We start from the raw sequence: 43844 nt of genomic DNA, 5'->3' as shown, positions 1-43844 counted from the left end.
AGTGAGTTTGTAGCCGTCACGACCATCAAGGTAATGCCTGACGGCCATAAGTTTGATTTGAAAATTGTATTTCATATGAACTCCGAATGAAGGTTTAAAAAGTCCAACATTCGGGGTTCAGTTCATCGCAGGGGGAGGCGCTAAAAACCCATCTGCCGCCTCCCTTTTGCAGGGAGGAGATTGAAAAGCTTACAGATTATAGCTATTTGTCTTCACACCATTGACCCACACTTCACGCGCTTCGCCTTGCGGCAGCACGATATCCAGGGTTTTCCACGCCGGTTTGAAATCACCGCGCTGCGTCAGCGTGATGTCGATTCGCTGATTGTCACTGACGATATCCCAGTTCAGCCACAGCGCATGATTCTGCTCCCAGCGATGGCTTTCGCCGTCATCTTCAAACAGCACGCCTGACGAGGTCGCCTGACCCGGTGCCGGATACACATGTAATTCACGCAGCGTATCTCTGCTGGCATCCACATGTGCCAGACGGCGGGATTGTGGCAATGCAGCACCGGCGCGCACCAGCAGCGGCAAACGATCCAGCGGCGCATCCAGCGTGATTGTCTGCCCGCCCGCAAACCATTCGCCAGTATAAAAATCGCACCAGCCATTGCCGTTATCCGGCAGATAAACCTGGCGTTCACGCTGTCCTTCATCAACCACACTGGCGACCAGCAAATCGCGTCCCATCAGGAAATCATCGGTTTCTGCGAAGGTATTTTTATCATGCTCATGATCGAGGAATGTCGGGCGCAGCATCGGCTCGTCATCCGCGTGAGCCTGCCACAGCAATGTATAGAAATACGGCAGAAGGCGATAACGCAGACGGATGGCATCGCGGATAAGCGGCGTCACCTGCGGATACATCCACGGCTCATTTACGGTGTGATCATCATTCCAGGAATGAATGGTGAAACGCGGATGCATGACGCCGTTTTGCACCCAGCGAACAAACAGTTCCGCATCCGGCTTATCACCCGAAAATCCTCCCACATCGTGCCCGACGTTATACAAACCGGACAAACTCATGCCAATCCCCATACGGGTGTTGTAACGCAGCGTTTGCCAGCTGGTGCGGTTATCGCCACTCCACGTCTGCACATAGCGCTGCATGCCGGAACAGCCGGAACGGGAAATCAGGTAAGGGCGGGTTTCCGGCGCAAATTTCTGCTGTGCTTCAAAAGACGCACGCATCATGAGCAGCGGCATCACCGGACGAATGTGTTTAATAGCAATAGCCTTGCCGAAACCGTAGCAACGGGCATCACTGTCCCAGACTTCATATTCGTTATTATCGTTCCAGGTCGAACCGATGCCCTTTTCAAGTAACTGCTGCGTCACACCTTTCTGCCACCAGCACACGGCACCAGGATGAGTGAAGTCGAGATGCGACCCTTCGTCATCCCAGAAAACAGAACGCTCCGGCTGATCGTTTTCGCTGTCGCGGATAAACAACCCCTGCCCGGCAACCTGTTCGTATTGCGGGTGATCCTGCAACAGGCAAGGTTTAATATTGGCCGCCAGACGAATACCGGCGTCGAGAAACGCTTTCGACATCACTTCCGGCTGCGGTACTTTGTCGTAATTCCAGTTAAAGACGTAACGCTTATTGCCAATCGAGGTGTAACCCGATGAAAGCTGGAAGGAGTCACAGGGGATCTCGTGCTGCTGGCACAACGTGATGAACTTCATCAGCTGTTGCTGGGCATCCGGCGCATCGGTGTAATACATGGTCGAGCCGCTGTAACCGAGACTCCATTTCGGGCCAAAGGTGGTTTTACCGGTCAGGCGCACCAGTTTTTTGGTCACGTCGAGAGATGTCGGGCCGACAAACAGGTAGTAATCCAGATCGCCCGCTTCCGCACTGAAACGACGATAAGGCAGATGGTAATTATCCAGTTCATTGCCGAGATCAAGCCATACATTGCTGAGATTGTCGTAAAAAACGCCAAAGCTGACATTATTGCGCCGTGTCAGGGTAAACGGAATATGCTTATACAGCGGATCGGTGCTGGCGGCGTTGTAGCCCATGGCATCAAGATTGCGCATTTCAAAACGACGGCCGCTGCGGTTGAGGTCACCGGCTTTTTCGCCAAGCCCGTACACGCCATCCTGCGCCTCGCGCAGCTGATAGTGTGCCGACGCGTCGTTTTTCACCCCAAGCATATAGGCGCCGGTTTTACGATCTTTCACCAGCGGCAACCAGACACCGGCCTCATTTTTATACTCCCACTCCAGCCATAGCGGCTGATGCACCGTGACGCGCAGCGCCTCAGTGGTCAATATAAGGCGTTCTTCGTCCTGTACGAGCTGATAACCCGGCAACGAAAAACCATCGTTGCTCAGGCGGTTGCGCCCTTCCCACGGCACATCATTTTGTGGTGCGATGCTCCAGGTACGATCCAGCGCCAACGCGCCGTTACGCCGGATGAATATGCGAATCAGCCCCTGTTCAAGCACCCGCAGAGAAAACAGATGCTGGCCATCAACTCGCAGATCCACACCTGCATCGTCCTGCCCGGCCAGCTCCCAGTGTTTTAACGTCTTCATACTCCCTCCCTTTTTGCCGGATTGCGGCGTTCAGCGATCAGGGCAATCAGGAAAACTGCGCCGATCAAATCAAAGAAACCCATCGCGATAAACAGCGGATTGAAACCCATTTTGTCGGCAACCGCGCCGATCAGCAGTGAAAACAGAAAGCTGGCGATCCACGCCGAAGAACCGCGCATACCGTTGACGGTTGCCACCTGGCTTTTATCGAATGTTTCTACCACCACTGCGCTCAACATGCAGGAAATAACCTGATGGCCGAAGCCGCCGATGGAGATCAGCGCAATGGCGGCGTACGGGCTTTGTGTGACCGCCACCAGTGCCAGGGACAGCATCATAAATGCACCGGTGACGGAGCTGGCGACGATGGAATTAATGCGGGTGCAGCCAAAGACTTTGCGGTACAGCGTAGTGAGATATCCGCTGGCAATACTGCCGAGGTCGGCGGCGAGAAACGGCAGCCACGCGAACATCACGATATGTTTTAAATCCATCCCGCGTTCATTAGCCAGATACAGAGGTACCCAGAAACTGAACACCGCCCAAGCCGGTTCCGCCAGAAATGCCGGGATAGCAATACCGTAGAATTTCTTGTTTTTGCAGACTATTTTCAGTGATTTAATAAACGGCAGACGCGTCTGCTGTGGTTCGTTATCGGAGCGGATCAGCGCCAGTTCATCTTTACTGAGGTTCGGATGCGTTTCGGGTGAATGGTAGAACTTCCACCACAACAACACCCATAACATCGACAGGATGCCACAGAACAGGAATGCACCACGCCAGCCGAACGAGATATGTGCAACCAGAATAATCGGCGGTGCCAGCATGGCACCAATCGAGAAGCCGACGCCGGCCCAACCGGCGGCAACCGGACGCTCTTTACGCGGAAACCAGTCGGAAATGGCTTTGGCATTAGCAGGCGTCGCCGCAGCTTCCGCACTCCCCATAAAGAAGCGCAGAACCGCCAGTTGGATCCAACTGCCCGCACCGGCGTGCAGCATACACACCACCGCCCAGACTGAGGCGCAAATCAGGAAGCCCAGCTTCAGGCCAATCACATCAATCAGCCAGCCGCACAATGGCTGAAAAAGGGTGTACGCCGCCTGAAATGCCGCGACGATGTAAGAATATTGTTCGGTGGTCATGTTCAGGCTGGTTTTCAGTTCAGCCGCCAGTAACCCCAGAGAATTTCGGGTGACGTAGTTCACTGTCACGCCGAGCAGGAACAGCGCCAGCATCCACCAGCGTAAAGCTTTTATTTTTCGGCGTCCTGCAACCGCCGCTGTCCCGGTGTTTATTTGAATTGTCATATCGGTTCTCCCACCCGTCGGCCTGGCCGCAGATGATGTGTTATGTGAGGTACATCTGCAGAGTAGGCAGCCGGTTCTGTGAGGGAAACGTGATTTTTTGCAAAAGCTTTCACGCTATAACTGCATAAGGAATTCAGGGAGGATAAAAGCTCACGGGAATCACAGCTTCAGATATGAAAATTTTTGCATGGACCATTTTGAAGGAGATCACAGTTTGAAAGGAAAGTTAAATATCCAGCAAATTGCCGACCAGACCGGATTGTCGATCAGTACCGTTTCACGGGTTTTAGCCGGAAAAAATAATACCAGCAGCAAGGCGCGCGACAGCGTACTGGAATGTGCCAGGGCGCAGGGCGTTTTCGACGGCCTTTCGACCGGCAGGCTGATGCTGAACAATATTTTAATTTTCGCCCCGGCCCGGGCCTTTGATGTGCGCAGCGATATTTTTTACTACAAGGTGATCCAGGGCATTCTGGCTGCCACCGCCCGTCACGAAGTACGTGTCCGCTACTGCGCGATAGAAGAAGAAAACGCCGACGCCGCGCTGTTCATTGCCAAAATGACCGATCCGCAGACCGAAGCCGTCTTGCTGGTCGGCATCGACGATCCGCATATTCATCAGCTTGCGGCCGACATGGGCAAACCATGTGTACTGATCAACTGCCATGACCGGCATATGCGCCATGACAGCGTCAGTCCTGATCATCTGACGATGGGCGATTTTGCCTGCGACTACCTTTTTTCTCAGGGCCACACTCATATCGTGACCGTGCAATGCCTGCGTCGTCATACCATGGAACTGCGGCTCACCGGTATTAAACAGGCATTCACGCGCCATCATCAGGTTTTCAGTGACCGCCACCATTTGCTCAATACGTCAGGTTTTGGGGCGCAGGAAAGCGAACAGGCGCTGCTGGAATTTCTGGATGCCTTGCCGCCCGGCCAGCCGCTGCCGACAGCCATCCTGGCCGGCGGGGATTTTATGGCATCCGGTGTGGTTGCTGCGCTGGCAAAGCGCGGTTTTTCCGTGCCGGGTGATATCAGCGTTATCAGTACTGACGGGTTCAATCTGGCAGAAATTCATGACGTGCCGTTGACCGCGGTGCATGTGCCGCGCGATGAACTCGGTGCCGAAGCGATCTCCTTATTACAAAGGCGCATGATGCGCCCCGATGCGCCTTATACCACGCAGCTGTTGCAGGGAAAACTGGTGGTGCGTGAATCTGTCAGAAAAGCCAGCGGACGCGCCGTGACCTGTCATCCGCATACGTTGTATGACCCGCAGCCGGACAGATAAATCTCATCTTTAACGGACCTGGCGCTCAGCAGTCCTATACTGACGGTGACGGCTATTCATTAACCAGCTTTCAGTATCAGGCAGTCAGAACACCTTGTTTTCACCTTCGGGTGACTCTTGATAAGGAGATTCACGATGAATCACAGTTCAGCAAAGCGTTACCACAGCGTTATCCCGCCTTACATACTTAACCGTATTATCGAACACGGTTCAGAACCCCAGCGCAGATGTGCCAAACAAACCCTGGTACATGTGAATACGTTAATGGCACAGCCTTACGCCAAACCGCAGAAGATCGTGACAGCCAAAGCGGGTCAGGTAGAACGCGATATTTATGACGCCAAAAATACCACCCGGCTGCCGGGCGAATCTGTGCGCAAGGAAGGCCAGGCCAGTAACGGCGATGTGGCGGTGGATGAAGCCTATGATTATCTGGGCGTGACGTATGATTTCTTCTGGCAGGCGTATCAGCGTAATTCCCTCGACAATAAAGGTCTGGCACTGCTCGGCACCGTGCATTATGACAAAGGCTATCAAAACGCTTTCTGGAACGGACAGCAGATGGTATTTGGTGACGGTGATGGCGAAATCTTTAACCGCTTTACGATTGCTATCGACGTTGTCGGGCATGAGCTTTCCCATGGTGTTACCGAAACGGAAGCCGGTCTGGAATATAACGGCCAGTCCGGCGCGCTGAATGAATCACTCTCGGATGTGTTTGGCTCGCTGGTGAAACAATTCCACCTGAAACAAACCGCTGATAAAGCCGACTGGATTATTGGTGAAGGATTGCTGGCAAAAGGCATTCAGGGGACCGGCCTGCGCTCAATGTCTCATCCCGGCACTGCTTACGATGATCCGCTGCTGGGTAAAGATCCGCAACCGGCGGACATGAGCGGTTATGTGAATACCCGCGACGATAACGGCGGTGTGCATATTAACTCAGGCATACCTAACCGGGCATTTTATCTGGCGGCGACTAAACTGGGCGGGAATGCATGGGAACGTGCAGGTTACGTCTGGTATGACACGGTCTGTGATAAATCCCTGCCCAAAAATGCAGACTTTGCCACCTTCGCCCAACTGACTATTCAGCATGCGGAAAAACGATTTGACGCCTCCGTTGCACAAGCGGTTCGTGAAGCCTGGGAGCAGGTCGGAGTGATGTAAATGAAACCTTTAGATTCGCTGGAAAGTAATGCGGTGATTGAAATTTACCGCGAAGGCGGTATCGCGTTTATCCCCAAACTCAGCGGGCCGCGACGGGTTGAACTTTCAGGCATGAGCGATGATAAGCGGCGGGAAATCTGCCAGCTCATCAATCAGGCACTGCCTCATGCTCAGGAAAAAGAAAACGCCGGTCATGGAGACCAGCGTTATTTCCGGCTGGAGATTTATTATGCATCGGCAGAGCATTCAGCCAGTCTGGTTGTCATTATTCCTGAAACCGAAGCGCCCGAGGAACTGGTGAACCTATGGAAAGAGGCTCCCCCTGACGATCACTCTTCCGAATAAGGCGAATACGTAAACTGTATCCGTTTTTTAGAAATCATCCCGTGCCCGTTTTGGCAGAAGTAATCTACCGCTCCGCAGGCTTTAAGCGCCTGCAACGGCTGCTGGCAATCCGGGCATAATGCGATTTGCGTAAAGTCGCCATGGTCAGCGTCACAATGAAAGTGACCGCTTACCCAGCTCATCGGCTGGCCGCAAACCGGACAAAGTGCATCCATCGTCTTTCCCTTCTAAATAACACCCAGCGTCCGCAGTAAATACAGACCCAGTGCGGTAGTGAAAAATGATCCGAGCGTGGTGACAGCAATAATATTAGCTGCCAGTGTCGCATTGCCGCCCATCGCGCGGGTCATCACGTAGCTGCCCGCTGCGGTCGGTGTACAGGAAAAAAGAAATATAACGCCGAGCGCCGCGCCGCGAAAGCCAAACAACCCTGCCCCGAGGGTCATCAGCGCGGGCACAAATATGACACGTGACGCAGAAGACCAGGCTGCCACGTTAGAACTGCGGAACATCGCCTGCCAGTCAAGGCTGGCACCGGCGCATAACATGGCCAGCGGCAGCGCCATACCTGAAATAAAGTCACCGGTGCTGGCAATGGTCGCCGGCATAGGTAAATGGCTGTGCTTAAACGCAAGCCCGAGGACCAGACCAATAATCAGCGGATTGGTGATAATGCCGCGCAAGATAGGCTTCATCCCGATGCTTTTCCCCTGCCCGCCTTTCAGGCTGCGGGTTAATGTAATCACCGACAGGACGTTGAACAAAATAACCGTCACAGCCAGATACATCGAGCCCAGCGCAATCCCTTCACTGCCAAAGGCCAGTGATGCATAAGCCAGCCCCGCGATACCGGTATTTGCCCGGAAGCCTCCCTGCACAAAAATGCCGCGCTCACGCGGGTCTTTCACCAGTTTTATCGCCACCAGTTCCAGCAACAGATAAGAAACTACGGTACCGATTCCCCCGTAAAGGGCGAGCGGCAGGTTTGAGCCTGAGGAATCATGCCCTTGTGCTACGCTGAAAAACAGCAGGCAGGGTAAGGCGATATTAAACACCAGCCGGCTGGCTTTCTCGTTGAAACTGTCGTCCATCAGGCCGGTGCGGCGCAGCACCATGCCCAGCAACAAGATCAGTAGGTTTGGGACCGTAACACCAAATGCAAAACTCCAGGTCTGCCAGAACATCCAGCCAGCTCCTTGCAGGGAAACGAAGACGAAAAAAAAGGGGCACATTCTATGCGCCCCGCCTGCAGATTATTTACTTTTTTTCAGGTGTGACATCAGGCGCTTACGTTTGCGCAGCTGATTTGGTGTCAGCGTATTACGCTTGCCTTCAAACGGGTTCTCACCCTCTTTGAACTGAATACGGATTGGCGTACCCATCACTTTCAGTGAACGACGGAAATAGTTCATCAGATAGCGTTTATAGGAATCGGCCAGGTCTTTCACCTGATTACCGTGGATCACCACGATTGGCGGGTTATACCCCCCGGCATGAGCATATTTGAGCTTCACGCGGCGACCATTCACCAGCGGTGGCTGATGATCGTCAGCCGCCATTTGCATGATACGGGTCAGTAAGGAAGTGCTCACACGCGTGGTCGCGCAGGTGTACGCCTCATTCACAGACTCGAAAAGGTTACCGACGCCGCTGCCGTGCAGGGCAGAGATAAAGTGAATGCGGGCGAAATCAACGAAGCCAAGGCGCAGATCCAGCTGATCTTTAACCTGAGCACGCGCTTCTTCGCTCATGCCATCCCACTTGTTGACCACAATAACCAGTGAGCGCCCGCTATTGAGGATAAAGCCTAACAGCGAGAGATCCTGATCAGAAATGCCTTCGCGGGCATCAATAACCAACATCACCACATTGGCATCTTCAATCGCCTGCAGGGTTTTGATTACTGAAAATTTCTCTACAGTTTCAGTGACTTTCCCGCGCTTACGTACACCGGCAGTGTCGATCAGAACATATTCACGGTCGTCGCGGTTCATCGGGATGTAAATACTGTCGCGGGTGGTGCCTGGCATGTCATAAACCACCACGCGTTCTTCACCCAGAATACGGTTAGTCAGTGTGGATTTACCTACGTTGGGACGCCCGACAATCGCCAGTTTGATGGGCAGAGACTGCGGGTCGAAATCATCTTCTTCGTCCTCAGGGATTTCATCACCGGTGGCTTCCTGTTCGGCCCAGTACGCCGCGTTGGCCTCTTCTTCGGTCAGTTCCACTTCTTCCGGCTTCTCACCCACGAACGGGATCAGCACATGTTCAATCAGCTGGGTGACGCCACGGCCATGTGAAGCCGCGATAGCATACACCTCGCCTAAACCGAGTGAATAAAAATCACCGGTTGCGCTGTCCGGATCCAGGCCGTCGGTTTTGTTCGCGACCAGGAAGGTCGCTTTTTCACGGCTGCGAAGATGTTGGGCAATACCCTGATCGGCAGGCATCAGGCCTGCACGGGCATCGACCATAAACAGCACGATATCCGCTTCTTCGATAGCCAGCAGAGACTGCCCTGCCATGCGGGTTTCAACGCCGTCTTCCGTACCGTCAATACCGCCGGTATCTACGATGATGAATTCATTACCCTCAATTTCGGCACGACCATACTTGCGGTCACGCGTAAGCCCCGGGAAATCCGCAACCAGCGCATCACGCGTCTTGGTTAAACGGTTAAATAAAGTGGATTTACCCACATTCGGGCGCCCAACAAGCGCAACGACAGGTATCATTTTGAAGCCTCAATGTTTTTATGATGCATAGTATATATGGTGCTAAACGCAAATAGCTGGCCTGCGAAATCTCAATGCAAACCACTATAATTCAAACTGTTACGGCCTGATTCATCAGCCGTGATTACGCATATTTTATAATACGAAACGGCCCCTGAGCCATTCAGGAGCCGTTTTAAAGCCCGGGATCATCCGATCTCAGAGCCCGATGCCGGTCGCGGTATTAGCGGGTGAAGGAGTAAACTTCGCCACCTTTCGCTTGTACAACCAGCTTGTCGCTTGCCACAATCGGCGCGCTCAGGAAGCCGTCACTGTCGACTTTCTGCTGAGCAACAAAGCGGCCATCAGTGGTGTTGATCCAGTGCAGATAGCCCTCGGAATCGCCGACCACAATATAACCATTATACAGCACAGGTGCCGTCAGGTTACGGTGCAGCAATTCACTTTGACGCCATACGCTGACACCACCCTGAGTATCAAGCGCCATCACGCGGTCATCCTGATCAACCATATAAATATGGCCTGCGTCGACGATGATGTCATTCACAGAACCGACATCACGCTTCCACATAATCTGACCAGAACGCAGATCCATCGCCACCAGATTGCCATTGTATGCCAGCGTATAAATCACGCCATCAACAATAACCGGCGTGGTGTCCACATCGCTCAGACGGTCGATTTCAGTCGTACCGGTGGTCTGAGAAATACGTTGTTGCCAGATCAGCTGACCTTCTTTCATCAGCACGGCACTGACGCGACCATTATCACCACCGACGATTGCCGCACCAAAGGCCACCGCAGGCGCTGATTCGCCACGCAGAGAAAGTGTTGGCATATCGAGGTTAGCGGTCCATTGAATGGTACCGTCGGATTCGTTCAGCCCCTGCAACATACCGTTGCCGGTGTGAACCAGAACCAGACCATCACTGACAACAGGACGGGACAATGCTTCACCCGCCACTTTGGTCTGCCAGGCGATTTTACCATCAGTTGTGTTCAATGCATAAACGATCGCTTTTTCACTGCCCACGTAAACGTGATCACCTGAAACTGTCAGGCCGCCTGAAAGCTGTGCTGAAATATTGCGGGAGAGGAAGCCGGTCTTTTCAGACAGATTCACGCTCCATTTTTCTTTACCACTGTCAGCGTCAAGTGCTTTAACCAGACCAAAACGATCAGCGGCAAAAATAGTGCTGTCCTGCCAGGCCGGACGCAGATTGGAATAGAATTCGCCAATGCCATCGCCTACGGATTTGCTCCACACTTGCGTCGGAGTAAATTGGTTCTCAACTTTTGGCAGCGGAGACATTTTGACCACGTCTTCTTCGCTGTTAAACAATGAACAGCCACTTAGCAGGGCAACAGAAACCCATCCTACCAAGAGTGTTTTACGCAATTGCATCGGGGTTCCCCTTAGCTGGCTAAGTTGTTCAATTTCATACGCAGCATGGTTTGCAGCGTTTGAGAGGGTTTAGAATCAATTCCTTTGCTGTAGGCTTCGCGCGCACCTTTTGCATCACCTTTGGCAAGCAGAACATCACCACGGATGCCTTGCTGCATAGCCGTCCAGCCTTCACCCTTCACGCCGTCTAACGTTTTGAGTGCATCATCAAATTTGCCTTGCTGCATCTGGACACGCGCCAGACGTAAGTTCACCAGCGAACGTAAATTATCTTCTTTGGCCTGACCTTGCGCCTGCGCTAATTGCTTTTCAGCATTGGCGAAATCACGGGTTTCGACAAAATGATCAGCCAGTTGCAGGGCGGCAAATACGCCGTAATTATTGTCATTGCTCTGCGCAAATTTTTCGAGATCAGCTACGCCTTTCGCGTTATTGCTGGTCAGCAACTGATTCGCTTGCTGGAAAGACGCAGAGGCTTCCGTCAGGGCTGAGTCCTGATGGCTCTGCCAGAAACGCCAGCCGCCAAGGGCTGCAATACCCAGAACAACGCCAATGGCCAGCGCTTTACCGTTTTCCGCAAAGAAGCGACGTACAGCATCAACCTGTTCATTCTCAGTGGTATAGACTTCCACAGTGTCCTTCTCCTTAACCCAACATCGAAGCCAGGCGCGCGACGATTTCGCTTTGCGCCAGCGTTTCTTGCGTTCCACTCTGCAGATCTTTAACGACGATCTGCTGGTTAGCGACTTCAGTTTCGCCTAATACCAGGGCCACACGCGCACCCCATTTATCAGCACGGGCAAACTGTTTCTTAAAGTTGCCGCCACCGTAGTTAGTCATGACTTTCAGCTCAGGCAGTGCATCACGCAGTGTTTCAGCCAGTTGCATCGCTGCGCTTTGCGTGCCGGTACCGGATGAGATCACGTAGGCATCAACGATCGCCGGCGCTTTGAAGTCCGGGTTTACGGCCTGAACCAGTAAAACCAGACGTTCCAGCCCCATGGCGAAACCGACACCCGGTGTTGCACGACCACCGAGTTGTTCAACCAGACCGTCGTACCGGCCACCGGCACATACCGTACCTTGAGAGCCTAAGCTGTTGGTTACCCACTCGAACACAGTGCGGTTGTAATAATCCAGACCGCGCACAAGTCGCTGATTAATCGTATATGGGATACCAGACTGCTCTAAAAGTTCACACAGACCTGCAAAGTGTTCTCTTGATTCTTCATCAAGATAATCACCCAGTTCAGGCGCATCATTTAATAATGTCTGAATATCCGGATTTTTGGAGTCAAGTACACGCAGCGGATTGCTGTACATACGACGTTTACAGTCTTCATCCAGCGTGTCTTTGTGCTGCTCAAGGAAAGCGACCAGCGCGTCACGATAGTTCGCGCGTGCCTCCAGCGAGCCAATAGAGTTCAGTTCCAGCGTAACGTGCTCAGAAATCCCCAGTGCGCGCCACCAGCGGGCGGTCAGCAGAATTAATTCGGCATCAATGTCAGGTCCTTGCAGGCCAAAGACCTCCACACCCAACTGATTGAACTGGCGATAGCGGCCTTTTTGCGGGCGTTCGTAACGGAACATCGGGCCGATGTACCACAGACGTTGTTCCTGATTGTACAGCAGACCATGTTCAATACCGGCGCGCACGCAGCCTGCCGTACCTTCCGGACGCAGCGTCAGGCTTTCGCCGTTGCGGTCGTCAAAGGTATACATTTCTTTTTCCACGACATCAGTGACTTCACCGATAGCGCGTTTAAACAATGGGGTCTGCTCTACAATCGGCATACGAATTTCGCTATAGCCGTAACTGCCGAGCACTTGTTTCAGCGATCCTTCAATACGTTGCCACAGTGCTGTGTCTTCTGGCAGGTAGTCGTTCATGCCGCGAATGGCCTGGATATTCTTTGCCACGTCAGTTCTCTATCGTTTTATAAAAAATGAACCCGATTATAGGGGCTTTGTGGCCTGTGGTTCAACGCACAACGCCATTGCCCCAGTCGGGTTCAATATAATGCAGATGTACGCTGACACCCGCAACCGATGTTACTTTTCAAGATGATTGATAACGATACGTTTACTCTCATCCATCAACGCCGCTTTGGCGCGAATTTTAGCTTCTAACTGGTCGATCATATCGTTGTTATCAAAGCGTTCTCTCTGACGAACACCGTCTTCATAGAAACCGCTTTTGTTATGACCGCCGGTCACGCCCAGGGTGGAAACCAGCGCTTCGCCCGGACCGTTAACCACACAGCCAATGATCGAAACATCCATTGGCGTGATGATATCTTCCAGACGTTGTTCTAATGCATTCACAGTACCGATGACATCAAACTCCTGACGCGAACAGGTCGGGCAGGCAATAAAGTTGATACCACGGGAACGGATACGCAGGGATTTGAGAATATCGAATCCGACTTTGACCTCTTCAACCGGATCGGCCGCCAGCGAAATACGCAGCGTGTCACCGATACCTTCTGAGAGCAGCAAGCCCAGGCCAATGGCCGATTTAACAGAACCTGCACGCAGACCACCGGCTTCGGTAATTCCAAGATGCAGAGGCTGAACAATCTGTTTAGCCAGCAGGCGATAAGACTCAACAGCCAGAAAAACGTCAGAGGCTTTTACGCTGACTTTAAACTGGTCAAAATTAAGACGGTCAAGAATATCCACGTGGCGCATCGCCGATTCCAGCAACGCCTGCGGCGTCGGTTCACCGTACTTCTCCTGGATATCTTTTTCCAGGGAACCGCCGTTCACACCGATGCGGATAGGGATATTTTTGTCGCGGGCGCAATCGACCACGGAACGGATACGGGATTCGTTACCAATATTACCCGGGTTAATACGCAGGCAATCAACGCCGTATTCTGCAACCTGCAGGGCGATGCGGTAATCGAAATGAATATCAGCGACCAGCGGGACATTAACCTGCTGTTTGATAAGTTTGAATGCTTCTGCCGCATCCATAGTGGGCACAGAAACGCGAACAATATCGACACCGACGCGTTCCAGTGATTTGATTTGTGCGACCGTCGCCGCGACATCTGTGGTGCGGGTGTTGGTCATCGATTGCACTGCAATCGGTGCTCCGTCACCTACAGGCACCTTGCCGACATAAATCCGGGTTGATTTGCGACGGGTAATGGGTGCTTGATTATGCATTGCTTCACTCTCCATCGTTGCCATCGTCTGACAAACTGCCGATTACTCGGCAGCTAAGGTCAGGCGTGCAACACGGCTTGATTTTACAAAACGACTTAAATCAACCGGCTTGCCCTGGAATTGGATATCTACCGCCCCCGGCGCACCGATTTTCAGTTTGTATGGCGCAGTGCCCTTCACGCTGAAGGTTTCACCGCCTTTCTTCATGCCACTGAACAGGGTTTTCCCTGACGCGTCATCAATCTGGAACCAGCAGTCAGCTTTAAAAGTAAAGGTCACAGCTTGTGGATCTCCCCCCGCGGCGGCTGCAGTTTGTGCATCACCGGTTGGCAGACCATTTTCAGGCGTAGCGGGCTGGCTGGTAGAGACAGCAGCAGGTGCCTGAGCGGCTGACGTGCCTGATACAGCAGGTGTATTGCTGGCGGCTGCGCCCGGCGCGGTATTCAGCGGAATAGAATTCTGCGGTTGTGTTGCGTTTGCGGCAGGCGCCGGATCAGCAGGGGTATCTTCTGTTGTGGGTGCAGAATTCGCATTGTCGCCCAGAGGGATCGCTTGCCCCTGACCATTATCCTGACTGAGCTGTGCCGATGACTGATCGGCCATTGTGGCGATTTCCTGCTGTTGTGCCTGATGATTTTGCCACCACCACGCACCGGTCAGGCCAATCACCACAAACACCACCAGCCAGGTAAAGCCCATCAGCCAGCCATCACGTTTTTTGCGAGACTTGCCGAGAGAGAACCCCTGCATTGAAGCCACTTTAGGCACTTTAATTGGGGCTTGTTTACCGATCAGACCTGATAATTCTTCTTCAGGGACATGAACCAGTTTTGCATAAGAACGCAGATAACCACGCAGGAAAGTCGGCGCAAGATCGGCCGGCGTCGTTTCTTCTTCGATTTGGCGAATAGTAGAGACTTTCAGACACAGGCGTTCTGCAACGGCCTGATGGCTGAGACCTAACTGTTCACGAGCCTGACGCAGACGTTCGCCTGTGGTCAGTTTTGCATTATTTTCTTGAGGGGCTTCAGTATTCATTGGCTAAGAACTGCTGGTACTGTTTAGATTGTGGATAACTACGCGCAAGTTGCTTACCGTAGCGTTGAACGCTATCCGGATTGCCCGCTAACGCAGCGAATCGAATTTGTAACATGAGGCTGTCGGCAGTGGCTGGCAGAACATGTTGGTATACATCCAGTAATAATTTCGCCTGAGCGCGATTCCCTTCTCCAAATTCTTTGGTTGCCTCAGTCAGCAAGGGTGCGCCTTTATCGGGATCCACTTTCAATGCCCGGCTTAGTAACACTCGCGCTTCCTCATTCTGATTGGCCTTCAGAAAACAGTAGCCTGCATTTTCCAGACTGTCAGCAACCTGACCGTAATCAGGCGCATTAGCTGCGGCGCTAAACTGCTGTTGTGCGGGTACATACTGCCCTAAACTACACAAAAACGCACCGTAATTATTTAAGACCGTCCCATTTTGCGGCGCAAGCTGCAACGCTTGCTGGTAGCGGGTTTGTGCGGCTTTCTGATTGCCGTTTTTTTGCTCGTAAAGGGCCATACCAAGCTGTGTCCGATAATCCTGCGGCGCACCGTCAACGGCTTTTTGCAGATTCTGTCTGGCCGCCTCCATGTTCCCCTGTTTCAGATACGCCATGCCCAGCTCCAGACGCGTTTGTGCTGCGCCACTGGCCGGTGGTATTTCTTTAGGTGAACCGGAACAGCCAGCCAGTAACGCCAAAGCCACACCTGTGACCATCAACATTCTCACACTGCCCTTCATTGCCATGCTTAATTCCCTTTACCCTGCCAGCGACAATAAAACAGTGGGCTTAACCAAAACGGCACGGCAAAGCCCTGCATATTTCTTGGGATCAGACGGTTTTAACAGAAATCTGCTGCTCGCCTGCCATTTTTTTCTTCAACGTACGTTTGGTTCGGTCAATAACATCACCGGCCAGCTGCCCGCATGCGGCATCAATATCATCGCCACGGGTTTTACGCACGATCACAGTAAAACCATAATCCATCAATACTTTAGAGAAGCGATCGATACGGCTGTTCGAGCTGCGGCCATACGGTGCGCCCGGGAACGGGTTCCACGGGATCAGGTTGATTTTGCATGGCGTATTCTTCAGACGTTCAGCCAGTTCATGCGCATGCTCGGTGCCATCATTGATGTGATCCAGCATAACGTATTCGATGGTGACGCGGCCCTGATTGGCATTGGATTTGCCAATGTAACGCTCAACGGCGGCCAGGAAAGTATCGATATTGTACTTGCGGTTGATCGGCACAATTTCGTTACGAATGGTGTCGTTAGGTGCGTGCAGAGAAATCGCCAGCGCGACATCAATCATATCGCCCAGTTTATCCAGCGCAGGGACCACGCCCGAGGTGGAAAGGGTGACACGACGTTTCGACAGGCCGAAACCGAAATCGTCGAGCATGATTTCCATCGCCGGAACCACGTTATTAAGGTTCAGCAAAGGTTCGCCCATCCCCATCATCACCACGTTGGTGATGGGACGTGTACCGGCCACTTTCGCCGCACCGATAATTTTTGCCGCACGCCATACCTGGCCGATAATTTCGGACACGCGCAGGTTACGGTTAAAGCCTTGTTGCGCCGTGGAACAGAAAGTACATTCCAGTGCGCAGCCGACCTGAGAGGACACGCAAAGGGTCGCGCGGTCACCGTCCGGGATATAGACGGTTTCGACCAGCTGTCCGCCCACCTGAATTGCCCATTTGATGGTGCCATCCGTTGAACGTTGTTCTGACGCGACTTCCGGTGCACGAATTTCTGCAACGCGGGCCAGCTTTTCACGCAAGGCCTTATTGATATCGGTCATTTGCTCGAAATCATCGCTGCAGTAGTGATACATCCACTTCATGACCTGATCTGCACGGAACGGTTTTTCGCCCATGTTGATGAAGAACTCACGCATTTGCTTGCGGTTGAGGTCAAGAAGGTTAATTTTTGCAGCAGCAGGCACGACAGTATTCACGGCTTCTGCGGAAACAGCGTTATTTTCAGACAAAGTTGGCTCGGCGGTGTTGGATTCTAACATGATGAAAATGGCCTCGTTGTTACACGTTATGGCGTATTGGAAGTGCAGAGCCTGACCTGACAGGAAACGGCTGGCCTGCAAATAAAATTGCGCCCCGAAGAGGCTGGCTCATTCGGGGCGCAACATTGTACAAATTTTAGGGCACGGTTGCCATGTTTGGAAAGTCGCAGTGGCAAAATTCTTGTGAATTTGCGGCACATCTTCCGGCAACGGTGACTCAAAAATCTTAACGCGGGCAGATTTCGCTTTCGGTGAAGAAGTAAGCGATTTCGCGTTGTGCAGATTCTACAGCATCAGAACCGTGCACAGCGTTAGCGGTGAAGCTGTCAGCGAAGTCTGCACGCAGGGTACCGGCCAGCGCGTTTTCCGGGTTAGTTGCACCCATGATGTCACGGTTACGCTGAACGGCATTTTCGCCTTCCAGAACCTGAACCATGATCGGGCCGGAGGTCATGAATTCAACCAGACCGTCGAAGAACGGACGGCCTTTGTGTTCTGCGTAGAAACCTTCCGCTTGTTCTTTCGTCAGTTTCAGCATTTTAGACGCGATGATGGTGAAGCCAGCACGTTCGAAACGGGCATAGATAGCACCGATGTCGTTGTTCGCTACGGAGTTTGGCTTGATGATGGAGAAAGTGCGTTCGATAGTCATGAAAAAACCTCTGTCAGACTTTTATAGGTAGGGCCGGTTAATTTAATGTTATACCTGCCGTAAAATGGCGGTGATTATAGGGAGCGAAGTTACGATTGCCTACCCGAATCACAACATTTAATTAAAAAAATGTGTGATTGATTCACTATCGAACCTAAACCACCTATTTCCCTTAAACAAAACAGGGGCAAAACGGCGTTTCCCCTGGTGTATCGTCACTTTTATGCCTGACCGGAAGAAGGAATGATATTGCGCAACCAGCTTCCCCACTTGCGCTGATAGAACGGCTGCGTGTGGCTGATCAGGTAATGGCTGATACCGCGCTCTTTTTCAGAAACGATACAGAAATCCACCGGACGATCGTCGGGAGAGGTTTCACTCGCCACATTGCCCGCCTCGCGGATCAGCGCATCGATCTCCTGTTCATCACCGTCCGCTTCAACACCGATCAGCAGGTTGGGCTGATCATCCACGGCTTTATCGTGGATCAGCGCCATAAATGCACGGCGCACCGGTTTCTTCCGGGCGAAAAGCGTAGTGAGCGCATCGATCATGGTAGAAGGATATTCTTCCGGCTGGCCGATCAGCAACTGGCTTTCTTTATCCAGCACCAGCTCAGACGGCGCATTCAGCCCGCCACTGTTCAGCAACAGCGTGACTTCACCCGGATAAAATTCCTTGCCATATTCCGACTTGGGATTGAGAAACAATTCTTCCCCTTGCGTCATTTCAAACAGCACGCGGGCAGGCAGCGCGACAAATGCCTGCTCATCCGGGCTTTCACCGGCACTGGCTTTTTCCAGAACGTCCACCGAGGAAAAGAAAGGGATAATCGAGCTGCCGTCCTGTTTTTCCCAGTGCAAAATATTCAGTTCACTGCCAGCGGTGATCGCCACACTGCCCTGCTTTTCCGCGTTATCCTGCCCTGCATCACCGAGCACAAACACAGTGGATTCCAGCAAGGTTTGATAAAACGCCGGACGCCACGCAGGCGCGGTGACAGACAGGCGAAGCAGCCGCTCCAGCTCGTTTTCACCGTCAGTTGCCGCAGCACCAGCAGGCAGATGATCGTGTGGGACACTCATGGTTCTTGACTCCGGTAATGGTATAAAACGGGGCACTGTTAAGCGCCCCGTTATGCTTCATGCAAATTTTACTGCTTACTTCGCTTTAGCTAACAATAAATTAGCCACAGTTCGCACGCCGAGACCGGTTGCACCGGCAGACCACTGATCCGCTGCGCTTTTACGGTACGTTGCAGAACAGTCAATGTGCAGCCAGCCTTTCTTATATTCCGTGACGAAATGAGACAGGAAGGCCGCCGCCGTACTCGCACCCGCTGTGTGTGCCGGACCGGCAATATTATTCAGTTCAGCAAAGTTGGATGGCAGATGAGAACGGTGGAATTCTTCCAGCGGCAGGCGCCAGAACGGTTCGTGTTCAGATTTTGCGCTTTCCAGCAGTTCACCCGCCAGTGCATCGTCAAAGCTGAACAGGGCGTGATAATCGTTACCCAGCGCTGTTTTCGCCGCACCGGTCAGTGTGGCAGCATCAATGATCAGTTCAGGATTTTGCGCAGACGCATCGATCAGACCATCGGCCAGCACCAGGCGGCCTTCGGCGTCGGTATTCATCACTTCAACGGTTTTGCCGTTGCGGTAACGGATGATATCGCCGAGTTTCAGTGCATTACCGCTGACCATGTTATCCGCGCAGCACAGATACAGTTTTACGCGTTTGTTCAGGCCGTTAGCCGCTGCCAGCGCCAGTGCGCCGGTCAGGGTGGCTGCGCCGCCCATATCTGCTTTCATGGAATCCATGGAACCGCTTGGTTTCAGGCTGTAACCGCCGGTGTCAAAGGTAATGCCTTTACCGACCAGGCAGGCGTAAACCGGCGCTTCAGCGTCTCCGCTTGGGTTGTAATCAAGCGCCAGCAAGACCGGCTGACGGTCAGAACCGCGCCCGACGATGTGGATACCCATATAATTTTGCTGACGCAGGTCGTCGCCTTTAGTGATACGGTAGCTGACTTTGTCGTGACCAAATTCACACATCAGATCAACCGCGCGGGTGGCCAGTTGTTCAGGGGACAAATCTTCTGCCGGGGTATTAATGGTATTTCGTACCCAGTCGATGATTTTCAGCCGTTGCCTGAGCGTTTTCGCGTCATCTTCGGACAATTCGGCCCATTCAACATGGCGTGTTCCTTTCGGACCACGGAAGCCCTGCCAGAAAGCCCAGCTGTTTTCGAGATCCCAGCCTTCACCGGCCAGTTTAATATTTTTGACTCCCTGGCCGTCGATACGACGCGCGGCACGGGCAATGACCGTCAGCACATCGCCGCTATTGAGATGAATGGTCATCCCGGCAGAATCGGTGCTCAGTGTGGCTTTTTCGCCCCAGCGCGCATCGGCAGGCTGAGAAGAAAGGAATACGGACATTGCTTCATTGGTCGTGACTTCGGAACTCATAACAGCACTCCTGATGTTTTTTATCTTCAATGAATATTCATTTTCAATGACAGGCAAATCACCCTTTCATCGGGCGGCACTTCATTATTTTGTATAAACAGGGGGCAACTCACGCAGGCGACGGACAGATTTCACCACCAGCGCAATTGCATAATCAATTTCTTCTTCCGTGGTCCAGCGCCCGAGAGAAAAACGGATTGAGCCGTGTGCCAGCTCCTCGCTTAATCCCAGCGCACGCAGCACGTAAGAGGGTTCGAGGCTCGCGGACGTACAGGCGGAACCAGACGAAACAGCCAGATCCTTGAGCGCCATAATCAGAGATTCTCCTTCAACATCGGCAAAACTGACGTTGAGAATATTGGGCGCAGCATGTTCCGGCGCGCCATTGAGAAACACCCGATCAAGCTGCTGAATGCCTTTCCACAGACGATCGCGCAGTGCGGACAGACGCGCCACTTCAGCGGTCATTTCTTCTTTGGCAATACGATACGCTTCGCCCATTCCGACAATCTGATGCACCGGCAAGGTACCTGAACGCATGCCGCGCTCATGACCGCCGCCGTGGATTTGCGCGTCAATCCTTACTTTCGGTTTACGACTCACATACAGCGCCCCGATGCCTTTCGGGCCGTAAATCTTATGGGCGGAAAACGACATCAGATCAACCTGCAATTCGCTGAGATCAATCGCGATTTTCCCCACGCTTTGGGTTGCATCCACATGGAAAAGAATACCCCGGCTGCGGCAAAGCTCGCCGATTGTTGCGATATCCTGGATAACGCCGGTTTCATTGTTGACCTGCATGATGGACACCAGAATCGTATCCGGGCGCAACGCGGCTTCAATGGCTGCTGATGGAATAACACCGTCGGCCTGCGGCGTAAGGTAGGTGACCTCAAAGCCTTCCGTCTCCAGCTGCGCGCAGGTGTCTAACACCGCTTTGTGCTCAGTCTGGCTGGTAATAATGTGGTGACCTTTCGCACGCTGTGCATGAGCCGCGCCTTTAATCGCCAGATTGTCAGATTCGGTTGCGCCTGACGTGAAGACGATTTCACGGGGATCCGCATTAATCAGCTCCGCAATCTGGTTACGCGCCACATCCACGGCCTCTTCTGCCTGCCAGCCAAAACGATGAGAACGGGAGGCCGGATTACCGAAAGTACCGTCCAGTGTCAGACACTGCATCATTTTCTGTGCAACACGCGGATCAACCGGCGTCGTGGCAGAGTAATCAAGATAAATAGGTAATTTCATGGCAGGTAGCTCCGGACTGCGCGTTCGGTTTCGAACGAAAGAATAAAAAAAACGACAACCAGTTTAAAACGGGTTCACAACTTCTTAAAAGGGAAATGACGCTTTGCGGGCACTAATCGGTAAGAAATGACGTCTGAAAAGCAAAAGCCCGCGGAAATCTGCATTTCAGCGGGCTTTTAGTAACATCAAAATTCACATGCTCCCCTAAATCATTCGTGTCGCATCAAGGCGGCAACAGAGCACATCCCCGGGAGCATACACTAGTATGTGACCAGGGTTTGCGACAGCAGCCAACGCCGGGGCGGCGCGAAGGATGACGGGGATCAGGCTCGAAGATTGACGTTGATGGTTTCCATCTGACGGCCATTTGGCTGACGACGGACTTCACCGTTCTGACGGTCAGCCACTTCCAGGATTTCCTGGTTGTTGACCAGTTCTGCCAGTGTAATATTGTTCAGGAAGCCGCTGATGCGCTCGCTCAGATCACGCCATAAGGTGTGAGTCAGGCAACGTTCGCCATTCTGGCAGCCTTCTTTACCCTGACAACGGGTGGCGTCAACGGATTCGTCAACGGCCGTGATCACCGCGCCAACGGCGATATCACCCGAGTCTTTACCTAACAGATAACCACCGCCCGGACCACGAACACTGGCAACCAGACCATTTTTACGCAAGCGAGAGAAAAGCTGCTCCAGGTAAGAAAGGGAAATACCCTGACGCTCAGAAATGTCAGCCAGGGGTACTGGTCCTTCCTGGGAATGCAGTGCAACGTCGAGCATAGCGGTCACGGCATAACGGCCTTTGGATGTCAGTCTCATAGCATGGTTACCTGTTTAAAATGACTTAAAAATTCAATCGTGCGGAACATGTAAATGAGTCTGCCATTCCTGAGTAAATCAGTCAACTATTTAACCTAGTAATTTACTCAAGTATTACCTGACCCTATATTCCGCCCAGTTGTCGCCATTCACGGGTAAGAAGTAATCTGTTGATTAACAAGCAAAGGTTTGATGTTTATCCTCAACCCCTGGCGCTTACTCTTTGCTGCTATTGGTCTTTTCAATCGATGTCAGAATACCGCGCAGGATGTTTAACTCCTGAGATTCAGGTCGCGCACGGGTAAACAGACGGCGTAGTTTGCTCATTACCTGACCCGGATGTGCCTGACGAATAAAGCCGGTTTCCAGCAAGGTTTTTTCCAGATGCTGATAAAAACGCTCAAGATCATCGACCAGAGGATAAGGCGTTTCTTCATATTCAATCTGCGGTTTTGCCGCTTCCAGCAAGGCCAGATAGGCGACACGCACTTCATACGCGATAATTTGCACGGCCATTGCCAGATTCAGCGAACTGTATTCAGGATTGGCCGGAATGCAAACGTGATAGTTACATTTTTGCAGTTCTTCATTGGTCAGCCCGACGCGTTCACGGCCAAACACCAGTGCCACCGGCGCGGTTTGTGCGGCTTTCGCGCTGAGCTCTCCGCATTCACGCGGTTCCAGCATCGGCCACGGCAAGGTGCGGGAACGCGCACTGGTGCCGATCACCAGGCTGCAACCGGCCAGCGCTTCATCCAGCGTATCAACGATGGTCGCATTACCGATCACATCGCTGGCACCGGCAGATAAAGAGATGGCCTGAGAATCAGGTTTCACCAGCGGATTGACCAGATAAAGACTTGATAATCCCATGGTTTTCATGGCGCGGGCGGTTGACCCCATATTGCCAGTGTGGGATGTTTCTACTAATACAATGCGGATATTGGGCAGCATAGGAACTCTTACCAGACGGAAAATCACAACAGCCTAACACAACGGTAGTTAATTTTCAGAACCCCTGCTATACTGCGCGCCGTTTCCCGTATTCCCGTTCTTTAACATCCTAGTTGGAAGATATCCATGCATCCGATGCTCACCATCGCCGTGCGCGCTGCGCGCAAGGCCGGTAACCTGATTGCCAAACATTACGAAACGCCAGACTCTGTAGAATCTACCCAAAAAGGTACCAACGATTTTGTTACCAACGTAGACCGCGATGCAGAACACATGATTATCGATGTCATTCGCAAATCCTATCCAAAACACACCATCATCAGTGAAGAGTGTGGCGAGCTGGAAGGCGAAGACAAAGACGTACAATGGATTATCGACCCGCTGGATGGCACCACCAACTTCGTTAAACGCTTCCCACATTTCGCTGTCTCTATCGCCGTGCGCATCAAAGGCCGCACTGAAGTTGCGGTAGTTTATGACCCGATGCGTAACGAACTCTTCACCGCGACCCGCGGTCAGGGCGCACAGCTGAACGGTTACCGTCTGCGTGGCACTCACGCGAAAGATCTCGACGGCACCATTCTGGCAACCGGCTTCCCGTTCAAAGCAAAACAACACGCAACCAGCTACATGAATGTCGTGGGCAAACTGTTCACCGAATGTGCAGACTTCCGTCGCACCGGTTCTGCTGCACTGGATCTGGCCTACGTGGCCGCTGGCCGCGTTGACGGTTTCTTCGAAATCGCCCTGAAGCCCTGGGATTTCGCCGGTGGCGAACTGCTGGTGCGTGAATCCGGCGGCGTGGTGACTGACTTCGTTGGCGGCCATAACCACTTCTCGTCAGGTAACATTGTTGCCGGCAACCCGCGCGTCGTTAAAGGCATTCTGATGACCATGCGTGATGAACTGAGCGAAGCGCTGAAGCGTTAATCCCGCCGCTGAATGATACAAACAACAACGGACGTCCCACCGGGCGTCCGTTTTTTTATGCCTGCGGTTTATCCCCTGAATGGGCCGCCGGTTATCGGTGAAATATCACCGCCGCCGGTGCTGTAGAGCAAGATGCCCGCTCCCAGCAATATCATCCCGCCGGTCAGTGCCAGCAGCGACCAGGCAATTCGCTGCCACGCCGCAGGCGTACGGCTGGCGCTGAGTTTGACGGCCAGCGCACGGCTGTAAAACACCAGTACACCGATAAGTGATACGGTCAGCGAGGTGCCGGCAGCCATAGTGATCGCCGAAATCACGCCCCAGATGTAGACGTCAATGACCTTGGCAAACAGCAAAACCATGATCGCGCCGGAACACGGACGTAACCCCATCGCCAGCACAATCGCTACCTTCGTGCGCAAATCATCACCCGCCTGAAGCTGCTGATCGCTGGGCACATGCTGATGGCCGCAGCCGCAATATTCATCATGAACATGCGTATTACTGGCCGCCGGGGAAAGGCTGCGGATTTTCATCGCCGGTGGCCGGCGCAGATCTTTGAGGGTTTGCCACACCCGTTTGAGGGCTCGCCAGCACAACAGCAATCCGAGCAACATCACCAGAATGAAACTGCCCCGCTCCATCCAGAAACTGCTCTGATGCAGTTGTCGCGAAGAGAGCTGCAACACGCCAAGTACCACACTGACCAGCAATATCGCCACCAGTCCCTGCACAATCGCCGACGCGAAGGTCAGCTTCAGGCTGGTTTTCAGCCGTGAAGGATGTGTCGCCAGGTAGGTGGTAATGACGATTTTACCGTGCCCCGGCCCGATAGCGTGGATTACGCCGTAAATCAGGCTGAAGCCCGCCAGAGTCATCCCCGCCTGCGCAGGATTTTGTTTCACCTGCCGCAGCAATCCGGCCAGTTCCTGATGTAACTCCCGCTGCCAGATAATGCTGCTGAGCAAAATACGCGGCCAGTAATGGATTAACAGACAAGCACCGCCCGCCAGCAGCAACAGAAATACCGCCAGCGGCCAGAGATCGCGCCAGGACAGCGTTTTCGATGGCGTGGAGATTAATGACATTCCAGCGTCACCTTCTGGGCAAATTGCTGACCAAGATCCATGTCTTCCGGCGGGGCATCAGCCTTATCGAGTGACAGGGCATAGTTTTGCAGCGAGGCATCCGGCTTTGGTGTAAACAGCGCCAGCGTACAGCGTTTTTCCAGCGCCGGTGGCAAATGCAGCGCGGTGTTGTCTTTATATGTCATATCGACAAAATACGAAGGATCGAAAGTGGAGAATTCCATGGGTTTGCCTTCCAGCACTTGTGGTTTCGCCAGCGGCAGGACGAATTCCAGCACCGCCTGATCGCCTTTGCGGGAAAGCTGATATTCACTGGGCAGATCCAGATACTTCACCGGTTTTCCATCGCGATAGAAATCCGTGAAGTAATGCTGGCTTAGCACGCGCGCCATCACTTCCGCCGCCAGTTTCTTCCAGATATCCGAACCCGGTTTGGCGTTATGCGCGTCATAGAGTAAATCTGCCGAGGTGATTTCATCCATCGTCCAGACCATTTTCAGCCCGGTCAGTGAGGTTTCATTTGTCACCAGTGTGGTCTGCATATCAATAAAACTGTGCGGGTGCGCCAGCACCGTGGCGGGCAGGCCCAACAGCGCAGCGCACAGCCATTTAACGTAACGGGGAAAAGGCCGGTTCCGGGCCTGGTGTAACGTCATTTCCATATCTGGCGCCATTATATTGTTACTAAGTAACAGTATTTTGCTGTGCATTTAAGCGGTCGTCAAAAATATCTGTGATCTGAGTTGTAAGCCGGAGTAAAAGCCAATCTCCGCGCCTTATTGCGGGCATTCGCTTTGCTATGCTTGACTAATAATTTCAGGCGATACTTTTTCGGCAGGTGATATGAATCCAGAAAAACAGCCCTCCCCTGCGCTTTCCGCTACGCAACGCCGTTGCCACGTGTTGCTGATGCTTTACGCGCCGCTGACGGCGGTTCAGCTGGAGATCATCAGTGAAATTAATGGTGTCGCATTAGACATCACGTGGGAAGATCTGGCAGAAGTGACCTGCGAAATTCAGCGGATCCATCAGCTTGATGTGCTGCAATATAGCGAAAAACAGTGCCGTATTCAGGGCGACGCGCTTGCTCAGCGGCTGTGTTTATTTCAGGGTTTGCGCCGCACATTACGTATTTCCCCGGATTTCGTTTCGCGCCATTTCATCCCATGGTTGCACATCGCGTTTGAAGGCCAGACCTGCCCGAAAGCGGCACTGCGCACCGATATTCTGGGTTTGATGCTCGAAGATTGCGGTGCATTGCTGCCCAGGCCGCTGAGCGGACATGACCGCCAGCTGATGCTTATCTGTCTTCAATACTGTCTGTGGCAAAACAACGGCCCGACCGGCTTGCGTTTTACCGAACAACAGCGGCGCTGGTTGCGTGAAAAACCGGAATATCCTGCCGCCCGCGAACTGTTTAGCCAGTTGCAGGCACTCAGCAAAGGCCGGCTGGATGACTGCGAATGTGAGTTTTTCACGCTGATGTTACGGATGCTGAAAATCCACAGTTATCAGAGTTCCGGCTCAACGGAAGATCAGCGCCTGTTGTTAGAAATTGAAAATATGGTGGCGCGTTTTCAGGATATTGCCGGCATGAAATTCAGCAGTTACGAAGGACTGGTCGGTCAGCTTTTCGCTCATCTGGGCCCGGCAATTGAACGCTGTCATTTCGGCATCGGCATCGATAACCTGATGCAGGAAGAAGTGAACCGGATGTATCCGCGTCTGGTGCGTACCACCCGCGAGGCGTTACAGGGGTTTGAGCACGAATACCTGATTACGCTTTCAGAAGATGAAGTCGGGCTGGTGGCCATCACCTTTGGTGCATGGCTGATGCAGGGTAACGCCTTGCAGGAGAAACAAATTTTGCTGCTGACCCACGATAATCCGCAGCTGGAAGAAGCCGTCGAGCAGCAAATCCGCGAGGCGACGCTGCTGCCGCTGAACATCAAATATCAGACGCTGGCGGATTTCTATAAATTCGGCGCACCGAGTGGCGTAGCGATGATTGTCACCCCCTACGCCACCCGCAGCACTGACGCCGATCCGCTGGTGATCCACACGCAGTTACCGCTGGCAAAAGAGCAGCGGAAACGTATCCGCTCGCTGCTCGAAGCTCCCTAACGGGTTGATGTCGCAACCGTTGACGGCGTCACAGCCGGACGCAGGAAAATAGCCGGCACTGCCAGCAACGCCATCACCCAGAATAATCCGGCATGCAGATGTTCGAACAGGAAACCGGATAACATGGTTATCACTGCCACGCCGCCCCCCATTGCCAGTGCGGAATACACCGATTGCAGACGGATCACCTGATCACCTGGCCGTGCAGCAATAAACCGCATGCCCGCCAGATGGCAGACCGTAAACGTGCCACAGTGTAAAATCTGCATCACAATCAGCCACGGCAAAGCGGTAAACGCCCCCATCATTGTCCAGCGCAACACGCCGCATACGGCCGAAAGCAGCAGAAGATCCCGTGCCGACCAGCGGCTGAACAGCTGTTTACTGAAGGTGAATACCAGCACTTCCGCCACCACACCCAGCGACCATAAATAGCCGATAGTTGTGGAAGAATAGCCCACGTCCTGCCAGTAAATGGCACTGAAACCGTAATACGCTGCGTGAGCCCCCTGTAACAGCGTCACACATAACAGAAAACGCCAGACCGGTTTTTCGCTCAGCAACGCTTTCCACGAAATACCCGGCGCCCCGCTTGCACGCGGCTCTCCCGCCGGCTTCACGCTCGGGCGCAATAACATGCCGAGCAGCATCGCCGCCACGCCTGCGGTCAGCGTATAGAGAATCGCGTTATGGCCATACACCTCGACCAGTTTGCCTGTGACCGCCGAACCAATCACAAAGGCAATGGAACCCCAGACGCGCACCTTGCCATAATCCATATTGATCTGCCGTTGTAGCGTACCTGCCAGCGCATCGGTCAGCGGCACCAGCGGACCGAAAAACAGACTGAATCCGGCGATGTTAATCATCAGCCATGCCCAGCCGTTGCCAAACCAGAAACCGACGGCAAACGCCAGCGTAAGCAGCGCCAGAATACGCAGACCGGTAATAAGGTAAGAAGGGTCTTTGATGGAGGGAGAAATGATGAGCGTGCCGAGAAAGCGGGCGACCAGACCGGCACCGAGCAGCAGGCCGATGCTTTCGGAGGAGATCCCCTCGCCTTTGAGCCACAAGCCCCAGAAGGGAAGAAAAATACCGTAACTGAAAAAGTAAGTGAAATAACTGAGTGCAAGCCAGCGCGTGGAACGCAATTCCATAAATCCTCCGGTGTGAGGCCAATACTTTGACAAAGCTCACAATCGCTAGCAATCCGCAGACGCTTTCTGACTTCAGGAATGTCTGCCAGCTCACAAATTCTGATACATGCCCATAAAAAAACCCGCCGGAGCGGGTTTTCGCAGCTTAACGGCTTCGCAAATATTACGCGTAAACCGGGAAGCGTGCACAGATGTCGAGCACTTTCTGTTTAACGCGTTCGATGGTTGCTTCATCGTTCACGTTGTCCAGCACGTCACAGATCCAGCCAGCCAGTTCACGCGCTTCGGCTTCTTTGAAACCGCGACGGGTGACGGCTGGTGTACCGATACGCACACCGGAAGTCACAAACGGGCTCTTCGGATCGTTAGGCACGCTGTTTTTGTTCACAGTGATGTTAGCGCGGCCCAGTGCAGCATCCGCTTCTTTACCGGTCAGGTTTTTATCCACCAGATCCATCAGGAACAGATGGTTGTGTGTGCCGCCGGATACCACTTTGTAGCCGCGTTCCAGCACCACAGCCACCATGGCCTGTGCGTTTTTAGCCACCTGTTGCTGGTAAGCTTTGAACTCAGGCTCCATCGCTTCTTTCAGTGCGACTGCTTTACCGGCAATCACGTGCATCAGCGGGCCGCCCTGGCCACCCGGGAAGACAGCGGAATTGAGTTTTTTATAGAACTCTTCGTCACCGCCTTTCGCCAGAATCAGACCGCCGCGTGGACCGGCCAGCGTTTTGTGCGTGGTGGTGGTCACGATATGTGCGTGAGGAACCGGGTTCGGGTAAACGCCTGCAGCAATCAGACCGGCAACGTGTGCCATGTCAACGAAGAAGTAAGCACCAACGCTGTCGGCAATTTCACGCATTTTTGCCCAGTCAACGATACCGGAGAATGCGGAGAAGCCGCCGATGATCATTTTTGGTTTATGCGCTTCGGCCTGACGTTTCACGTCTTCGTAATCGATATCGCCGCTTTCGTCGATGCCATAAGGCACCACGTTATACAGTTTGCCGGAAAGGTTAACCGGTGAACCGTGAGTCAGGTGACCACCATGGCCGAGGTTCATCCCCAGAATAGTGTCGCCCGGTTGCAGCAATGCGGTATACACCGCGAAATTTGCCTGTGAGCCGGAGTGCGGCTGAACGTTGGCGAAATCTGCACCGAACAATTCTTTTGCACGGTCGATGGCCAGTTGTTCTACGATGTCGACGTACTCACAGCCACCATAATAACGTTTGCCCGGATAGCCTTCGGCATATTTGTTGGTCAGTTGCGAACCCTGAGCCTGCATGACACGCGGGCTGGTATAGTTTTCTGACGCAATCAGCTCGATATGTTCTTCCTGACGAACAACTTCTTTTTCCATTGCTGCCCACAGCTCAGCATCATAATCGGCAATGTTCATTTCACGCTTTAACATCCGCATCTCCTGACTCAACAAACTAAAAAAAAGCCCCTTCCGGGTTCTGCGCCACAGTGTAAATGTTTAAGCGGCCTTCGGATAGGGTCAGTTTGAGGTTTTTAGGCAAACGATTGGCTCCAGATACAGCAAGGCTTTGATCTGCGAACCTCTGCCCATAATCAAGAGATATTTATTCACCCGGTCATGCATAAATTTCAGCTTTGTGACCCGGCTCCTGCGGGGGAAAGCCCTTACCCCTTTAGGGGGGTTTACAGCAATAGTCGGTTTATATAACATGCATTTTAAATACATGTTATATAAAATTCTCACAGAGCCGGAGTTCACCATGCTTGATTCAGCCACTATCGCCACCGTTAAATCCACTATCCCTTTGCTCGCTGCGACTGGCCCGAAACTGACCGCACACTTCTATGACCGCATGTTCACACATAACCCAGAGCTGAAAGACATCTTTAATATGAGCAACCAGCGCAACGGCGATCAGCGTCAGGCGCTGTTCGATGCCATCTGCGCTTACGCCGCCAATATTGAAAACCTGGCGGCGCTGCTGCCTGCCGTGGAGCGCATCGCGCAAAAACACACCAGTTTTACCATTCAGCCTGAGCAATACAATATTGTCGGGACTCACCTGCTGGCAACGCTGGATGAAATGTTCAGTCCGGGCCAGGAAGTGCTGGATGCGTGGGGCAAAGCCTATGGCGTGCTGGCGGATGTGTTTATCAACCGTGAAGCTGAAATTTATCAGGACAGTGCAGAAAAAACCGGTGGCTGGCACGGTACGCGTGAATTCCGTATTGCCGAAAAACAACCGCAAAGTGAGCTCATTACCTCTTTCGTGCTGGAGCCTGTCGATGGTAAACCGGTGGCGGACTTCAAACCGGGGCAATATCTGGCGGTGTATATTCGTGATGCTTCACTGGAGAATCAGGAAATCCGTCAGTATTCCCTGACACAGGCACCGAATGGCAAAAGCTACCGCATCGCGGTAAAACGCGAAGGGCAAGGTGCGGTGTCCAACTTCCTGCATAATTTCGCGCAACCGGGCGATATTATTCATCTTGCCGCCCCGCACGGTGATTTCTTTATGGACATCAGCGATATCACGCCGGTGGCGCTGATATCCGCCGGTGTCGGTCAGACGCCAATGTTAGGCATGCTCAACACACTGGCACAGCGCGGACACCCTGCCCCGGTTCAGTGGTTGCACGCCGCGGAAAACGGCGCGGTGCATGCGTTTGCCGGTGAAGTGAAAAACGCGCAGGAAAGCCTGCCGCAACTGGAACATCATGTCTGGTATAACCTGCCACAGGCTGATGATTTACCCGGAGAAGATTTCCAGTATCAGGGACTGATGGATCTGAGCAAAGTCAGCGGGTCACTGAGCACCCCGGACATGCATTTCTATCTGTGCGGACCGGTGGGCTTTATGCAGTTCGTCGCCAGACAACTGCTGGCGATGAACATCAGCGAAGCTAACATTCACTACGAATGTTTCGGCCCGCATAAAGTGATTTAATCCCTGCACGAAAAAAAAGGCTGACACAGAATGTCAGCCTTTATTATTGCTGCGTCAGCAGGTATTAAGGACGACGGCGACGCATAAAGAATAAAGCAATCAGCAGGATAACCACCAGCCCGGCAATGCCCATTCCCCAGTGCGCCAGTTCCAGCAGCGGCGAAGGTTTGCCGCCTGCACGCAATTCTTTCACCCGCTCCGGCGTAACTTTCGCCTGATCGTTGCCAAACTGCTTCAACAGCTGATTGCTCAGCGTAGCGACCTGCGTATCTGACAGTAAATGCTCAAAGGCCGGCATCGCGACATCTTTGTTTTCCGGCCCGCGCTGCACGCCATGTAAAATCGCCATCACCAGATTGTCGCTGTTCAGATGTCCCAGCGCAGTGTTATTCATCAGCGACGGCAGGCCACCGTCTTTGCTGCCACGCCCGTCGGGCTGATGGCAACTGGCACAATAACCGTCATACACCTGCCAGCCGGTCATTTTTCCGGCGTCAGCCGGACGCGGAACGCCACGCAGCGTATCGACATAATTCGCCGGTGATCCGAACTGATCGGCGGCTTTCGCCTGTCCTTCCTGACTGACCGGCGTGGTTTGTTTCAGCCAGACGGCAATCGCCTGCAAATCGCTGTCGCTCAGATGGCTCAGGCTGTGGTCAATCGCTTCAGCCATCGGCCCTGCCGCCTGCGCCTTGCCCGGTGCGTGACCCGTTTTCAGGTAACCGGCAATTTCATCCGTGCTCCAGTTGCCAATACCGCTGACCGCATCCGACGTAATGTTCGGTGCAAACCAGGTGCCCAGACTGCTGCCGCTCAGCGCTTTATCGCCCTGCTCTGCCATCAGCGCATTACGTGGCGTATGGCAAGTGCTGCAGTGTGCGAGTGCTTCGCCAAGATAGGCCCCCCGGTTGATCTGATCGCTTTTCGACGGATCGGCTTTAAACGCCCCTTTTTCGAGGAACAACAAGTTCCAGCCCGCCATCGACAGACGCACGTTGAACGGGAACGGCAATGCTGTCGGCGTTGATGGCACATCAACCGGTGACACACCCTGCATAAAATAGGCATACAACGCTTTCATATCGTCATCGCTGATTTTGGCATACGAGGTGTAGGGCATCGCCGGATACAGATTCGCGCCATCGCCGCGCACGCCGTCGCGCACTGCATGTTCAAACTGTTCCAGCGTATAATTACCGATACCGTCTTTTTTAGAGGGTGTGATGTTGCTCGAATAAATGGTGCCCAGCGGCGTCGCCAGCCCGAGGCCGCCGGCGAACGGCTTGCCACCTTCGGTGGAATGGCATGCCACACAGTCTCCGGCTACTGCGATATATTCGCCTTTCCTGATCAGCGCATCCTGCTCCGGCGATAACGCGGCGTAAGCCGTGCCCGCAGTCAGGCTCAGGCCAAAGGCCAGCAACGCGCCCGTCAGACGTTTGTAAGTGAAACGGTTCAGAGTCATGTCAGTCAGCCTATAGCGCAGTTTTGGCAAGATGATCAGCGGTACGTAATGCCAGCGCAACAGCGGTCAGCGTGGAATTGACCGTGGCCGAGGTTGGCATCACGCCGGTACTGGTGATGAACAGATTTTCATGGTCATGGGTGCGGCCGAATGCATCTACCACAGAATCTTTCGGGTCATGACCCATGCTCATCGTGCCGGTGATGTGCTGGTTGTTGCCGTAAACGCCCGGCTTACTGAAGCGTAAGTTGGTGCCCCCCATCAGTCGGGCAATTTCGGTGTATTCCTTCACCGCACGCGCCATACCGCGATGCACATAATCATCCATGTGGTAAATCGCTGCCGGTTTCGGAATACCCAGTTTGTCTTTTTTATCGCTGAGAATGATGCGGTTATCGTAATTGGGCAGCTGTTCCATCACGTTTTTCAGGCTGGTCTGGTGCGACGCCCGGCGACGAATTTCGTTATCCAGACTGATGCCGTAGACGCCTTCCGCCAGCAAATCCTGCGTGACCGACTGCACCTGGGAAGAGTTGGCGATATCGATACGGAACGAGGCGTAATCTTTACGGAAATCGCCGTCGCGCAGGCTGTTGATTGAAGCCGGGCTCATCGGCCCGCGCCCTGCCCACAACGGTTCTTCGGTTTCAAACGTCAGAGAATTACTCGGGTGATCCATCAGGTGACGCCCGACGGTGCCGGAACTGTTTGCCAGCCCGTCCGGATATTTATCACTGGCAGAAATCAGCAGCAGTTTCGGGCTTTCAATGCCGTTGGCTGCCAGAACGAAGTTTTTCGCCGTGACTTTATGCTCGCCTTTATCCGGATCATAATAATGCGCGGCGACAATGCGGCCTTTTTCGTCATGTTCCAGACGGTAAACCACGGCGTTGGTAATAAGCTTTGCGCCCGCCGCCTCAGCAGCCTGCGCTGCGATGCCGCCGTGATATTGTGCGTCGATCGGGCAAATCGGCATGCAGTTATTGTTACCGCAACAGGCCGGACGTCCGTCATAGTTACGGCTGTTACGCGCGGTAGTGTTAACAATCACGTCATAACCGCCAGGTGCCAGTCGCTCACGAAAACGCTGTTGCAGCCAGGATTCGGCGACCGGTTCCATCGGGAAGGGCTGGTTGCGCGGTGAGCCGTTGTCAGGTGCACCGGAGACGCCCATTTTCACTTCAGCTTCGTAATAAAACGGTTCCAGTTCTTCGTATGACAACGGCCAGTCACGCCCGACACCGTACAGCGTGTTGATCTTCATATCGTTTGGCAGAACACGCCACGCCTGTGCCGCCCAGTGCCAGGTGGTGCCGCCCATAATACGGATATATTCCGCCGGGAACGGATACGGCCCCTGCTGTTGCAGATAATCATTATCTTCCGGTTTATACACCGGATGTGGCGACCAGTCGGAATACGGATACGGCGACATAAAGTCTTTTTTACGCGGCGAATTACGGAAGTTTTCAGTCAGCGTTCCGCGGTCAATGCGCGGGCCGGACTCCAGAATAATGACGGAGATACCTTGTTTTGCCAGACGCTGTGCGACCAGCGAGCCGCAGATCCCTGAGCCGATGACGACGACGTCAGCGGAAAGTTGTTCACTCATTGCTTAACCCTTTTGGAACGTTATTTTCAGACGGGCTGTTTTGCCCAGGTACCGTAAGCGCCGTAGGCATAGCTCGGCGGATTGAGGTGATCGCGAACCGCAACATTCATCAGCGCATTTTCATACGCCAGACAAACGGCCTGTTTACCCTCGCCGACCACCCCGAGATACCACGCCTGAAGGATGCTGCGCGGCAGTTTCGCCAGCGCAGGCTGCTGTGCATCCAGCGTTTTTTGCAGATCAGCGGCGTCAATATGATTCGCCGTGATAAATCCCTGCAATGCCTGAACCTGTGCGGTGAAGTCCGGGTACAACTGCAACATCGTCTGGTAATAACGTTCAGAAAGGGCCGGATCTAACTGTTCGTGACCGGTCAGATACAGAGAAAGTTGGGTGAAATCCTGTTTTGCCTGAGACAAACCGGCAACCGGCGCGGCATAGACCGGGCTGAGCAGCAGCTTATTCATCAGCGGAACGGAAAGCGCCGCCAGTGCGCCCCCTAAAAATACGCGACGGGAAATACGTATGGGTTTTTCTTGTTGTGACATTGCAAAGCCTTTTGAATGGGCGTGAAAACCACGATCAACGGAGATCAATCCACACCAGTGTTGGTTGCCGGATACTTTCACCCTGAATTATTTTAGTGAGTGATTACAACGTACCTGACAAGTTTTTCTAACTGGTATAACAACAAGTGTGATTTTACTCTCACTTTTTCAACGAAGTCACAATAAAAACCCTTCAACCTTCACAAAAAACTAACAAATAGCATTTTTTGTGGTGATCGCCGAACAGGGTTTTTCCGTCTACGGAACAAAAACGGGTCATCGAAACAGAATAAACAGAGGGTTGGGTGTGATTTGGTTAAAGAGTGATTGGTATAACAAGATGGGATCAACAGGGATAGAAAAGGGAAAATACAGGGCGGGTAACCGGCAATTACCCGCCCTGATGAAACATTAAATCGCTTCTTCGTCCTGCTCCCCGGTACGGATACGGACCACTCGTGCCACATCAAACACGAAGATTTTACCGTCACCGATTTTACCGGTCTGCGCGGTAGTCATAATGGTTTCCACACAGGTATCCACGATATCATCTGCCACGACAATTTCGATTTTCACTTTCGGCAGGAAATCGACCATGTATTCCGCACCACGGTAGAGTTCGGTGTGACCTTTCTGACGGCCAAAGCCTTTCACTTCGGTCACAGTCATCCCGGTAATCCCGACTTCCGCTAATGCTTCACGGACATCGTCGAGTTTGAATGGCTTGATAATCGCATCAATCTTTTTCATGGCGGACCCTTATAATCATTCGTTTGCTCTCCGCCTTCCTGCGCGGCAGCATGGTTCACAATCTGGTTTCGGATGCCTGTGGCATGCGAAGGCGCTAAAGGTATCATAGTTCAGCGGCAGGAATGTACCTCAAGCCTCTGAAAGTAAATTCCCGTTACTCTTTAAAATCGGTCGCTTCTAACGCATGGCGGGAGAGCAACTTATAAAACTCGGTGCGGTTACGCCCGGCAATACGTGCCGCCTGCGTCACATTACCTTTAGTGATTTGTAATAGCTTACGCAGGTAGTTCAGTTCGAACTGATTCCGCGCATCGGCAAACGTTGGCAGTGCGGTGTTTTCTCCTTCCAGTGCCTGTTGCACCAGAGCTTCGCTGATCACCGGTGCAGAAGTCAGCGCCACGCATTGCTCGATAACATTCACTAACTGGCGCACATTGCCCGGCCAGCTGGCGACCATCAGCCGTTTGAGCGCGTCCGTAGAAAAACTGCGCACAAAAGGTTTATGCCTTTGCGCCGCGACACGCAGCAGATGATTGGCCAGCAGCGGAATGTCTTCTGATCTTTCACTCAGCGTTGGCAACTTCAGGCTGACGACGTTAAGGCGGTAAAACAGGTCTTCGCGAAACTCCCCCTTCTCCATCGCTTTTGGCAAATCACGGTGCGTCGCAGAAATAATGCGCACATCCACATCAATATCCTGATTGCTGCCCAGCGGACGCACCTTACGCTCCTGCAGTACACGCAGTAATTTCACCTGCAGCGACAACGGCATATCGCCGATTTCATCAAGGAACAACGTGCCGCCGGTCGCCGCCTGGAACAGCCCCTCACGATGGCTCACCGCGCCGGTAAATGCGCCTTTAGCATGGCCAAATAACTCGGATTCCAGTAACTGTTCCGGTAAAGCGCCGCAGTTAATGGCGATAAAAGCTTTTTTGCCGCGCGGGCTGGCAGCGTGAATGGCCTGTGCCAGCACTTCTTTACCGGTGCCGCTTTGGCCGTTAATCAGCACACTGACATCAGACTGCGCCACCATATTGGCCTGTTCAAGCAGACGCAACATGATCGGACTGCGGGTAACAATCGATTCGCGCCAGCTTTCATCAGCCGACGGACTGGACTGCGCCAGAGCTTCATCGATAGCCTTATACAGCGCATCGCGGTCAACCGGCTTGGTGAGGAATCCAAATACGCCCTGCTGGGTAGCGGCGACCGCATCGGGAATAGAGCCATGCGCGGTCAGAATGATCACCGGCATGCCTGGCTGGAATTTTTGGATTTCGGCGAACAGCGCCATGCCATCCATTTCATCCATGCGCAAATCGCTCAGCACCAGATCAATACGTTCGCGGTGCAGCACACGCAGCGCTTCAGCACCGCTTTCGGCGGTGGTGACACGAAAACCTTCGCTGGTCAGGCGCATGCCCAACAGTTTTAACAGGCTGGCATCGTCATCAACCAGCAATAAGCTGGCAGCTTTACGTATCGTCATTTTACGTTCTGATCCTTAGCGGGCGGCACGTAGGTTTCGGCAGGTTTGACCGCATTACCGGAAGCTGCCTTCACAGGCGTGCTGGTATCGTTATCCGGCAAATCGCCCTGACTCTGTTTGCGCGAGGAAAGCTGGCGCTCAATATCGGTCAGGTTTTCCAGCTTACGCCTCATATCCGTAAGATTATTTTCCAGCACCTGTTGTCCGGCGGTCAGCGTCTGAATTTTTTCTTCATTCAGCGCCTGCTGGCGGGCATTGCGGGCTTTTTCATCCCCCAGTACTACCTGCAGATTCTGCCGTTCACGCCATAACTGTACCAGCGGGCGAATCGAGCCCGGCATCTGGCCGCGGTACTCGCTGACTTTCGCCAGCAACGCGCGACGCTGCTGCTGATCGGGATCCGCACCGGAAAGCAGAATGCTTTGTTTAAACACCCTTTCCCACTGGGTTGCCGGGATCTGCTGCGCCTGATAACGCGCCTGCGCGTCACTCATCCGGTCAGCACAATCCATCGCCCGTAACCAGTACAGTGAATTGGTCATCGCGTCGCTGTCGTCCAGCGCCCAGAGCGTTTCACAAGGTGCAATACGAAAGTCGATCACTTTGCTGTCTGGCACGATCTGATCGGAAACTTGCTGATAATAATGGTTATTGCCGGAATGCGGCACGCAGCCTGCCAGCACCAGCGGTGCACCCACTAAGACCACCCGGCAGCGTAACAGCGCATACAAACCGCTTAAAAATTTGATCATTATTCATTCTTCTCAGCCGTCAGGGGCAATTCAATACGGAAACAAACGTCCGCATCCTCAACGGCAACCAGTTGCAGCTCTCCATGCATGCGACGAATGCAGTCCTGAGCAATACTCAACCCCAGACCGCTGCCTTTTACAGCCCCTTTTCTCTGCTGGCTACCCTGGTAAAAAGGTTCAAAAATCATCGCGCGCTCGGCCTGCGGGATCGGCATTCCGGTATTCGCCACCTCGATCATCACCCGTCCGTTTTCGTGCCGGCTGCGGACCCAAATAGTACCGGATTCAGCCCCGTAGTGCACCGCATTGGAATAGAGATTATCCAGCACCCGTCTCAGTAAAGTCGGTTCTGCCAGACACCGGGGCGCTTCGATCGTCACTTCACTGCGGATTTTTTTTGCGCGGGCAGGCAGGCTGTTAGCGGTCACAACGTCGTCCACCAACGCTTTAAGATCAACAACCACACTCAGCGTCGGTGCATCCGCCAGCTTGCGGTTGTAGTCGAGCAGTTGTTCAATCAGCGTTTGCAGGTGGCGGCTGCTGTTATTAAGAATAGCCACCACTTCTTTCTGATCCGGCGTCAGCCGCCCGGCCACTTCATCCGCCAGCAGCTCGGTGCCTTCACGCATACTGGCGAGCGGAGTTTTGAGTTCATGAGAAATATGACGCAGAAATTCGTGGCGTTGTGACTCCAGCCAGGCAAGGCGTTCACTCAGCCAGACGATACGCTGTACCAGCGAGCGGATCTCCCGCGGCCCTTTAAAGCGGGCCACATCCCCCAGATTGCGCCCTTCGCCCAGCCGGTTGATCATCCGCTCGACGCCTTTTACCGGCCCGATAATCATGCGGGTGAACAGCACCACCAATGCGCCACTGAGCAGAAAAAGCACCAGCGCCTGCCAGCCAAAAAACTGGCCGCGTTCGGCAATCGCACGCTGAAGTTGCTGTCCGCGCGAGAACACCACTTCCCGGGTTGCCTGAACCATCTCAGCATTAGTGCGTGAGAAATTTTCCAGTCGTGCAGAGGAGTCTTTATCCGGTGAGTTATTCAGACAGGTTGGTTGTGTCAGTTGTGTCAGCAAAGTGCGCAGCGTCTGGTAATAGCGCAGATCCGGCAGCACAGACGCATGCGCATCCAGCAACTGGGCATATTGTTTGTGCTGATTCTGATAAAGGCGGGAAAGCGTCGGATCGTCGAGGACACAATACTGGCGATAGCTGCGTTCCATTTCCAGCGCAATGCCGGACATCGATTCACTACGACGCGCATCACTGAGCGTGGTGCGGTTGATACGCGCCGCCTGCCGGCTGAGCTGATCCAGACTGTCATAAGCCTGATAAGCCAATACCAGTAACGGCAGCATCACCAGCAGGAAAGCCATTAAGACCAGCTGACGTAACGAACCGGGGAATAAACGTCTTCTTTTCAACGCATTCATCTCATTTACCACAGATAAAGTCATGCTAGCGGACAACGGTTTAAACAGCCAGTGTCGTCGGGGAGGTTAACAAGATGGGGAAACAGGAGAGACAGACGGCGAAGGGTTGGCCTGCTGAATATTCTTCAGAAAATTCAGCAGGCCGGAAAAGGTGGTGCCTCACTCAACGTGTCGTTCGATGCTTGATAACGTGCTTGCGCAACGATTATCGGTCGGGTGAACGATAGGCACCGTTTCTTTGGCGTCATTCGGACATTATGAGCATATCAACGCTTTCGCGTGAGCCAATCATAATCAGGTGAATGAGCAACTGCTGCAATCTAGCAGGATATGTGCCAACTTTAAAGGAAAATATTCAAGCGTATGAATTTTAATAATTTTTATTTTAATAATATTTCAAGCTTCCTCATAAGGCGCAATAATCCGTTGGAAAAACACCCAAGGTGTCGCTGAATCGCAACAGTATCCCACCGCGTAAACCGAATCGTTAATTATCAAACAGTTAAATGTCTCCAAATGGAGACAACCCAAAAGGCTATTGTCGCTATTTTTAGACACATCCTGTCAGGAGTTAATGCCGGCTTTTTTGCTCAGCAGCTTATCGCTGCACATCGCCGGGCCTGAGCCGGCCGGTAAGGCCTCCACACACCTGTCGGCTACGTCGGATGCCTGCCGTTGGGTACACTCAGCCGACAACCGGTGTAAAAACGAATAACCGGATCGCGTGGGGTTAAAAACTCACAACAGAGTGATTTCCTGTTAATTATCTTTGCAGTTTCAAAGGATTATTATTTCTCAGGAGGTGAATCCTCTAAAAACGCTTAATTTATGACATCTGGGATCATACAATTTTGTTTTACCCACAGGAAATAAGAACATCTAAAACACATCAGATAATACTGTCAAAACCATAGCAAAAACAAATAATTATTAACAATCCAATTATTTTTAATTATGTATTAAGCCATTCAAAAAGGATCACGTGTTATATTTCGGGGATAACCCTAAAAATAAACCACTGAGGCAGTATGTTTTCACATAAAAAGTCGGGAATTACATTTATTAAAAAACAGGATATTAAATATTTATCCGGGGACAGAGAAAAAATACTCAACAACTGGCGTTCCCTGCCAAAAAACTATGTTCTGATTCATGCCTTTGAAGGCGCGGAGAGTCCGTTTTGCCACCAACGCGCCGAATCTCTTTTAAGCAGTTGGGATATTATCAGCACCTCGCTGGTTGACTTAAAAGATATCCAACCCTTAAGCAAAACCAAGCGGTATACCGGAATGTATTGCGCCACTGCCTTAATTCTGGAAGTCCCGGTACAAAATATTCTTGGGACGCATCCGACTGACGTCTGGTTTCCTAATCACGTCGGGCGTAAAAATGGCTATGCCGGTGGCAGGATTATCGATGCTTCAGCCCTTAGTCGTGCGATATTCCGCGGAGAAGGTAAAGACGACTACCGGTGTGAAGGAGGATATCAACGACTGCTGACGCCTCAGACACTATTGTCAGAAGATAAGAAAAAACGCCATATTGAATCGCATAATGAAGTGCTCATTATCGGTCGCCCGGGAGTTAAGATATATGCCGGTCTGCCGGCAACACAAAGGATCCGGGTGCGCAAAATAGTGGTCGTCGAACATACAGAAAGTAACGATATGTATGATTATTGTGCGGAATCACCCGAAGCAGTCGCCGCTAAAGCAGCAGAAATCAACCAGTTAGAATACGAGATAATTTGAGTCAATATCGATAAGTATGGGGTATACCCTGATGTCGTCCCCTAACAATGACACCCGGTTTTATAAGATACTGATTATTTGAGGATGAGTATCCGGCCCTTATTCAAACGAAATCCCGCTCTGCCGCCAGAACGCAGCTTCGCTGTTTAACGGCAGGGATATCAGCAAGTTGCACACCTTGCCGATCTAATAACGCAAGATGATGTGATCCGACGCCCGGCATCAATGCTCGCTAAAGCCCAGCGAATTGGGTGTCGGTACCGGCTGTTCGCAGTCAGCCGGATTATCCGCTTTCGCCGGATCACAAATTGCCGCCTGTGGCGGCAGGAAAATATGGTCAAGGATCGCACGCGCCGTTGGCCCTGCTACGACGCCGTCGCCGCCGCCATTTTCCATGATCAACGCCATCACCACTGTCGGGTGTTTATAAGGCGCAAACGCCGTATAGAAAATGTGGTCACGTAAACGTACCGGCGTCATTTTAGCGTTATAGACCTGATTCTCCCGTAAACTAAATACCTGTGATGTGCCGGATTTGGCCGCGATCTGATAAGGCGCGGTATGGAAAAGTTTATAGCCGGTACCGTTCGGGAGATTAGCCATCCCGAACATGCCGTTCTTCACGATGCCCCAGATCGGCGATTTTGGATCAGCAATTTGCTGCGTTGGCGGCATCTTATAAGGGGTAACTACTTTTCCACTTTTTGCAGAATACAGCAGATGGGGCGTTTCCAGCTTGCCGTTGTTCACCAGTGCGCTCAGCGCCCGTACCATCTGAATCGGCGTCGCCACCCAGTAACCCTGGCCGATACCTACCGAAACCGTATCCCCCTGGAACCAGCCTTTTTTGTGAACCTTCATTTTCCACTCACGGCTCGGCAGCACACCGTTATATTGCTCATCCAGATCAATACCGGTCGACTGACCATAGCCAAATTTACTCAGCCAGGTATGGATACGGTCGATGCCCATTTCATAGGCCACCTGATAGAAGAATGTATCGGCAGATTCTTCGATAGCTTTGGTCACATTCAGCATACCGTGACCGGTTTTTAACCAGTCGCGGTAATGGCGCGTGGTGCCCGGCAGCGTCCAGGTCGGCGCGCCGAAGAAAGTGGTTTGTGGCGTGATAACGCCTTCAAACAGCGCCGATGTCGCCATAAAAGGTTTCACCGTCGAAGCCGGCGGATACAGCCCTTGTGTCACACGGTTGATCAGCGGCAGATCCGGATTTTTCAGCAACGCGCTGTATTGTTTACTGGAAATGCCGTTCACAAACGGGTTCGGATCATAACTCGGGCTGGAGACCATTGCCTTGATCCCGCCGTCACGCGGATCCATCACCACCACCGCCGCACGCTGCCCTTTCAGCACTTTTTCGATGTACTGCTGCAAATCCAGATCCAGCGTCAGATAAATATTTTGCCCGGCCTGCGGCGGAACCTCTTTCAGTAAGCGCACCACATGACCATGGTTATCGACTTCAACTTCCTGATAACCTGTGCGGCCATGCAGAATATTTTCATAATACTTTTCAACGCCCTGCTTGCCGATATCGTGATCAGCGGCGTAATTCTCGGCGATACCTTCTGCTTCAAGACGTTTGGCATCTTTATCGTTTATCTTCGAAACATAACCCACGACATGTGCCAGTTCTGCGCCATACGGATAACGGCGTTGCTGATAGGTACTGATGGAGACGCCGGGAAAATCAAACTGGTTAACGGAAAAGCGTGCGACTTCGACATCCGTGAGCGCCAGTTTCAGCGGGATCTGCGCAAAGCGTCGTCCATGGATCATCGCATCATGAAAACTGTCCAGATCATCCTGCGTCAGACCGACAATGGGTTTCAGCGCATTTAGCGTAGCTTTAAGATCAGGAACTTTTCCCGGGATCACTTCAATCTGATACAGGGTGATATTTTGCGCCAGCACGACACCATTGCGATCCATGATCAACCCGCGGCTGGGTGCGATCGGCAGCATTTTGATGTCATTCTGATTTGAGCGGGTCTGGTAAAAATCATGCATGCCTATCTGCAGGTGATACAGATTAAACACCAGTGCAGACGACAGGAGGATCACGACCAGAAATGCGATCACGGCACGACGAACGAAAAGGACGGACTCGGCGGTATGGTCGCGGATTTCGTCGTTAAGTAAGGCCATAAGCGGGCAAATACCTTTTTTGTCTGCTTCTTGAAGCGGGCGAAAATGAAAAAACTGGATACCGGAAAAGTGCGCAAGAATAGCCCGTCGGGCAACAGGCGACTATAAGAAGTGTGCTAATGAACTGGCTGGAGTGTTTCTATTTATTGCAGGGCGTTGCGGACAGGCGTAACACCCCGGATTCAGAAAATGTGGTGGCCGGGCTTTTTATTTCGCAGTATTCACTTTGCAATCGCCGTAGACATAACCTTCAGTTTGCGTCGCGACCACAAAACTGTCTTTTACGTGAATATACATGAGGTTATCTTGCGCACCGGCTTTCATTGGCTGATTGTCTTTGCCAATGATGTCCGTCAGTTCCGGGCTGGTCACCATTTTGCTCCCATCGGGAGAAAAACTGAACGTGTTACCTGCGT

General features: G+C 52.7%; 38 protein-coding genes (1 of these 38 only partly in view). 7 read left to right on the top strand and 31 right to left on the bottom strand.

Annotated elements, in window-relative coordinates:
- Positions 1-189: 189 nt before the first annotated feature.
- Positions 190-2553: a glycoside hydrolase family 31 protein gene (locus ETV65_RS21715; RefSeq protein ID WP_129955137.1), complete on the bottom strand. Its 2364-nt coding sequence runs from the start codon at positions 2551-2553 to the stop codon at positions 190-192.
- Positions 2550-3863: an MFS transporter gene (locus ETV65_RS21710; RefSeq protein WP_129955136.1), complete on the bottom strand. Its 1314-nt coding sequence runs from the start codon at positions 3861-3863 to the stop codon at positions 2550-2552. Before ETV65_RS21710 ends, ETV65_RS21715 begins: the two co-directional genes overlap by 4 nt.
- Before the next feature lie 214 nt (positions 3864-4077).
- On the opposite strand from ETV65_RS21710, the gene ETV65_RS21705 reads away from it, so the two are divergent.
- The 3 genes from ETV65_RS21705 to ETV65_RS21695 all read left to right on the top strand — a co-directional run bounded on the left by ETV65_RS21705 (position 4078) and on the right by ETV65_RS21695 (position 6675).
- Positions 4078-5160, top strand: a complete 1083-nt coding sequence (locus tag ETV65_RS21705; RefSeq protein WP_129955135.1) for a LacI family DNA-binding transcriptional regulator — start codon at positions 4078-4080, stop codon at positions 5158-5160.
- Between the two features lie 135 nt (positions 5161-5295).
- Positions 5296-6330: a M4 family metallopeptidase gene (locus ETV65_RS21700; protein WP_129955134.1), complete on the top strand. Its 1035-nt coding sequence runs from the start codon at positions 5296-5298 to the stop codon at positions 6328-6330.
- Positions 6331-6675, top strand: a complete 345-nt coding sequence (locus ETV65_RS21695; protein WP_129955133.1) for a protealysin inhibitor emfourin — start codon at positions 6331-6333, stop codon at positions 6673-6675. It begins immediately after the preceding gene.
- On the opposite strand, the gene ETV65_RS21690 is transcribed toward ETV65_RS21695, so the two are convergent.
- The 16 genes from ETV65_RS21690 to trmJ form a co-directional block, all read right to left on the bottom strand.
- Positions 6660-6890: a zinc ribbon domain-containing protein gene (locus ETV65_RS21690; protein WP_129955132.1), complete on the bottom strand. Its 231-nt coding sequence runs from the start codon at positions 6888-6890 to the stop codon at positions 6660-6662. The genes ETV65_RS21695 and ETV65_RS21690 overlap by 16 nt on opposite strands.
- Positions 6891-6902: 12 nt before the next feature.
- Positions 6903-7859, bottom strand: a complete 957-nt coding sequence (locus tag ETV65_RS21685; RefSeq protein ID WP_129955131.1) for an AEC family transporter — start codon at positions 7857-7859, stop codon at positions 6903-6905.
- A 69-nt stretch (positions 7860-7928) separates the two neighbouring features.
- Positions 7929-9413, bottom strand: coding sequence for a ribosome biogenesis GTPase Der (gene der, locus ETV65_RS21680; protein ID WP_129955130.1), 1485 nt, complete (start codon positions 9411-9413; stop codon positions 7929-7931).
- Between the two features lie 223 nt (positions 9414-9636).
- A complete protein-coding gene (gene bamB, locus ETV65_RS21675; protein WP_129955129.1) occupies positions 9637-10818 on the bottom strand; it encodes an outer membrane protein assembly factor BamB in 1182 nt (393 codons plus the stop codon).
- A gap of 11 nt (positions 10819-10829) precedes the next feature.
- Positions 10830-11450 carry a YfgM family protein gene (locus tag ETV65_RS21670; RefSeq protein ID WP_129955128.1) on the bottom strand — a complete coding sequence of 207 codons (621 nt, stop codon included), beginning with the start codon at positions 11448-11450 and terminating at the stop codon, positions 10830-10832.
- A 13-nt stretch (positions 11451-11463) separates the two neighbouring features.
- Positions 11464-12738 carry a histidine--tRNA ligase gene (hisS, locus tag ETV65_RS21665; RefSeq protein ID WP_129955127.1) on the bottom strand — a complete coding sequence of 425 codons (1275 nt, stop codon included), beginning with the start codon at positions 12736-12738 and terminating at the stop codon, positions 11464-11466.
- A 132-nt stretch (positions 12739-12870) separates the two neighbouring features.
- Positions 12871-13992 (bottom strand): flavodoxin-dependent (E)-4-hydroxy-3-methylbut-2-enyl-diphosphate synthase, encoded by a 1122-nt coding sequence (ispG, locus tag ETV65_RS21660; protein ID WP_129955126.1) that lies wholly within the window; start codon positions 13990-13992, stop codon positions 12871-12873.
- Positions 13993-14034: 42 nt separating this feature from the next.
- On the bottom strand, positions 14035-15030 hold the full coding sequence (gene rodZ / locus ETV65_RS21655) for a cytoskeleton protein RodZ (protein ID WP_129955125.1): 996 nt from the start codon (positions 15028-15030) through the stop codon (positions 14035-14037).
- A complete protein-coding gene (pilW, locus tag ETV65_RS21650) occupies positions 15020-15757 on the bottom strand; it encodes a type IV pilus biogenesis/stability protein PilW (protein ID WP_205951621.1) in 738 nt (245 codons plus the stop codon). The genes rodZ and pilW overlap by 11 nt, the downstream gene beginning before the upstream one ends.
- Before the next feature lie 109 nt (positions 15758-15866).
- The gene (locus ETV65_RS21645; RefSeq protein WP_129955123.1) at positions 15867-17066 is read right to left on the bottom strand and encodes a bifunctional tRNA (adenosine(37)-C2)-methyltransferase TrmG/ribosomal RNA large subunit methyltransferase RlmN; all 1200 of its coding nucleotides are present in this window, start codon (positions 17064-17066) and stop codon (positions 15867-15869) included.
- A 226-nt stretch (positions 17067-17292) separates the two neighbouring features.
- A complete protein-coding gene (gene ndk / locus ETV65_RS21640) occupies positions 17293-17718 on the bottom strand; it encodes a nucleoside-diphosphate kinase (protein WP_015696252.1) in 426 nt (141 codons plus the stop codon).
- A gap of 221 nt (positions 17719-17939) precedes the next feature.
- On the bottom strand, positions 17940-18803 hold the full coding sequence (sseB, locus tag ETV65_RS21635) for an enhanced serine sensitivity protein SseB (protein ID WP_129955122.1): 864 nt from the start codon (positions 18801-18803) through the stop codon (positions 17940-17942).
- Between the two features lie 75 nt (positions 18804-18878).
- On the bottom strand, positions 18879-20189 hold the full coding sequence (gene pepB / locus ETV65_RS21630; protein WP_129955121.1) for an aminopeptidase PepB: 1311 nt from the start codon (positions 20187-20189) through the stop codon (positions 18879-18881).
- 84 nt (positions 20190-20273) lie between these two features.
- Complete coding sequence (locus ETV65_RS21625; RefSeq protein WP_129955120.1) at positions 20274-21443, bottom strand: IscS subfamily cysteine desulfurase; 1170 nt, start codon at positions 21441-21443, stop codon at positions 20274-20276.
- Between the two features lie 323 nt (positions 21444-21766).
- A complete protein-coding gene (gene iscR / locus ETV65_RS21620; protein WP_129955119.1) occupies positions 21767-22261 on the bottom strand; it encodes a Fe-S cluster assembly transcriptional regulator IscR in 495 nt (164 codons plus the stop codon).
- A gap of 216 nt (positions 22262-22477) precedes the next feature.
- Positions 22478-23215, bottom strand: a complete 738-nt coding sequence (trmJ, locus tag ETV65_RS21615) for a tRNA (cytosine(32)/uridine(32)-2'-O)-methyltransferase TrmJ (RefSeq protein WP_129955118.1) — start codon at positions 23213-23215, stop codon at positions 22478-22480.
- 126 nt (positions 23216-23341) lie between these two features.
- Between trmJ and suhB the strand changes: the two genes are divergently transcribed.
- Positions 23342-24145, top strand: coding sequence for an inositol-1-monophosphatase (gene suhB / locus ETV65_RS21610; protein ID WP_129955117.1), 804 nt, complete (start codon positions 23342-23344; stop codon positions 24143-24145).
- A gap of 68 nt (positions 24146-24213) precedes the next feature.
- Here the strand turns inward: suhB and ETV65_RS21605 are convergent, their stop codons facing one another.
- Together ETV65_RS21605 and ETV65_RS21600 are read right to left on the bottom strand one after the other, a co-directional pair.
- The gene (locus ETV65_RS21605) at positions 24214-25233 is read right to left on the bottom strand and encodes a nickel/cobalt transporter (protein WP_129955116.1); all 1020 of its coding nucleotides are present in this window, start codon (positions 25231-25233) and stop codon (positions 24214-24216) included.
- Complete coding sequence (locus ETV65_RS21600) at positions 25224-25889, bottom strand: DUF1007 family protein (RefSeq protein ID WP_205951620.1); 666 nt, start codon at positions 25887-25889, stop codon at positions 25224-25226. The genes ETV65_RS21605 and ETV65_RS21600 overlap by 10 nt, the downstream gene beginning before the upstream one ends.
- Positions 25890-26076: 187 nt before the next feature.
- On the opposite strand from ETV65_RS21600, the gene csiE reads away from it, so the two are divergent.
- On the top strand, positions 26077-27357 hold the full coding sequence (gene csiE, locus ETV65_RS21595; RefSeq protein ID WP_129955114.1) for a stationary phase inducible protein CsiE: 1281 nt from the start codon (positions 26077-26079) through the stop codon (positions 27355-27357).
- Here the strand turns inward: csiE and ETV65_RS21590 are convergent.
- Positions 27354-28514, bottom strand: coding sequence for a 3-phenylpropionate MFS transporter (locus ETV65_RS21590; protein ID WP_129955113.1), 1161 nt, complete (start codon positions 28512-28514; stop codon positions 27354-27356). The two genes, csiE and ETV65_RS21590, sit on opposite strands and share 4 nt — an antisense overlap.
- A 163-nt stretch (positions 28515-28677) precedes the next feature.
- On the bottom strand, positions 28678-29931 hold the full coding sequence (glyA, locus tag ETV65_RS21585) for a serine hydroxymethyltransferase (RefSeq protein WP_129955112.1): 1254 nt from the start codon (positions 29929-29931) through the stop codon (positions 28678-28680).
- A gap of 328 nt (positions 29932-30259) precedes the next feature.
- On the opposite strand from glyA, the gene hmpA reads away from it, so the two are divergent.
- A complete protein-coding gene (gene hmpA, locus ETV65_RS21580; protein ID WP_129955111.1) occupies positions 30260-31450 on the top strand; it encodes an NO-inducible flavohemoprotein in 1191 nt (396 codons plus the stop codon).
- A 64-nt stretch (positions 31451-31514) separates the two neighbouring features.
- Here the strand turns inward: hmpA and ETV65_RS21575 are convergent, their stop codons facing one another.
- From ETV65_RS21575 to ETV65_RS21545, 7 genes are all read right to left on the bottom strand, one after another.
- Positions 31515-32915: a cytochrome c gene (locus ETV65_RS21575; RefSeq protein ID WP_129955110.1), complete on the bottom strand. Its 1401-nt coding sequence runs from the start codon at positions 32913-32915 to the stop codon at positions 31515-31517.
- Between the two features lie 10 nt (positions 32916-32925).
- On the bottom strand, positions 32926-34527 hold the full coding sequence (locus ETV65_RS21570) for a GMC family oxidoreductase (RefSeq protein WP_129955109.1): 1602 nt from the start codon (positions 34525-34527) through the stop codon (positions 32926-32928).
- 26 nt (positions 34528-34553) lie between these two features.
- Positions 34554-35075, bottom strand: a complete 522-nt coding sequence (locus tag ETV65_RS21565) for a sorbitol dehydrogenase family protein (protein ID WP_129955108.1) — start codon at positions 35073-35075, stop codon at positions 34554-34556.
- Positions 35076-35486: 411 nt separating this feature from the next.
- Positions 35487-35825 (bottom strand): nitrogen regulatory protein P-II, encoded by a 339-nt coding sequence (gene glnB / locus ETV65_RS21560; protein ID WP_013574351.1) that lies wholly within the window; start codon positions 35823-35825, stop codon positions 35487-35489.
- Between the two features lie 154 nt (positions 35826-35979).
- A complete protein-coding gene (gene glrR, locus ETV65_RS21555) occupies positions 35980-37317 on the bottom strand; it encodes a two-component system response regulator GlrR (RefSeq protein WP_129955107.1) in 1338 nt (445 codons plus the stop codon).
- The gene (gene qseG, locus ETV65_RS21550) at positions 37314-38069 is read right to left on the bottom strand and encodes a two-component system QseEF-associated lipoprotein QseG (protein ID WP_129955106.1); all 756 of its coding nucleotides are present in this window, start codon (positions 38067-38069) and stop codon (positions 37314-37316) included. The genes glrR and qseG overlap by 4 nt, the downstream gene beginning before the upstream one ends.
- Entirely contained in the window at positions 38069-39508 is a 1440-nt protein-coding gene (locus tag ETV65_RS21545) for a HAMP domain-containing sensor histidine kinase (RefSeq protein ID WP_129955105.1), read from the bottom strand. Before ETV65_RS21545 ends, qseG begins: the two co-directional genes overlap by 1 nt.
- A gap of 1028 nt (positions 39509-40536) precedes the next feature.
- Here ETV65_RS21545 and ETV65_RS21540 point away from each other — a divergent pair.
- Positions 40537-41259, top strand: coding sequence for a hypothetical protein (locus ETV65_RS21540; protein WP_129955104.1), 723 nt, complete (start codon positions 40537-40539; stop codon positions 41257-41259).
- 222 nt (positions 41260-41481) lie between these two features.
- Here the strand turns inward: ETV65_RS21540 and mrdA are convergent, their stop codons facing one another.
- Positions 41482-43428 carry a penicillin-binding protein 2 gene (gene mrdA, locus ETV65_RS21535; RefSeq protein WP_129955103.1) on the bottom strand — a complete coding sequence of 649 codons (1947 nt, stop codon included), beginning with the start codon at positions 43426-43428 and terminating at the stop codon, positions 41482-41484.
- 207 nt (positions 43429-43635) lie between these two features.
- Positions 43636-43844: the 3' portion of a hypothetical protein gene (locus tag ETV65_RS21530; RefSeq protein ID WP_235173780.1), read on the bottom strand. Its footprint extends 190 nt past the window's final position; the window shows 209 of its 399 coding nt (coding positions 191-399); its start codon lies beyond the right edge, outside the window; it ends in the stop codon at positions 43636-43638.

The sequence above is a fragment of the Rahnella sp. RFA10(1/100) genome (assembly GCF_004195115.1).
Taxonomy (GTDB): domain Bacteria; phylum Pseudomonadota; class Gammaproteobacteria; order Enterobacterales; family Enterobacteriaceae; genus Rahnella; species Rahnella perminowiae.
The sequence above is the reverse complement of the archived record's forward strand: the minus strand, read 5'-3'. Positions and strand labels throughout refer to the sequence as shown.

What these genes read in the sequence shown, in the direction of transcription:
- ETV65_RS21715 (WP_129955137.1), bottom strand. Translation starts at nt 2,553, where the DNA reads ATGAAGACGTTAAAACACTGGGAGCTGGCCGGGCAGGACGATGCAGGT.
- ETV65_RS21710 (WP_129955136.1), bottom strand. Translation starts at nt 3,863, where the DNA reads ATGACAATTCAAATAAACACCGGGACAGCGGCGGTTGCAGGACGCCGA.
- ETV65_RS21700 (WP_129955134.1), top strand. Translation starts at nt 5,296, where the DNA reads ATGAATCACAGTTCAGCAAAGCGTTACCACAGCGTTATCCCGCCTTAC.
- ETV65_RS21695 (WP_129955133.1), top strand. Translation starts at nt 6,331, where the DNA reads ATGAAACCTTTAGATTCGCTGGAAAGTAATGCGGTGATTGAAATTTAC.
- ETV65_RS21690 (WP_129955132.1), bottom strand. Translation starts at nt 6,890, where the DNA reads ATGGATGCACTTTGTCCGGTTTGCGGCCAGCCGATGAGCTGGGTAAGC.
- ETV65_RS21685 (WP_129955131.1), bottom strand. Translation starts at nt 7,859, where the DNA reads ATGTTCTGGCAGACCTGGAGTTTTGCATTTGGTGTTACGGTCCCAAAC.
- der (WP_129955130.1), bottom strand. Translation starts at nt 9,413, where the DNA reads ATGATACCTGTCGTTGCGCTTGTTGGGCGCCCGAATGTGGGTAAATCC.
- bamB (WP_129955129.1), bottom strand. Translation starts at nt 10,818, where the DNA reads ATGCAATTGCGTAAAACACTCTTGGTAGGATGGGTTTCTGTTGCCCTG.
- ispG (WP_129955126.1), bottom strand. Translation starts at nt 13,992, where the DNA reads ATGCATAATCAAGCACCCATTACCCGTCGCAAATCAACCCGGATTTAT.
- rodZ (WP_129955125.1), bottom strand. Translation starts at nt 15,030, where the DNA reads ATGAATACTGAAGCCCCTCAAGAAAATAATGCAAAACTGACCACAGGC.
- pilW (WP_205951621.1), bottom strand. Translation starts at nt 15,757, where the DNA reads ATGTTGATGGTCACAGGTGTGGCTTTGGCGTTACTGGCTGGCTGTTCC.
- ETV65_RS21645 (WP_129955123.1), bottom strand. Translation starts at nt 17,066, where the DNA reads ATGTTAGAATCCAACACCGCCGAGCCAACTTTGTCTGAAAATAACGCT.
- ndk (WP_015696252.1), bottom strand. Translation starts at nt 17,718, where the DNA reads ATGACTATCGAACGCACTTTCTCCATCATCAAGCCAAACTCCGTAGCG.
- sseB (WP_129955122.1), bottom strand. Translation starts at nt 18,803, where the DNA reads ATGAGTGTCCCACACGATCATCTGCCTGCTGGTGCTGCGGCAACTGAC.
- pepB (WP_129955121.1), bottom strand. Translation starts at nt 20,189, where the DNA reads ATGAGTTCCGAAGTCACGACCAATGAAGCAATGTCCGTATTCCTTTCT.
- ETV65_RS21625 (WP_129955120.1), bottom strand. Translation starts at nt 21,443, where the DNA reads ATGAAATTACCTATTTATCTTGATTACTCTGCCACGACGCCGGTTGAT.
- iscR (WP_129955119.1), bottom strand. Translation starts at nt 22,261, where the DNA reads ATGAGACTGACATCCAAAGGCCGTTATGCCGTGACCGCTATGCTCGAC.
- trmJ (WP_129955118.1), bottom strand. Translation starts at nt 23,215, where the DNA reads ATGCTGCCCAATATCCGCATTGTATTAGTAGAAACATCCCACACTGGC.
- suhB (WP_129955117.1), top strand. Translation starts at nt 23,342, where the DNA reads ATGCATCCGATGCTCACCATCGCCGTGCGCGCTGCGCGCAAGGCCGGT.
- ETV65_RS21605 (WP_129955116.1), bottom strand. Translation starts at nt 25,233, where the DNA reads ATGTCATTAATCTCCACGCCATCGAAAACGCTGTCCTGGCGCGATCTC.
- ETV65_RS21600 (WP_205951620.1), bottom strand. Translation starts at nt 25,889, where the DNA reads ATGACGTTACACCAGGCCCGGAACCGGCCTTTTCCCCGTTACGTTAAA.
- csiE (WP_129955114.1), top strand. Translation starts at nt 26,077, where the DNA reads ATGAATCCAGAAAAACAGCCCTCCCCTGCGCTTTCCGCTACGCAACGC.
- ETV65_RS21590 (WP_129955113.1), bottom strand. Translation starts at nt 28,514, where the DNA reads ATGGAATTGCGTTCCACGCGCTGGCTTGCACTCAGTTATTTCACTTAC.
- glyA (WP_129955112.1), bottom strand. Translation starts at nt 29,931, where the DNA reads ATGTTAAAGCGTGAAATGAACATTGCCGATTATGATGCTGAGCTGTGG.
- hmpA (WP_129955111.1), top strand. Translation starts at nt 30,260, where the DNA reads ATGCTTGATTCAGCCACTATCGCCACCGTTAAATCCACTATCCCTTTG.
- ETV65_RS21575 (WP_129955110.1), bottom strand. Translation starts at nt 32,915, where the DNA reads ATGACTCTGAACCGTTTCACTTACAAACGTCTGACGGGCGCGTTGCTG.
- ETV65_RS21570 (WP_129955109.1), bottom strand. Translation starts at nt 34,527, where the DNA reads ATGAGTGAACAACTTTCCGCTGACGTCGTCGTCATCGGCTCAGGGATC.
- ETV65_RS21565 (WP_129955108.1), bottom strand. Translation starts at nt 35,075, where the DNA reads ATGTCACAACAAGAAAAACCCATACGTATTTCCCGTCGCGTATTTTTA.
- glnB (WP_013574351.1), bottom strand. Translation starts at nt 35,825, where the DNA reads ATGAAAAAGATTGATGCGATTATCAAGCCATTCAAACTCGACGATGTC.
- glrR (WP_129955107.1), bottom strand. Translation starts at nt 37,317, where the DNA reads ATGACGATACGTAAAGCTGCCAGCTTATTGCTGGTTGATGACGATGCC.
- qseG (WP_129955106.1), bottom strand. Translation starts at nt 38,069, where the DNA reads ATGATCAAATTTTTAAGCGGTTTGTATGCGCTGTTACGCTGCCGGGTG.
- ETV65_RS21545 (WP_129955105.1), bottom strand. Translation starts at nt 39,508, where the DNA reads ATGAATGCGTTGAAAAGAAGACGTTTATTCCCCGGTTCGTTACGTCAG.
- ETV65_RS21540 (WP_129955104.1), top strand. Translation starts at nt 40,537, where the DNA reads ATGTTTTCACATAAAAAGTCGGGAATTACATTTATTAAAAAACAGGAT.
- mrdA (WP_129955103.1), bottom strand. Translation starts at nt 43,428, where the DNA reads ATGGCCTTACTTAACGACGAAATCCGCGACCATACCGCCGAGTCCGTC.